39 protein-coding genes are annotated in these 47,293 nt (G+C 52.5%); 13 read left to right on the top strand and 26 right to left on the bottom strand.

The window, feature by feature from the left end:
• The 3 genes from JHD74_RS18325 to macA all read right to left on the bottom strand — a co-directional run.
• Nucleotides 1–7,951 (bottom strand): non-ribosomal peptide synthetase (locus tag JHD74_RS18325; protein ID WP_199063236.1); only part of this gene is annotated, 7,951 nt, incomplete at its 3' end.
• A 169-nt stretch (nt 7,952–8,120) separates the two neighbouring features.
• Nucleotides 8,121–10,067, bottom strand: a complete 1,947-nt coding sequence (gene macB, locus JHD74_RS18320) for a macrolide ABC transporter ATP-binding protein/permease MacB (protein WP_024529101.1) — start codon at nt 10,065–10,067, stop codon at nt 8,121–8,123.
• The gene (gene macA, locus JHD74_RS18315; protein WP_024529102.1) at nt 10,067–11,176 is read right to left on the bottom strand and encodes a macrolide transporter subunit MacA; all 1,110 of its coding nucleotides are present in this window, start codon (nt 11,174–11,176) and stop codon (nt 10,067–10,069) included. The genes macB and macA overlap by 1 nt, the downstream gene beginning before the upstream one ends.
• A 931-nt stretch (nt 11,177–12,107) precedes the next feature.
• Here macA and JHD74_RS18310 point away from each other — a divergent pair.
• Nucleotides 12,108–12,476, top strand: coding sequence for a dTDP-glucose pyrophosphorylase (locus JHD74_RS18310; protein WP_233169583.1), 369 nt, complete (start codon nt 12,108–12,110; stop codon nt 12,474–12,476).
• A gap of 70 nt (nt 12,477–12,546) precedes the next feature.
• On the opposite strand, the gene JHD74_RS18305 is transcribed toward JHD74_RS18310, so the two are convergent.
• The 8 genes from JHD74_RS18305 to JHD74_RS18270 all read right to left on the bottom strand — a co-directional run bounded on the left by JHD74_RS18305 (nt 12,547) and on the right by JHD74_RS18270 (nt 19,705).
• Nucleotides 12,547–13,374, bottom strand: coding sequence for a hypothetical protein (locus tag JHD74_RS18305; protein ID WP_199063234.1), 828 nt, complete (start codon nt 13,372–13,374; stop codon nt 12,547–12,549).
• A 79-nt stretch (nt 13,375–13,453) separates the two neighbouring features.
• Nucleotides 13,454–13,984, bottom strand: coding sequence for a fimbrial protein (locus JHD74_RS18300; protein ID WP_199063233.1), 531 nt, complete (start codon nt 13,982–13,984; stop codon nt 13,454–13,456).
• Between the two features lie 15 nt (nt 13,985–13,999).
• A complete protein-coding gene (locus tag JHD74_RS18295) occupies nt 14,000–14,488 on the bottom strand; it encodes a fimbrial protein (RefSeq protein WP_024529106.1) in 489 nt (162 codons plus the stop codon).
• 13 nt (nt 14,489–14,501) lie between these two features.
• Nucleotides 14,502–14,993 (bottom strand): fimbrial protein, encoded by a 492-nt coding sequence (locus tag JHD74_RS18290; RefSeq protein WP_199063232.1) that lies wholly within the window; start codon nt 14,991–14,993, stop codon nt 14,502–14,504.
• A gap of 109 nt (nt 14,994–15,102) precedes the next feature.
• Nucleotides 15,103–15,852 (bottom strand): fimbria/pilus periplasmic chaperone, encoded by a 750-nt coding sequence (locus tag JHD74_RS18285; protein ID WP_024529108.1) that lies wholly within the window; start codon nt 15,850–15,852, stop codon nt 15,103–15,105.
• Nucleotides 15,853–15,860: 8 nt separating this feature from the next.
• Nucleotides 15,861–18,437, bottom strand: coding sequence for an outer membrane usher protein (locus JHD74_RS18280; protein WP_370592667.1), 2,577 nt, complete (start codon nt 18,435–18,437; stop codon nt 15,861–15,863).
• A gap of 122 nt (nt 18,438–18,559) precedes the next feature.
• Nucleotides 18,560–19,096, bottom strand: a complete 537-nt coding sequence (locus JHD74_RS18275) for a fimbrial protein (RefSeq protein WP_024529110.1) — start codon at nt 19,094–19,096, stop codon at nt 18,560–18,562.
• A gap of 69 nt (nt 19,097–19,165) precedes the next feature.
• Complete coding sequence (locus tag JHD74_RS18270; RefSeq protein ID WP_021179563.1) at nt 19,166–19,705, bottom strand: fimbrial protein; 540 nt, start codon at nt 19,703–19,705, stop codon at nt 19,166–19,168.
• Nucleotides 19,706–20,467: 762 nt separating this feature from the next.
• Here JHD74_RS18270 and JHD74_RS18265 point away from each other — a divergent pair.
• Together JHD74_RS18265 and JHD74_RS18260 are read left to right on the top strand one after the other, a co-directional pair.
• Nucleotides 20,468–20,788, top strand: a complete 321-nt coding sequence (locus JHD74_RS18265) for a FaeA/PapI family transcriptional regulator (RefSeq protein ID WP_024529112.1) — start codon at nt 20,468–20,470, stop codon at nt 20,786–20,788.
• A 115-nt stretch (nt 20,789–20,903) separates the two neighbouring features.
• Nucleotides 20,904–21,683, top strand: coding sequence for a helix-turn-helix transcriptional regulator (locus JHD74_RS18260; RefSeq protein ID WP_199063231.1), 780 nt, complete (start codon nt 20,904–20,906; stop codon nt 21,681–21,683).
• Between the two features lie 32 nt (nt 21,684–21,715).
• On the opposite strand, the gene JHD74_RS18255 is transcribed toward JHD74_RS18260, so the two are convergent.
• The 10 genes from JHD74_RS18255 to JHD74_RS18210 all read right to left on the bottom strand — a co-directional run bounded on the left by JHD74_RS18255 (nt 21,716) and on the right by JHD74_RS18210 (nt 30,901).
• Complete coding sequence (locus JHD74_RS18255; protein WP_074031252.1) at nt 21,716–22,288, bottom strand: type 1 glutamine amidotransferase family protein; 573 nt, start codon at nt 22,286–22,288, stop codon at nt 21,716–21,718.
• A gap of 130 nt (nt 22,289–22,418) precedes the next feature.
• The gene (locus JHD74_RS18250; protein ID WP_024529115.1) at nt 22,419–22,844 is read right to left on the bottom strand and encodes an RbsD/FucU domain-containing protein; all 426 of its coding nucleotides are present in this window, start codon (nt 22,842–22,844) and stop codon (nt 22,419–22,421) included.
• Nucleotides 22,845–22,933: 89 nt separating this feature from the next.
• Nucleotides 22,934–23,698 carry an SDR family NAD(P)-dependent oxidoreductase gene (locus JHD74_RS18245; RefSeq protein ID WP_024529116.1) on the bottom strand — a complete coding sequence of 255 codons (765 nt, stop codon included), beginning with the start codon at nt 23,696–23,698 and terminating at the stop codon, nt 22,934–22,936.
• A gap of 35 nt (nt 23,699–23,733) precedes the next feature.
• Nucleotides 23,734–25,041, bottom strand: coding sequence for an MFS transporter (locus tag JHD74_RS18240; protein WP_199063230.1), 1,308 nt, complete (start codon nt 25,039–25,041; stop codon nt 23,734–23,736).
• Between the two features lie 123 nt (nt 25,042–25,164).
• Complete coding sequence (locus JHD74_RS18235; RefSeq protein ID WP_199063229.1) at nt 25,165–26,211, bottom strand: LacI family DNA-binding transcriptional regulator; 1,047 nt, start codon at nt 26,209–26,211, stop codon at nt 25,165–25,167.
• A gap of 397 nt (nt 26,212–26,608) precedes the next feature.
• Nucleotides 26,609–26,914, bottom strand: a complete 306-nt coding sequence (locus JHD74_RS18230; protein WP_074031250.1) for a type II toxin-antitoxin system RelE/ParE family toxin — start codon at nt 26,912–26,914, stop codon at nt 26,609–26,611.
• On the bottom strand, nt 26,914–27,168 hold the full coding sequence (locus JHD74_RS18225) for a type II toxin-antitoxin system Phd/YefM family antitoxin (RefSeq protein ID WP_024529119.1): 255 nt from the start codon (nt 27,166–27,168) through the stop codon (nt 26,914–26,916). Before JHD74_RS18225 ends, JHD74_RS18230 begins: the two co-directional genes overlap by 1 nt.
• A 132-nt stretch (nt 27,169–27,300) precedes the next feature.
• The gene (locus JHD74_RS18220; RefSeq protein WP_074031249.1) at nt 27,301–28,050 is read right to left on the bottom strand and encodes a DUF3142 domain-containing protein; all 750 of its coding nucleotides are present in this window, start codon (nt 28,048–28,050) and stop codon (nt 27,301–27,303) included.
• Entirely contained in the window at nt 28,020–30,197 is a 2,178-nt protein-coding gene (locus tag JHD74_RS18215) for a hypothetical protein (RefSeq protein WP_199063228.1), read from the bottom strand. Before JHD74_RS18215 ends, JHD74_RS18220 begins: the two co-directional genes overlap by 31 nt.
• Before the next feature lie 122 nt (nt 30,198–30,319).
• Complete coding sequence (locus JHD74_RS18210) at nt 30,320–30,901, bottom strand: LuxR C-terminal-related transcriptional regulator (protein ID WP_199063227.1); 582 nt, start codon at nt 30,899–30,901, stop codon at nt 30,320–30,322.
• A gap of 111 nt (nt 30,902–31,012) precedes the next feature.
• Between JHD74_RS18210 and JHD74_RS18205 the strand changes: the two genes are divergently transcribed.
• From JHD74_RS18205 to JHD74_RS18195, 3 genes are all read left to right on the top strand, one after another.
• A complete protein-coding gene (locus JHD74_RS18205; protein ID WP_199063226.1) occupies nt 31,013–31,444 on the top strand; it encodes a hypothetical protein in 432 nt (143 codons plus the stop codon).
• A 216-nt stretch (nt 31,445–31,660) separates the two neighbouring features.
• Complete coding sequence (locus JHD74_RS18200) at nt 31,661–32,476, top strand: winged helix-turn-helix domain-containing protein (protein WP_199063225.1); 816 nt, start codon at nt 31,661–31,663, stop codon at nt 32,474–32,476.
• Between the two features lie 4 nt (nt 32,477–32,480).
• Nucleotides 32,481–32,957, top strand: a complete 477-nt coding sequence (locus JHD74_RS18195; protein WP_024529124.1) for a hypothetical protein — start codon at nt 32,481–32,483, stop codon at nt 32,955–32,957.
• Nucleotides 32,958–32,976: 19 nt separating this feature from the next.
• On the opposite strand, the gene JHD74_RS18190 is transcribed toward JHD74_RS18195, so the two are convergent.
• The gene (locus tag JHD74_RS18190; protein ID WP_024482999.1) at nt 32,977–33,873 is read right to left on the bottom strand and encodes a LysR family transcriptional regulator; all 897 of its coding nucleotides are present in this window, start codon (nt 33,871–33,873) and stop codon (nt 32,977–32,979) included.
• 260 nt (nt 33,874–34,133) lie between these two features.
• Here JHD74_RS18190 and JHD74_RS18185 point away from each other — a divergent pair, with 260 nt between their 5' ends.
• From JHD74_RS18185 to JHD74_RS18170, 4 genes are all read left to right on the top strand, one after another.
• Nucleotides 34,134–35,450 carry a M20 family metallo-hydrolase gene (locus tag JHD74_RS18185; protein ID WP_199063224.1) on the top strand — a complete coding sequence of 439 codons (1,317 nt, stop codon included), beginning with the start codon at nt 34,134–34,136 and terminating at the stop codon, nt 35,448–35,450.
• Nucleotides 35,447–36,898 carry a M20 family metallopeptidase gene (locus JHD74_RS18180; RefSeq protein ID WP_199063223.1) on the top strand — a complete coding sequence of 484 codons (1,452 nt, stop codon included), beginning with the start codon at nt 35,447–35,449 and terminating at the stop codon, nt 36,896–36,898. Before JHD74_RS18185 ends, JHD74_RS18180 begins: the two co-directional genes overlap by 4 nt.
• A 91-nt stretch (nt 36,899–36,989) precedes the next feature.
• Nucleotides 36,990–38,516, top strand: a complete 1,527-nt coding sequence (gene abgT / locus JHD74_RS18175) for a p-aminobenzoyl-glutamate transporter (protein ID WP_024529127.1) — start codon at nt 36,990–36,992, stop codon at nt 38,514–38,516.
• Between the two features lie 119 nt (nt 38,517–38,635).
• Complete coding sequence (locus tag JHD74_RS18170) at nt 38,636–39,454, top strand: shikimate 5-dehydrogenase (RefSeq protein WP_199063222.1); 819 nt, start codon at nt 38,636–38,638, stop codon at nt 39,452–39,454.
• A 209-nt stretch (nt 39,455–39,663) separates the two neighbouring features.
• On the opposite strand, the gene exbD is transcribed toward JHD74_RS18170, so the two are convergent.
• Together exbD and exbB are read right to left on the bottom strand one after the other, a co-directional pair.
• Complete coding sequence (exbD, locus tag JHD74_RS18165) at nt 39,664–40,086, bottom strand: TonB system transport protein ExbD (protein WP_021179543.1); 423 nt, start codon at nt 40,084–40,086, stop codon at nt 39,664–39,666.
• A 3-nt stretch (nt 40,087–40,089) separates the two neighbouring features.
• Nucleotides 40,090–41,082: a tol-pal system-associated acyl-CoA thioesterase gene (gene exbB, locus JHD74_RS18160; RefSeq protein ID WP_080673357.1), complete on the bottom strand. Its 993-nt coding sequence runs from the start codon at nt 41,080–41,082 to the stop codon at nt 40,090–40,092.
• 604 nt (nt 41,083–41,686) lie between these two features.
• Here exbB and JHD74_RS18155 point away from each other — a divergent pair.
• Nucleotides 41,687–42,343: a DedA family protein gene (locus tag JHD74_RS18155; RefSeq protein ID WP_021806837.1), complete on the top strand. Its 657-nt coding sequence runs from the start codon at nt 41,687–41,689 to the stop codon at nt 42,341–42,343.
• 14 nt (nt 42,344–42,357) lie between these two features.
• Here the strand turns inward: JHD74_RS18155 and JHD74_RS18150 are convergent, their stop codons facing one another.
• Nucleotides 42,358–43,263, bottom strand: a complete 906-nt coding sequence (locus tag JHD74_RS18150) for a LysR family transcriptional regulator (protein ID WP_199063221.1) — start codon at nt 43,261–43,263, stop codon at nt 42,358–42,360.
• Between the two features lie 150 nt (nt 43,264–43,413).
• Nucleotides 43,414–44,307, bottom strand: coding sequence for a LysR family transcriptional regulator (locus tag JHD74_RS18145; RefSeq protein ID WP_074031241.1), 894 nt, complete (start codon nt 44,305–44,307; stop codon nt 43,414–43,416).
• Here JHD74_RS18145 and JHD74_RS18140 point away from each other — a divergent pair, their 5' ends adjacent.
• Nucleotides 44,308–45,957, top strand: coding sequence for an MFS transporter (locus tag JHD74_RS18140; protein WP_199063220.1), 1,650 nt, complete (start codon nt 44,308–44,310; stop codon nt 45,955–45,957).
• Nucleotides 45,958–45,964: 7 nt separating this feature from the next.
• Entirely contained in the window at nt 45,965–46,492 is a 528-nt protein-coding gene (locus JHD74_RS18135) for an MFS transporter (RefSeq protein ID WP_199063219.1), read from the top strand.
• Nucleotides 46,493–47,293 lie beyond the last annotated feature (801 nt).

The following is a 47,293-nucleotide window of genomic DNA, read 5'->3' as shown; positions in this document are numbered from 1 at the left end:
TATGTTGATACCCCTGCCCGTCGTCGTCACACAGGATCAGGGTGCGCAGCACTTCGTGCCGGTCAACCACCTTCATCAGGGCCTGTGCCACTTTCTGCGGATCGGTACCGGCCTGCAGCTTGAGCGTCAGCGGGACGTTGTAGGCGTTGCTGCCTTCTTCATAACGGTCGATAAACCACAGGCGCTCCTGGGCAAACGACAGCCGCTGTTCCTCAGGCCGGGCGATCGACGGTGCCTGGATGATCTGGCTACCCTGCGCGGTATTATCAATAAATGCCGCCAGCGCACGGATGGATCTCAGGCGGAACAGGTCAGAGACATGCACGCTTTTTTCTAACGCGCGGGTCAAACGGCCCACCAGTTTGATCGCCAGGATACTGTTGCCCCCCAGGCGATAGAAGTCGTCCAGCACGCTGAGGCTGTCCTGCGGGAGGGCGAGCAGCTCGGCGAAGACCTCGGCCAGTTGCTGCTCGGTCGCCGTCTCTGGTGCTACCCGATCTGCCTGCGCCTCAAACGTCGGGACCGGCAAGGCGGCACGATCAACCTTGCCGTTGACGGTCATCGGTAGCGACAGCAGGTGAACCAGGGCCGACGGCACCATGTAGTCCGGCAGAACCTGTTGCAGATGGGCGTGCAACTCATCTTGCTCCAAGGGATCCTGTGCAATGTAGTATGCCGTCAGATGGGTATGCCCCGCTGGATTCTCGCTCGCCAGGACCAGTGCCTGCTGGATGGCAGGATGGTCGATCAGCCGGGCTTCGATCTCCCCCAGCTCAATACGGAAGCCACGGATCTTGACCTGGAAGTCATTGCGGCCCAGGTATTCGATGTTACCGTCCGGCAGGTAACGGCCTTGATCCCCGGTTTTATAAAGGCGGGCATTTTCACCACGGCTGCGTTCGGCGTCACTGCGGAACGGATTGGCAATAAACGCATCCGCTGTCGCCTGCGGATTGTTCAGATAGCCGCGCCCAACGCCAGCACCGCCGATATACAGCTCACCAATCGCACCCTGTGGGACGGGGCGCAACTGTTCGTCGAGTATATACAGCTGGGTATTACTGATTGGCTGACCGATGGGAACGGTGTAATCAAACGCCTGCGACGCCGTATTGGTCAAATAGGCCGTGGCGTAGGTTGTCGTTTCCGTCGGCCCGTAAACATGCACCAACTTGACCTGCGGATAAAGCGCTCTAAAACGATTAACATGGTTAACGGACACCTGCTCACCACCGAACAGCAGGTAGTTCAACTGCTGCAAACCAGGCAGTTCAGCATCCACCAGCGTATTAAAGAAGGCGGTCGTGGCAAAGAAATTGCTGATCTGACGATCGACAATAAGCTGAGAGAGACGGTCTAAGTCCAGGATATTTGGCTTATCGGCAATCACCAACGCGGCGCCATTTAACAACGCCCCAAAGATGTCATAAATGGAGGCATCAAACTGATAGCCTGAAATGCCAAGAATGCGATCCTGTTCACCGATCTCAACATAATTGGGATTAATCACCAGCCGGTTCACACAGCGTTGCTCTATCAACGTCCCTTTAGGATATCCCGTCGTGCCACTGGTATAAATGACATACGCCAGATCGTGGGGGCCGGTATTGCTGCATGGGTTATCTGTTGCACAGCGCGCCAAACGCGCGGTGGTTTCCGGTGCATCAAGAGGGATAAGCATGGCGCCGGGTGCCATCTGGTCTAGCCTTTGCAAAGCCTGTCGTTGGCAAAGCACCGCTTTTACCTTGGCATCCGCAATAATATAGCCATTGCGCTCATCGGGGGAATCCGGATCCATCGGCACATAGGCCGCGCCCGCTTTCAGTATGGCCAGAATGCCAATGACCAACTGCTCACTGCGCTCAAGATAGAGACCCACGAGATCGTTGGCGCGTAGCTGGCAACATTGCTGCAAATAATGCGCTAGCCGGTTCGCCTGTTGATTTAACTGTGCGTACGTTAACACCACGTCGTTAAATTCTACGGCGATGTTGTCTGGTGAGGCGGCCACGCGAGCTTCAAACAGTGCGGCGAGGGTTTTATCATGCTCGTAGGGCCTGCGGGTATCATTCCACTGGTGGATCATCGTTTGATACTGCGCCGCCTGCAGATAAGGCAACTCGGTTTGAGACTGAGAGGCACCCTGAACAATATTTTCTACCAGCGTCCTCATCGTGTTCAGCAGTTGTTCGATCAGCACGTCATCAAACAGTTCACCGGCATAATGCAGGCTCAACGCCAGATGTTGCTGTTCCAACACGGTCACCACCAACGGATAATCTTGCTTCTCGTTAGCACTGCCGAAACGTAGCCGTAAATCGCTATCGATGTCCCCACTGGGCATTGGATAGTTTTCAAAGACGAACAAAGAGTTAAACAGGCGTTTACCTGCCGGTTGTAGCTCAGCCAGATTGACATGGCTGCGGGTGTTCGCCTCGTTAATCGCGTCCTGCAGGTTTTGAATAGCCGTGAGGATCGACACAGAAGCCTGATGATCGACGATCAGCGGCAGTGTGTTGATCAATAATCCTACCGTTTGATCCACGCCATCCACGGGCAGGTTACGGCCTGAAACCACCGTGCCAACGATGCTGGCCGCATTGCCAGAATAAATACTGAGCACTTTGTGCCAGCAATATTGCAATAGCGCATTAAGGGTTATCGCGTTCTCGGCGGTGAACGATTTCAGCTGTTGGTAACAAGGTTCATCAAACATCAGCTGCTGTGTTTTCGGCGTTTTAATGTGCTTATATTCATTTAACTGAACGTGCTTCGCCTGCCCGCACAGCAAGATATTTAAATCTTCGGGTTCATCCTGTGGTGCCAGATAGTCCCGCCAATACGGTAAATGCTCGCTTTTGTGCGACTGTATATAGCGCTGAACCTGGTGGAAACCGTGGTCACCTTCCTGCTTCAACGTTTCACCACGCAACAACGCCAGATAGAATTTATGCACCGCTTCAATCAGTAGCGGGTTACTCCAGCCATCCATGATGGCGTGGTGGCAGCTGAAAATGCAGCGGTAACGTTCATCCGCATTTTTGACCACATAGACACGGAAGATCCCGCTGATCGACAAATCGTAAGGCCGTGCTCGATCCTGGGCAGATAAATCAGAGAAGAAGGCTTGCTGTTGGTGCTCACTTTTTCCACTGAGATCAAAGAAATGCCAGTTCAGTGCAGTATGGGCATCAACAATCTGCACCAACTCTTCATCCCAATTAAACCGCAGGCGGAGCGTTGGATAATGCTGCTGAGCATGTAACCATGCCTGCTTCAGACAGGCGATATCGAGCGCATTGTCATAGTCCCAGAACATCTGGGTATGGTAGGCATCGTCGACTTCACCCTGCGATAGCGCGTGGTAAATAAAGCCTTCCTGCAAACTATTGGCCAGATACACCGACTCCAGCTCGGTATCACGCTGCAGAGCGTCAAGTGTTGCTTGAGGTATTACCCCGTCAATATCTCGCGCGGTCAGATAAGTGCGGCTTTCCGCCATCAGGCGCTCAATAACGCCTGCAATCGCCCCCTGGTAACGGCTCGCCAGGTGTTGCAATACTTCGTCTGCCAGGTAACCGGAGAGGCGTATTCTCAGTTCCCCCCCAACTACACCACAGTTGACGCTGAGCAGATGCGCTTCACCATTCTGATGCGCAACGGTTTGTCCGCTGTTTGTAGGGCTGAAGCACCATCCCTCCTGCTGCACCTCATCAAAGCGCCCTAAATAGTTAAAGCTAACCGGTGGCAGCAGGTCGGCGTCATACCCCATCAACGGCGCAAATCCAACGCCCCGGCGCGGGATCCCGCCAACGGTCTCTTTGACGGTCACGATCCGTTGACGCCAGTCCCCCTCGCTACTCAAGCGGACCGGGTACATTGTTGTCAGCCAGCCTACCGTACGGTTGATATCAACGCTGGTATCGAGCGCTTCCCGGCCATGGCCTTCCAACGTCAGGTACTGGGTATGCAGCCCGGTAAACTCTTTGAGGATCTCAACAAAGCTCGCTAACAGAAGATCGTTGACCTGGGTATTGAACACATGATGCACCCCGCCCAACAGATGCTGCGTTAAGGTTTTGTTTAACGATAGCTCGCGTTGGCTCAAGGATGGCGAGGTGAAAAGCGGCGCTATCCGTTGGCGATAGTCACCAAGACCGCCAATCACAGTACGCCAATAAAGCGTTTCCTCATTGGCTCCCTGATGGTTGGCATAATCCTGTATCTGGGCAGCCCACTGACGATAACTGGTGGGCTTCTCACCTAAAATCTCAACGGGATCGCTAATACCCGCCGCGTTTCCTGCCAGCGCGCGATAAATCCTCTCCAGATCCTGTTTGATGATATGCCAACTTACCGCATCCATAATCAGGTGATGGAAAGCAAAATGTAGCTTCGCCCGCGGCGCATTTTCACTGTTTATATAGCCAATATGGCACAGCTTACCGCCGAAGATATCAAACTCACTTTGCCACCGATCAAAGAGCGCGATTTGTTGCTCGGCACCCACGGGTTCATCAATAACCGACAGCGGTATTTCGCCGACGTCTGATTGGTAGTGCTGGCTGTAACCACCATCACTGTCATGCGCAAAGACCAGTCTCAGGGCATCATGATAGGCAAATAACAACGCCAGGCTCTTGTTGAGTATGCCAATATCCAACGGGGGAACATCCAGCACAAAGGATTGGTTCCAGTGCTGGTAAGCGGCAAAAGTCCCCTGATCGACACGATCGAAGAACCACTGCTGGATCGGCAGCAACTGCGCAGGGCCGCTCAACATCCCCGACTCGGAGAGATGTTTGATGTGATGTTCATCGGCATCCAGCACGATATTCCGGGCAAGTAAACGCACGGTTTTACAGTCAAAAATATCTTTGACGCTGGCCGCCCCTTTTAGCCTTTGACGGATCATTCTCACCATCTGAATGGCGCTGATACTGTCGCCGCCCAGCTTAAAGAAATCGTCATTAACGCCGACATGACCCGGCGCCTGGCCTAATATCTCACCATAGATCTGGCATAGCGCCATTTCCATCTCATCGGCAGGAGCGACATAGTCATCCTGCCCGCTCAGATCTGGCAGCGGTAACGCCTTACGGTTTAATTTACCGTTAACCGTCATCGGGAACGCCGTTAAATGAACATAGGCCATCGGGATCATATAGTCAGGCAAAGCATCCGCCAGGTGCCCAATGATCTGCTCTTTGCCCAAGGCAACATCCGCAACATAGTAGGCAACTAACGACAGCGCTCCCGTCGGGAGCCTATGTGCAATGACCGCCGATTGGATAATCTGCGGAATTTGCACCAGTTGCATTTCAATTTCGCTTAATTCAATTCTGAAACCGCGGATCTTCAGCTGGGAGTCTCGCCTGCCAACATACTCAATATGACCGTCGGCCAAGCGGCGGACAAGATCGCCGGTTTTATACAGCCGTGCCGCTTCATTACGCTTCTTTTGCTCGTCGCTCTGGAAAGGATTGGCGATAAAGGCACGCTCGGTCTGCTGCGTATCATTCAGATAGCCCCGGGCCAGGCCAACGCCACTGATATAAAGCTCACCGATCACACCGACGGGGACAGGTGCCAGGTGTTCATCTAAAACATGCACATCAAGATTCAGTAGCGGCAGGCCGATATTGAGGTTGCCATCGCCATTTTCGTAATAGTGCAACGTCGCACAGACACTGCTTTCCGTCGGGCCATAGGCGTTGATAACCGTTGTTCCCTGCGCACGATAACGTTGCATAATCTCACGATTACAAGGTTCACCAGCAACAACCAGAGTAGAGAGCGCTAAAAGGGAGTTTTTATCCAATAATGCCGGGGGAATAGTGGCAATATCAATGCGAGCATCGGCAATATATTCCGCTAACGCGTCAAAATCCTTGCGCTTATTTTCCGGCAAAATATGTATCACATGGCCATTGGCAATCGCCGTAAAGAGCTCAGAGACATGGGCATCAAAAACATAGGCGGCATACCAAAGACATTGCTTTATCGACTCCTCGCCAGGTGCCAAGCCAAACGCTTCGCCCTGAACCAGCGCCAGATTGATTAATCCCGCGTGTTCAATCATCACGCCTTTTGGCTTACCTGTCGTGCCGCTGGTATAAATAATATAGGCTAACTGGTGCAAATTTATGGCGATATCAAGGTTCTCTGACTGCTGCTGAGCAACCAGGTCGCGCTGAAACTGCGGGTTATCAACGGCAATAATCGGCACCTGTGGCAACTCTGCAATCTGATTCAAATAGCTCACGCTGGCGCTATCGCCCAAGATGGCTTTCGCTTGCGTGTCCTGCAGAATAAAACTTAGCCTGTTCCCGGCCTCGCCAGGGTTAAGCGGAACATAGGCTGCACCCGTTTTGAGTATGGCAAGAATACATACGGGCATTGCTGCCGACTTTTCAAGGCACAGGGCGACGAAATCGCCGCTCTTGATCCGCAGTTCACACCTTAGGTAATCAGCCAGACGGTTGGCCTGTTGATTAAGCTGTTGATAGGACAGTGTTTGATTGTCATAGACAACGGCGTTGCGGGCTGGGTAAGTCGCGGCCATACGCTCAAATTGTTCGACAATCGAATGTTGAGGGACTTTAGCCCCAACGCATACATGCTGGGTGTGGCGTGGCGGCTGCGCAATCAGCGTGATGGTCTTTATTGGCGTGTCTACTTCACCTGCAAGCAACTTATCAAGCGTATTAATAAACAGATCTTTATACAGATCGATAAAATTCTCAACCAAAGAGGCATCAAGGACGTTGCGATCAAACCTGACGCGATAGTTGATACCACTCGCTAACACCTCCTGTTCAAACAACAGTTCATTCACCAGGTCAATATGGAAGTCGTGATTGGCCGACTCATCCACGATGCCACTAAAATGGGTATGATGATCGCGCAGGAAAGTTTGGGCAAAAGCGACATCCAGTACACCGGTGGCCTCACCACAAGCCAGGATCTCATGGACAGGTAAATATCTGGCTTTTGTCTGTTTTAATGCTTTGTAATAACGATGAACACTGGCAATAACGCTACGGATAGTCGCATCATCCGCAAAGCGATAATCGATAGCCAAGGTATTGATATGCGCGCCATACAACAGCTCCTTACCTTCAGAGATCGCCACCGGGTAAGCGAGCGCAACGGCTTTTTGCCCTGACATTTTGTGTAACAGCAGCGCCATGACCATTTGCCCGAACAGGTAAGTGGTCAACTTATACTTGCGCAGTAACAGCTTTACGCGACGGCTGATATCTTCATCAAAACCAAACAGTAACTCGCTGATCTGACGCCGGGTTGCAGCGGTTGTAAGCTGGCGGCCCGTTTGTAAAAAGCGTAAATCAACGCCTTCAAGATCGCCCAGACGCTCGCGCCAAAACCCACGCATTTGTTCGCCTTTTTCTTGCAAAAGCGTGGCGAAATTATGGCAAAGCTGCTGGTGCATAACCCCCTGTTCCTGCAGCGATGGCACCTGATAGTCGATGCCATTATAGCGTTTACGCCATTTGTCCCAGATCTCTTCGGTACTGATGCCATCGACAACAATATGATGAAAAATAAACAATGTACGGTATCGTTCTGCCCCAAGAGAAATCAAATGTATCCGTACCAGTGGGCCATTTCTTAAGTCAAAGGGGGCAGAAACTAGCGCATAAATTTCTTCATCGGTTAACGGGGTGTCGTGATAGGTGACTAAATTGAAAACGGGCTCTCTCGGTACCCAGAAGGCCCCATCAGGTCCGTCATCAATGTTATGACGGGTAATAAAATGCTCGTTAAGCAGCTGTTCAAAACTATCGTTATACTTTTTTTTGTCTATTTCGCCGACAATAGTATTGTCGATCACCATATTGTAATCACTGCGATCGGGATCTTGTAGCCACTCATAATAAAAAATTGTCTGATAGGGGGTGAGCGTTATTTTTTCCATATTATTCGCCATGATTATTTTACTCCTTGAGATATTTTATTTATAAATATTTTGGCTGGCTTGAGCCATAGCACGGCCAACACCGTGAGCATCGACTCACAGCAATAGGTATCACCTGAACGTTATTGTGCCGAGGGTTCAGCAGTACTCGCGGATCAGGGTGAAATTATGGTTTGGCTGATTATTCCCGTGCCAATGCGTCAATGGGATCCAACCGCGCAGCGCTGCGCGCAGGGAGATAACCGAACACGACGCCAATACCGGTGGAACACAGGAACGCACTCAGCAGAGCCACTGGCGGGAAGTTGATCTGCCAGCCCGGCATCGCCAGCTGCACCAGCAAGCCGATGGTGAACGACAGCGCGATCCCTAAAATCCCCCCTACCAGGCAGACCAGCACCGCCTCAATCAGGAACTGTTGCAGAACGTCGCCGGAACGAGCGCCTACGGCCATGCGGATGCCGATTTCTCGCGTTCTTTCTGTTACCGAGACCAGCATGATATTCATCACGCCAATCCCACCCACCACCAACGAAATCACCGCCACCAGGATCAGGAACAGTTGCAGCGTACGGGTGGTTTTTTCCGCCGTTTGCACCAGGCTATCCATGTTGTAGGTAAAGAAGTCTTTCTTGCCGTGGCGCAGCGTCAATAGCCGCGTCAGTTGCTGTTCCGCCTCCTGGCTGTTATAGCCATCGCGGATACGCACGGTGATCGAATCGAAGTAGTCGTTGCCCATCAGGCGATTGGCCATCGTGGTATAAGGCACCCAGACGCTGAGCATCTTGCTGCTGCCAAACATGGTTTGCTTTTCCTTCGCCACCCCCACCACGGTCGCAGGCATATTGCCAATCAGGATCACCTCACCCAGCACGTTTTTTTGTTGCGGGAACAGACGGCGCTGGGTGTTGGTATCGATCACCACCGTCTGCGTCTGGGACTCCACCTGCCTGACATCAATAGCCGTTCCCTGAGAAAACTCCATGCCGTACACCCGGAAAAACTGCTCGCTGACGCCTGCCACATTAGCCGCCACATCAATATTGCCAAAGCGCAGACGCATGCTGCTGCGAGTCATGGGAGAAAGCGCGCTGATATAAGGTTGTGCACTCAATGCACTCAGATCGTCATATTTCAACGCCTGGCGGAGGGTTGGGTCATCGTCACCAAAATCCTTACCAGGATAGACGTCCACAGTGTTGGTACCGATGGATTTGATCTCGGCCAATACCTGCTGTTGGACGGCATCGCCTATCACCAGGATCGAGATCACCGAGGCAATGCCGATAACGATCCCCAGCATGGTCAATAGGGTGCGCATCTTGTTGGCCGCCATCGCCCACCAGGCCATCGACAACGCCTCCCGGAAACGGTCGGCCATCTGCTGCCAGGAAGGGGCTGGCGTGGCCAGTTCCAACGACTTGGCCTGTGGCTTGCTCTGTGCCTGTGGCCGAGAATCGCCAATGATTTCGCCATCGTGGATTTCGATAATCCGCTCGGCTTGCTGCGCTACCGCCGGATCGTGGGTAACGATGATCACGGTGTGTCCCTGCTCGCACAGCTGCTTGAGGATCGCCATTACCTCTTTACCTGAGTGGCTATCGAGCGCACCGGTTGGCTCATCCGCCAGGATCACCTGGCCACCGTTCATCAATGCCCGCGCAATGCTGACACGCTGCTGCTGCCCACCGGACAGCTGGCTTGGCCGATAGGCGATACGTTCTCCCAATCCCAGGCGTTGCAGCAAGGCCGCCGCCCTGGCATGCCGTGCCGAGTGACTCATCCCAGCGTAAACGGCAGGCACCTCCACGTTATGCGCCGCACTCAGATGTGGCAGCAAATGATAACGCTGGAAGATAAAGCCAAAATGCTCGCGCCGCAGCTGGGCTAATGCATCGCTATTTAGCGTGGCCACGTCCTGCCCGGCCACGCGGTAAATGCCGCTGTTGGGTTTGTCCAGACAGCCGAGAATGTTCATTAGCGTCGATTTACCGGAGCCGGAAGCCCCGATGATCGCCACCATCTCACCAGCATCTATCCGCAGGCTGATGCTTTTCAATACCTCCAGGGTTTGCTCACCGGATTGATAACTACGCCGGATATCACTCAGTTCCAACAGTGCGGCCATCAGCTGCCCTCCACGCCGCCGCGGCTGACAATCACCTCTTCACCGGCTGTCAATCCACTGACAATCTGCACATCCAGGTTGTTACGCATGCCGATCGTCACCTCCCGCAGCTGTTTCTGGCCCTGTTGCAGCACCGCAACGTGGTAACGGTTATCGGCGATTTGTTCCCCTAACGCTACCAGCGGAATAACCAGCGCATCGCTGGCGCCAGCCAACTGAATATGCACCTGCGCGGTCATTTGCAGGCGCAGCAACCCCTGCGGATTTGGCACTTCGAAACGCGCGTAATAAAAGATGGCGTTATTGACCTTCTCTGGGGTGGGTTGGATGTCTTTCAGCACGCCCTCAAAGCGTTTGCTCGGATCGCCCAGCACGGTAAACCAGGCTTTCAGCCCCGGCTTGAGGTGGATCACGTCCGCCTCGGAAACTTGTGCCTTCACCAGCATGGTACTCATGTCTGCCAACGTCAGAATGTTGGGTGCCTGCTGTGCGGCGATCACCGTTTGGCCCTGAAAGGTGGTGATCTGCACCACATCACCGTCCATCGGCGCTTCAATGCGGGTATAGGCCAGATTGATCTTGGCGGTATCCAGGCTGGCTTGATTTTTGGCGATCTGCGCCCGGGTGTTTGCCACCTGCGCCTTTTTCACCGCCAGATCGGTGGTCAATTTATCCAGATCCTGGTGCGATACCGCCTGCACCTTGGCCAATTCGCGGTTACGCTGCAAAGTGACCTCTGCCAGTTGCTGCTCCGCCTGCGCCTGTTGCAGCTGGGCTTGCAGTTGCCGTAGCGTGGCCTCGCCTTCGCGAATGCTGTTTTGTGCCTGTTGGGGATCGATAATGCCGAGCAGTTGCCCTTTTTGCACCTTATCGCCAATCTCGACCTTCAGGCTCTCCAACTGTCCGCTGACCTGAGCCCCCACATCAACCTTACGTACCGCATCCAGTTGGCCGGTCGCCAAAACGTTCTGTTGAAAATCACGCTGGGTAACCTTAACCGTTTTAAACTCCGCAGGTAACGGTTGGCTGAAATGCCAATAGACCAGCATAGCAATCGCCGCTAAAGCGCCTCCCCCTAGCAGCCTACGTTTTGTTCGTCCTTTTAACATATGGATATTTTTCCCTAGCTATTTCGTCTATTCCTGCCAATTTCTAGCCACAAAGCCGCCATCGAATTAAACCATCACGTGAATCCATAATATTCCCCACCAAGGCCAATATGTGCAGCGAGACTATTATTGATATTCCTTATAACTTCCATCTATTTCATAATGCTTAAGCTATAAATAAAACCATTTACCCATCCTTCGGGAATGGCTTTTATCACGGCACACTGGCGCAAGCCGGATAGCAAAGCCGCTGATCCCCCCCATCGTGTGCCGGACCTGTAATGGGCCAATACGTTTAAATTGACATGAGTGATAATAGAACTGATTGGAATTTTGAATAACAACCATTATTGATTAATTTCTCTGATAGTTCAAATAGAATTTTCCCGTTAACAGCTAAGAATCCCTGCATTTATTGGTACTAATTCCGAACAACTAAGTTATTACTTAACAAAAAACAAGAAGTGTCTTAGCTATATTTAAGAGAGTATGACTCTCTGTCGTGCAGCTGGAAAACCGAGTTATTCATACAGATTATTTATTGGTGTACATCCTGAGCAATTAAGTTATTACCCAACAAGACAAGAAATATCTTATCTACATTTAAGACAATATGAGCAATTGTCACGTAGCTGGAAAATTGAGTTATTCAGACAGATTATTAATAGCGCCAGCTATTGGCACCGTTGACGCCAACATGATGCGGACCCCAACCAAGCACTTGAGGTTAGGAGAAACCCCCTTTAGTGGGTGAATAAGAGTGAGCTAAATCCCGTTTTTCAAATTATCTGGCACCCGCTCTTGCTTGAGAGACGAAAAAGGAGGTTTTGTAGAGAGGATGTTCAGTGGGAGCAAACTAACACACCTGCGGCAACTCCAGACAAAGGCTGACCCAATGACAGACTTATCCTCTTCGCCTAAGACTCTCGCAATGCCAGAAATCACTGGCGTCACCGTAGCTCATGATGGTCTGCATTATCTTAAGCCAGAGTTATTGCTGGATTTTATTAGTGTGACGCCGCTGCAACTAGTCTCCATAACGCCGCTTGCGGTGCTGTATGCCTCGATCGGCGTTTTGCAACGCATTGACCTGAGGAAGATCCCAGTCGCCATCAAGGGGCGAGTTATTTACCCTATTTGCCCCCAGTCCCTCCCCAACCTGCGGGCCAAACTGGTGATCAACGGACCGCTGAAGAAGGTTAAGTTTCAGGGAAGCCTCATCCCGGTCACAGAAGCTCAGTCGGTAAAAAACATGACGCTCATTGGTGTGGCACTGGAGTTTACGGTGCGAAAAACCTGACGAATAGATCAAACGTGCGCAGCATACGGTTTGAACAACCTCAACCGTATGCTGCGCACGTTATCAACAACTAAGGCATAGTCAGTATAGCGGTGGCCGAACCAAAGAAATCACCGGCTTCAACGGTACCCACTTTAGTCAGCGTAGACATAAACTCCAGCGGCATCTTGGTCGCTGCTAAAGCATGGATCCTGACCCCGGTAGAGCCACTCACCCCACCTATGGTCAAGCGGGTTTGCAGGCTACCGTCGCTTCTGAGATTGACCATACCGTTTCCGGCCGACCCTGCAAGGTAAACCATCACGTCCATTGTTAGCGTGCAACGGATATAACCTGTCTGCCGCGCCTGATGCCCTTCAATATCCCTAAGTTGAACCTGACCATGGGTCAGTTCAATGCTGGTTTCGGTAAATTCACATTTACCCACCGGCGGTGGTACGATCCCGCATAAGCTACTGGGCATCATTCTGCTGCCACCTGCATCTGTGGTCCCGGTGGTCGTTTTAAAGTACATCCCAACGCATTCCTGCGTCACTGCTGGGCCAACGTGATTCTGGGTTCCACTGCGCGGTAGCGAATACTTACGCTGAAAAGCCGCGCCCACATCGCCTACCGTCCGCAAAGTCTGGATGCCATCAAGATATTCCATACCATCAGAAACACCAGGGCCAGCCTCTCCAGCATCACTGTGCCGGTGGCCAATAAATACCGTACATTGCCCCCAGCCGTAACACGGATTTGGTGTCGCATCAACGGTATCCCAGTATTCAATAGTCCACCAATATTTGGCGTTCTCGGGCGTGCCCTCACTACGGGTAATATAAGAATAAATCGCGCTATTGGCGCTATAGGCCGTCAGCAACATGACGGCTAAAAGCATCACTCTAATGGCTTGCATAAATACCCCTGTGATCATCCCTTATCTACCGCGGACTCATTAGTCACACCGTCGATTTCAGGGTAAGCCGTATTACGGGCTACTCGTATTCCAATAAAAACGTCGCGCTGGCGGTAAAGTCGCCAGGGTTAATGGTTTTTTGGCTAATCGCATCGGGCTCACCCTGCACATAGGTTCGCAGGCTGATGGTATTGTTGCCCGAGATCAGCCCTTGGTTATAGCTACCGGTATTGATCGCGACCTTATTTCCCTGTTGCGTTTCAATACCGATGCCAATACCGCTGGTCTGGCTCGCCCCGGATATCGCCAGCAGACCGTTCAGCCTGCTATTTTCCGTGCCGGAAAAGGTCAGCTTGACCATATTCCCCAGGCTAAGATCGCAATCATCAAGATGTAATACCAATGGCACCCCTAGCGTACGGGTGTTGATATAAAGATATTTCTCAACGATCGAGCCAAAATCGATATTGATATTTTCATCCGTGACTCGCAATGTGCAAGGGTCAGCCACCAGAGCGCCTCTAAAGCGCACATTATCAACCGCCTGGGATACGCTGGATAAACCGCCAAGCCCTACAGACAGGGATATTAACAGTGCCGAAAATCGCATGATAGTTCCTCCCTGTTATTGATAATCAGCCTGCAGCGTTGCCGTTGCTTCAAACGCGCCTTCCGTTAGAACTATGCCGACCTGCTGTACCGGCACGGCTTTAAGCTGGGGTCTACTGGACGGCGTAATGGTTATTTCACTGCCAAGAACAAAGGGTTGACCGTCACGCAGGATTTTAATCCCCAGCCCATTAATATTGGTTTGCACCGCGGCGTTATCAAAAGAAATGGGGTTCCCCGTAAGCTTCAATTTCAACGCCCAACCATGGGTATTTGGCTCACAAACCAGATCATAATTAATGTTCTGCATATAGTTAACGCCATCCACTTTTTTGACACCCACCTTAAGGCCAAAATCAACGATGATATTATTGCCGCTGTTAATGCTACAAGGGGGCGGCTCGAGCAGCGTTCCTCGAAATTTCATATCGCCCCCTGCGGCAAATGCAGTAGATACAAGGCCACTTAAACCCGCAGCCAGTAGGGATAACAGTAGAATTCGCATGTCTTATGCTCCCTTACTGGTAATCAATTAATAACGTGGCGGAGGCGGTAAACTCGCCCCCCGTCAAGGTGGCCCCGCTACGCTTGACCGGCACCGCATACAGTACCGGCTGATTGGGATAGGTGTAGTTAAACCAGGTATTGATATTTAACCGTTGCGTCCCATAGTACAAAGCGATACCCAAATCGCTTTTATTGGTGCTCAAAAATCCGGTCCCAAAGCCCGCAGTGCCGCCCTGAATGCTCATTTTCAGATCGTTGGATTTCTGGATGTCACAATTCAGGCTATAGACAATGGTCTGCTTATAGTTGACGCCATCAATCCGGGTCGTCATCACCTCATCGCCAAAGTCCACCCGAATGGTTTGATTATTATTAATCGTACAGGGCGGTGGCAGTATAACGGTTCCCCTGATATTCACCGGCATCGCGCTGACCGGAACGCTGGTCAGCACGACACTGAATAGCGCCCCGGCAAGGCAATAGCCTGAGACCCTCGATCTCATGCTCCCCCGGCGATACTTACTAGGAACAGGATAATATTGTTGCATACGTTCTCTCCTTGCAGACCTGACCCCGCGCCCTCTCCCTGTAACCTGGCACGACCGGTTTCAATTAACTCTTCTTTGCCGGTTCCACCTGGCAGTCCGATGCGCCGCAACGGAACGTCAGCACTGGGCGGCCGCCATAATCGTTGACGTAGGTCAGCACTGGCGATCCTCCTAATACCGACGCGCTGATACCTAAAGGAGCACTGCTTTTCGGCTCCAGCATCAGCGGCTCAAAACCCGTTGCGCTGACACCCTTTCTGCTGCCCGCATCCACCAGTGTCACGTAGTACGGCGTCGGGTTGTTCACCACATACTTGTCGCCCTGCTTGGTCAACGTCAGCTGGTCCTGCCACGGCGTCGCCATCTCGGTGGTCGTTTTCACCAGCGCTTTTGGCCGATAGAACAGTTTGATGCGCGTCTGCAACGCCAGTTGCAAGGTGTTAGCCTTGTCACTCTTCGGCGGGATTTCACGTAGGTTGAAGTAGAACAACGTTTCCCGATCCTGTGGCAGTTGGCTCAACACCGGTAACGCCTGTACCTTTACCTGGCTCTTGGCACCTGGTTCGATGCGCTGTACCGGCGGCAGTACCGTTAACGGACTGGTTACCTTGTTGCCCTTGGTATCCTCTATCCAGCCCTGTGCCAGATAGGGCAATTGCGGGTTGTCATTGTTGACGCTCAGGCTGACCGACTTATCGCCGCCAGGAAAGATGATCCGGGTACGATCTAGCGCGATCGCCGCCTGGGCCTGCGTGGTCAACGCGCACAGTAAGGTTACGGCGACCAGCGCCATTCCCGTATTGGTTTTCGTCATTTCGTATCTCATTGTATTGTCTCAGCCTTTTTCTGTATTGCCGCCAGGTCTGTGGTGTCTTTTTTCGCGGTTATCGCCCGGCAAGGCAGCAAGAGTTCAGCCATGCCGTTCGCTGGTAATACCGCTGGTAATGTCAGTTCACACTGCGCCTGCTCGTCCCAGTGAACCGTCATCGTTTCACCGCGTTCAATACCGCTCAGGTACACGCTGCCGGCGTCGCTGACGATCCCCACATCGCGTTTTTTCAGGTTCTGCACCGTCGCCCCGAACGGCGGCATAGTGCCATCTGCCAGACGGATCACCGCCATGGCCTTCTCACCCGCTATCACGTCAAACCGGCGGTAGCCTATCGCTCCTTCCGTCAGCGTGGCCTGCACCACCGATTTCATCGCTTCGGCGTTATCCGGCAGCTTGTCCAGATCGATATTCACCCGGTTGCGGTAATAGCTGTTCATGTCGGCCACCACGGCTTTGCCGAAGCGGTTGGTGCGCACTGGAGCACCGTAGTTGCGAATAGGGATATCGGCTACGCCATCGGTGTCGACCAGCAAACGGGTACCGCCCGGAATAGCGACCCGGTGCATCGCAGCACCTTCCGCAGTCGCCGTTACCCCACCCTGCAATGCCAGTCCTACCGTGCTGTAGCTCCCTGATTGAGCACTGGCGGTAGCGTTAATCTGCGCCCAATCCGCCTCATGGCTATAGAAACCACTGGCCAATGCCCCTTTGCGAGTAAAGCCGGTGCTCACCTGATAGCTGCCACGATCCCCGACCCGATCGGAGTAGCTGACCCGGTGGGTGTTGTCATTGCGATCCAGTGTGCCGCTGTAGCTCATCGAACCGCTGTTACCCCACGGCAGCGACAGTGACAGGAACACCCCATCGTCATTCTGCCCGTTGTACTGATTGCGGTAGCCGGTCATCGACAGGCTAAGGTTCTTGAAGCGGCCAATATCCATGTAGCGCATGAGCGACAGGCTGTAGCGATCGTTGGCGTCCCGATCCCAGTAGGTCTGGTGGTCATAGTTCAGGTTGGCCGTTAGCCCTATATCGCGGAACTGCTGGCTGTAGGACACCGTGTACATCTCTTTGCTGCTCTGGCTACGGGTACCAAGGTTACGTACCTCCAGGAATTCCCCCATGGTCATAAAGCTGCGTTCCGAGAAGCGATAGCCGGCAAAGGTCACCTGGCCACCAATCTGGTCAAAGTTCTTCGAATAACGCAGGCGATAGGACCCCCCGCTCAGGGTATCCCCTTGAGGCAAATTGGCCCGCGATTGGGTCACGTCAAACGACAGTGCGCCAAACGCCATCAGGTCGCGGCCAATCCCCACCGCCAACGCGTTGTACTCGTCACCGGCCACCACGCCACCGCCAAACAGCGACCAGCCGTTGCTGACCCCCCACGAGAATTCACCGCTACCAAATAGCGGGCCTTGAGTACGGTGCCGCCAGTCTGTTGGCCGCCCGCTTGCCAGCTTGTAGCGCACCATTCCTGGTCTGGTCAGATAAGGAATGCTCGCCGTGCTGATAGTGAACGTCTGCACGCTGCCGTCCTGCTCTTCGATCCGCACGTCCATCAGCCCCGAAACCGCATTGCTCAAATCCTGAATACGGAACGGGCCGGCTGGCACCAGGGATTCATACAACACCCGCCCCTGCTGGCTGACCACCACACGGGCGTTAGTACGTGCCACGCCACTCACCTCTGGCGCATAGCCGCGCAGGTTCGGCGGCAGCATCGCGTCGTCGCTCACCAGGCTTAGCCCGGTGTAACGGAAGCTGTCGAAAATGTCGGAGTTGAGGAAGTCTTCACCCACCGTCAATTTGGCCCGCAGCCGCGCGATCGCCCGGTAAGCGGTATACTGTGTCCACTCAAAGTTGCGCTGGGTGGACTGCCCTGAGCCGGTTTGATGGTCAATCTGTGTCTGCCAACTGGCACGCAGCCGCCAGCTCCCTGCATTAGCGCCCACCACTCCGTTGCCGCTCAGGTTATAGCCTTTCTCGACACCATCGTTTTGATCCTGACGTTGGCTCTGAGCGTTGAGGTTGTAATCCAGCAGCAACCCAGGAATACCGTTATCCCAGCGTGCAGGTGGATCCCAATCGGGAGAACTGTATTCCAGGTAAGCCTGTGGAATGCTGAGATAGAGCGTGTTGCTGCCCAACTCGGGGCGCGCCGTCATTCCCTTGAGGCTACCGATCACCAGGCATTGCCCGTTGTGCCACCAGGCCAGATCGCGGGTAAATTCCTCTTTCAGCCCCATTTGTTCCACTAAGGTGGGGGACAAACAGGCTTCGGTAACGCTCGGATCTTTGTCTGTGGGATAAAATGGGATCGTCTGTTCCGGCAGTTCCTGCTGGTTGACGTTGATCAGCAGGCTGTATTCACCCGGCATCACGTAACCACTGCGGGAAAAACGCCCCAAATCGATATTGCCGCGCTCCTGAACATCGAGCACGTCGGTATTGAATTCGATGGGTTTAGCGGCAGAAACCTGGCCATTCACCAGTGCCAGCGCAATCAACAGCGGCAACAAGCGGGTGCGCGGAACCTGTACTCCTACAAGTGGGGTGCTCATCATCCATTGACCTTTATGCGTTAAAACTTTCCCGGGCGTTATGGTTGTTATTAAAGGAAATATCCTGCCGGGGAAGTCAATCTGTCTTGGCGTGCTGACCGTCCATTATCATGTCAGCCTGCTGTTCAGTGATAATCCAACTGGTATCGCACTTGTGCACTATAGGTGCCGGTATGTAACGGCTGATTGTTGGCTACCATGCGTGCGGTGTAGTGCAGCAATATATCTTTACCCTGTAATACCGGCGTCTGTGCCGGCATTTCCTTACCTGGAACCGCCTGATTCCCCAGCGCATCGTTCAGCACCAGTGCTACGCCGCGCGCCTCACCCTCAACACCGAAGTACCCATCTTCATTGCGGCCGTCAAACGTGACGCGAAAGTGCTGCTTGCCCAAAATGTTATCGTTGCTATGCTTAAGCGTGCAGTTCACCAGCCTGATACTGAATGGCCGTGACAATGCCTGACTGTCATTAACAATCCTATCGAAGGGCAGCGTGCCCATATCAACGGTCTGATCTCGGCTGGTGGTGTCAATATCGCAGGCGGAAGCCACTATCGCCCCGTTCATGCTGAGTTGGCTTCCCTCCCCCCAAACCGGCAGCGCCGTGACAGCTCCCACCAGTAAAAACAACGAGGTAGCCGTAAAACTATTCACCGACATCCCTGGCTCCCTTAATGAACAAGGACAGCAAAAACTGCATGCGGAAACCGCATGCAGTAACATCCACTATTAGTTGTATGCCATGGTAAAGTTGGTGGTAGAGGTGAAGTCACCTTCTACGATATCGGTCAACGTAGTACCGGCATGCCCCTGTAGGAAGGCGGTGAAGCTCAGAGTGTTGTTACCCGCAATCAGGTTCTGCACGGTAGTCGCAGTACCCAGGGTGATCGGTTGGTTAGAACCATCAAACATCGCGATGCTTGCACCTTTTGCCGCGCCAGTGATGGCCAGCAGGGTGTTGGTGGTGCCAGTTGCGCCGCCATTTGGACCAGCGAAGGTGACCTGCACTTTGTTCTTGCTAGAGATATCGCAACCTTGCAGTTTGATATCAAAGTTCACCACGTTAGTAGATTTACCACCATTCACCAGCTCCACATTAGCCACCTGGCCAAAGCTCTTGGTCTGGTCAATACTTTCTGGAGCGATAGAGCAAGGTGCATCAATGATTTTACCTTCGAAATTTACCTTGCCCGAACCCGCATCAGCATTTGCCAGAGAGACCATACCCAGAGACAGAACCGTAGCCAGCGCAATGTTAGTCAGTTTCATGTTTTCTTTATCCTTAAAACGTTAATTTAACGAGAAATCCAGACATACCTACCCCGACACAATTAAAACGGTGCCTATCAGAACAACGCTGTTTTATTTGGCGGTAATTGATATACCCGGCAGCATCCTTTCATTTGGTATAAAAGAAGGCATCCCTTTCCTTCCCCTTTATTTGCGAAGGGGGCAGTTCACCAGAAAAGACAAGCCTCTTCCGGTGCTTCATCCGATGAATAAAGCGAATTATTAAAATACAACTTTATGCGACACCCTTGAATAGATAGAATTCCGACCATAAAACAGCCACACATCAATTTAATCATTGATCAGGGTATTTATGATAGGAAAATTCTCACACCACTCCATCGGACAACCTCATCTCCTGTCGCCAAAAAATTATTGCAAATACCTCTAAATTTTGAAAGTGTTGTTTTCCAAACAGAGCAATTTCGCCATAAAAACCTTATTTATATGCAAGAATATTCTTATTGCGACGACTACGGTCGCAAAAACGAATTACTTAGTATTTTATGCTGCAAAACGCGGTATTTGCGAACTCATTGATCGTAAATTTGGTTTTCACGAAACAATAGTCCATGATAGCTTAGAATGGTAAACTGACGCCTCATAAGGAAGAAATGGGGGTTATGATTCTGACAGTATTCCCCTGTGATCACCTAGAAAAGTTAGCAACAAAAGCAAGCAGCATAGGATTATTCCATTTCGAATAGCACCCATCAAGACGCATTAAAAGGAGGTAGTGACATGTCTTATCGCACCAATAAAGAAAGGGAAAAGCAGTTAAATAATGTTTTTATTGCCCTACAAACCCTTTGCAAGCGCGACATTCATCACACAGGCGTTCCCCCGCAGGTTCAATGGCCCAAAACACGGGAAATCGCAGAATACTCCGAGACGACAATATACCTTGCTCGTTACTATCTGCTGCGATTAGTTGAAAACAAAAAAGCTTATGTTACCTCTGGCGCTGTCAATAACAGTTTACGCTGGTATATTGCTGAACCCTCGCCATCACCTAAACATCATGAAAAAAGGGAAGCGCAGCCCGTTGCGGCGGAAGGCTAAATACGCCTCCCCCTTCTGACTTGTGTTTGATTTTTTTCTACTGACATTTATCTATCCCGTGTCTGCCACGGTGTTTCACGCAAGGCAGACACGCCGGTTGAAAGGAACTCATGCCATGAAACAACCTCTGTCCATCATGATAATCGATGCTGACCGTTATTTTACCCATGGTCTGGGCTTGGGGCTGCAAACCTATTTTCAGGCCCGTCGGCTGGACATCCGTCTACTTGAGGAAACACAGGTTGGCAGCGATATCGACATCATTTTCCTGGGCGATCTGGTCACTAGCTACCCATGGCATTACCGCTTACATCAGCGGAAAAATCATCCGATGGTATTCTTTATCACCGAGCAGGGGCGCAACAAAAACCAGCTCAAGCCAAGGGTGCATTGCGAACAATGCCATACCAGGGCGCTGTACCGGCACCAGACAATATCCTCATTATATGAGCGGTTGGATAGCGTGCTGTTTCCGCCTTTTGGGTCACCAGCAGCGTCCAGCTACGATTGCACATGTATGTCTCCGTTGACGTCGCGGGAAGAGGAGGTTTTGCGGTGCATACACATGGGAATGAATGGGCAGGATACCGGCAACTATTTGCAAATCAGCAATAAAACTGCCAATGCCCATAAGCAGAACGCCATGCGCAAGCTCAATTTCAGATGCAATCAGGAACTGTATCAGTGGCTACTGCAGGGGGGAGGACGCTATCTGAACGAACGGTCGTCAATCACTCTACCGCGCTTGCCGCTGCCATTAACGTTGCCGGCAGAAACCAACCTCATCTCTTCGGCACAACTAGTGGGACGGCAGAGAAAAGACCGCCCTTATGCTGCCTTATCTGCGCACAAACAGCCAGACACCCTCGGCCAGAGAGAGCCTGTCTCCACGTGAAGTGGCTCTCGGCGGCTATTTATAACAGTGGACTAGCCTGGCTTGCGGTGCTCAGCAGCATGCATCGCAAGGTAGGCATTGAGGTTTTCATCCCCCAGACCCAGAGTACGCAAGATTGCGGCCATAAAGCTGACCGGTGCGGTACCCGGTGCCGTGATAACGCGCCGATCGGCGATGGCATAAGGCACATCCTGATAGTATTGCGCACCGCCATAGTTCAGGCTCAACAGGTTTTCTGCCGAATTGGAAGTATGGCGGACCGCATCAAGCACACCCGCCTGCGCTAAAACGCGAGTACCATCGCAAATCCCCGCGACGATGGCGTTACTTTGATAAGCCGCAGCAACCAAGGCGGTAATATCCGGCGCCTGTGCGGTTTGCCAGATAGTGCCCCCGCAGACAATCAGCAGATCGACTTCATCAGGCTGAATGGCTTCTATTGCCAGATGGGGGGAAACCAGCATGCCACCTGAAGAGGTGACCTGGGCTGCGCCAGGGGTGGCAAAACGGCAGTCAAAACCGTAGTACCCACGCCCCGTCGAGTTGATCAAAGCGGTTTCCCAATCGGAAAAGTTTTCAGTCAGGAGGGTAATAGCACGTATCATCAGAGTGTCCTTGTCAGAAATAGGGGCAATTTTCAGGATTTTCCTACCCGCAAAAACCAAGTGTAGCCTGCACTGTTGACAGTTTCTGTCAGTAGCCAACAGAGGCCCCTCCCGCAAAGATAACCCGCATTCAATCAGCCAACGACACCGGCGCCACGGTCAGCAGCAGGTTGGCAAAGCGCCGCATCTCACCGCTGGCGATAACCAATAATGTCTCCGGTGATTTTGCCGCATGATAGAAGGCCTCGCGGTTGAGATAATCGATGGGGCAACCGTCAGGCAGCAGTTGCTGATATTCGGCAGCGATGGTGTTGGTGAAACCTTGCGGCCAAGCCATCATCGAGGCATGTTCCACATTAATATGCTTGAGCACCTTTGCTAATATCACGCTGCTGGCGATCATTCCGGGGGCAAGATTCAGATAGACAATGGTGGCCTCTTTCGACGAGTTGGTGACGAACGAATAGTTACCATCGGCGATGAGGATCTGGGTCTTATGCCCGCACAGCGCCAGTGCACCCAACAGTTGCGGATGAATAATGTCGGCTTTGATCATAGTGTTTTCCAGTAGGGAAGACAGGTGGGCGCAGCATGCAGCGCCCCTACGTAGTGAATCGGTTGCGGTTTATCAGCGGCTGGGTTGACTCACATACGGTAAATACCGCCGTTAATATCGATGGTGGCGCCAGAGACGAAGCCGTCATATTCCGAGGCGAGGAATTTAATCACCCGAGCGACGTCCTCCGGGCTCCCCGCGCGGCCAAGGGGAATACCGTGGATGGTTTCATCGGCAGATTCCTTGCTGGTATGCAGGTTATGGAAGCGAGTGCCAAGAATAAGCCCCGGCGCTACGGCGTTGACCCTGATGCCATGTTCACCCAGTTCCGCCGCCAGGGAGCGGGTCCAGGTTAATACCGCCCCTTTGGCAGTGGAGTACACCAGTGAACCAGAATGCCCGCCGGAACGGCCAGCCAGTGAGGCCAAATTGACGATGCTGGCTCCGTCCTTGGCGCTTTTTAAGTAAGGTAGCGCGCTTTGCGTGACGTTCAACATGGTCGTCATATTGACATCTATCACCGTCTGCCAGAATTGACGGTCGATCTCACCGAGCCATTTACGGGCGATAATGCCACCCACGTTATTGATCAGTATGTCTATCCCCCCCAGAAACTCAGCGGCGGCAGCGACGCATCGCTGCGTATCTTCGGTATCGGTTAAATTTGCATAACCATAGGCGGCGCGTTGACCGCGTGAATGGGCTAATTCAGCCAGTTCCTTTGGCCCCTCTTCGCCACTGAAGTAGTGGATGTAGATGTCACACCCGGCGTTAATCAACTGCTCTGCGGTAGCTTTGCCAATCCCCTGCTCGGCCCCGGTAATAAACACTTTCTTACCCGTTAGATTTCCCATTTTATTGCCTCTTGATTATTTGTAGATAAAACCAGTTATGAGCGAATAACGCCTTCACGCTGTTTGGCGCAGTAAAAAATGCAGATCAATCCGGTAACCAATAAACACAGCGACAGGAAAACCAGCCCCGGAGTATTGCTGTTACTGACATCCTTTAATAACCCGACCACATAAGGGGCGACAAACCCCCCGATATTGCCGATACAGCTCACCACTGCCAGTCCGGCCGCTGCCGCCGCCCCGGTAGAAATATTGGCTGGCATGGAAAGGAATGAAGGAACCGAGGTATAGATACCTATGGCAGCCACGCTCAGGAACATCAGCGCGACAAACACGTTATAGTTAAAGAACACCACGGCACCTATCAGGCCAAAGGCAGCAACAATCATGCTGATGCCGGCAAACACACCAATTTTTTTGCTTTTACTGGCCCATAGGCTCCACGGATAAACCAGCAAGGCGGCCAACCCGTAGGGAATAAAGGCAATCAGGCTTACGCGGAAAATGTCATCGCCAGAGATAGCCGTAATGATGGAGGGCAGCCACATCCCAAAACCGTAGATCCCGCACACCATGCCAAAATTCAACATGGCGTATAACAGATACTTTTTATTTTTTATGCCCTGCACAAAATCAGACAGCTTGACCTTGGAACCCGATTTACTGCGGGTGGTGTTGTCCATTAGCCAGGCTTTCTCTTCCACATCGAGATAGCCCACATCCTTCGGTGAGTTCTTGATAAGAAAAGGGATAAACAGGCCAATAATCACCGGTGGAATACCTTCAAGGATAAACAGCCACTGCCAGGGTTCCAGGCCAAACCAGCCATGCTCAACGTTAAGGATCAGCCCGGAAATCGGTGAGCCGATAGCGTTCGACAACGGCTGTACGATGATAAACATGCCGAGGATTTTGGTGCGGTACTTCTCCGGGAAAAATACCGTGAAGTAATAGACGACCGAGGGGAAAAACCCCGCCTCACAGACACCCAACATAAACCGACAGATATACAACTCCATCGGCGTGCGGACAAAACCCATCAATACGGCAAATATCCCCCAGGTGATAAGGATCCTGGCAAACCAGATTCGTGGGCCAAACTTGATGGTTCCCGCATTACTGGGAATTTCAAACATAAAATAGCCGATAAAGAATATCCCAGAGGCAAAGCCAAAAGCCGTGGCGGTTAACCCCAGGCTATCCTCCAATGCAATTGCCGCATAGGCCATATTATTACGATCTAAAAAAGCCAGAAAGTATAATAAGATCATTAACGGGACAATATTCAGCGTCATTTTTCTAATGGCACTGCGTTCAATTTCCTGAGGCGTTCTTTTTTGCATAATAGAATACTTCCAATGTTGTTAATCGGAATAATAATCTGCTACAGGCGTACCTGAAGGGCGCAGGTATATTTACCTGACAATAAATAATGCTATTTAATCGTTCTCGTGACTCTTTGCGCGTTATGGCGTAATGGTTATTACCGACTGGCGGCTGACTAACGTCGGTGGGAATATAAACTCTTCAGGGGCTAATGTAGGATCCTCTACGCGTTGCAATAGGCGCCCCACCATCACCTGGGCCATCTCGGCAAGCGGTGGCATGATGGAGGTCAGCGCGGGCCACACCAGCCCCGAGAGCGGAATATTGTCGATACCCACCACCGATATCTCACCAGGCACCGCCACTCCCGCTTCCCGCAGCCCCGCCAACAGGCCGATACCCAGAGCATCGTTGATAGCCACCACGCCATCCGGGCGCGGAGAAAGAGCAAGTACCTGAGCGGCCAGGGTAAAGCCCAGTTCGGCCATCTCGGTATCGCCATACTCTCCGCTGGCTTTGCCTTCTATCACCCGTTGCTGAGCGGGCAGGCGATGATTACGCACTACGGTGAGAAACCCTTCAATCTTATGGCTGCGGCTCATGGTCAGACTGGCCTCAGTGGCAAAGACGATATTGCGGCAACCGCGTTCGATCAGGTGTTGAGCCGCCAACCGCCCGGCCTCTACGTTGTCCATTGAGACGCTGTCGAATAACCGGGCATCAGCGGTGAAACTCCCCACCATCCGGTTATCGTAGTTGACGATCATCATTCCCATTTCGGCAGCCTGTGCAAAATGGGTCTTACGGATATCACTCGCCGCAACGATAATGCCCCGCACCCCATGGGCGAACATATCTTCGATAAAGGTGCGCTCTTCATCTTCTTGCCGATAGGTGTTGCCCAACAACACCCGGTAGCGGTGTTCTTTAGCCGCTAGGTCAACCTCGCGAGCCAGGGCAGAAAAGCTGGGGTTGACGATCGAGGGAACCAGCAGACCGATCATCCGGGCATGCCCGGTTTTCAACTGCTGCGCCACTCTGTTGGGCTGATAGTTCAATTCGCGCATCACCTGTTCGATACGCAGCCGGGTTTCCGGGCGCATTTGATTACTACGCCCATTTAACACGTTGGAAACGCTGCTCACGGAAACACCGGCGAGATGTGCGACATCACGAATATTGGCCATGTTTTCGCTCCCCCTCCGGTGCTGACGTTAATCGGTTAACTTATGCACGACACGCCATTAATTAACATAATAATCAATATATTAAATATACGGCCTGGCATTATCTGTATCGTTTTAGTGAAACGATGCAGATCAATTTATAGCGGAGATATGACTCAATCAAGCGACTTTACCAGCCGCGCCGCGGTTGCGTGATGCTTTTGTGAAAGCTATCAAGCCCAGCGTTCTGGGATTACTAAACACGGGCAAAAATCCCCGGCTGTTTAGTGAGTGTTTAGTGGTGGGGTTAAAGGCTGGAACGGAATTTGGATGAGTACTGCATGCTACGCCCCTACATACATAGTCTGCAAAACGGGGGCGCAAAAAAACAGCCAAAGAGAGCACCTTCATCCTATGTTCATATGCGACGATTTAATAACAACGTTGGTAGGCGACTCTGGTGAACAACGCCGATGATAGAAATTCCATCAGCGGCACGTTGATAATAGATCGTATGGCTCATATACGGAAAACTCCATATATCCAATCCTAAACTCTCAACTTCATTAGTGCCCATCCCCGGCATATTAGCCAAATGCTGCATAGTGGCACGCATATCAGCCAAGTATTCCCTTGTTATTAACGTTCCAAACTGCCTCAGAGAAAATGCCTTTAATTCGCGCAAATCCTCTCGCGCATCGTCAGTCAGTTTGTAGTTAACCATTAAAGATCCTTCATCAACTCGTCAAATACCTGTTCACCCTCATGCAACTGGCCAGCCTCTGCCTGAGCAATGGACTGCGCAAGCTTGGCGCGCAAGCTTTGCAGTTTCAACGCCTCAAACTCGTTGTAATCCTCAACAGACATAACCACTACGGAAGGTTTACCGTTTTTGGTGATGCTGATCGGCTCACGCTGAGCTTTAGTTATCATCTCGCCAAACTGGGTTTTGGCCTGGTTGGCCGTAAAGCTAATCATGGCAATTTCCTCAGTCGTTCAAATAGGCATGAATCGTTCGATTCACACCTATTTTAGACCAGTTAAGTTCTGCCTACTAGCATAAGCAAATAATATGATTATCCAATTGATATACTTATATAAAATCAACAACTATAGGCTCGTATTCAACAAAAAAACCACCTCGCCGCGATAATAAGGCGATGTAGTCAGCCGCCGTTGCCACTCGGCGTTCCAGTCGCCCTGCTGCACCAGACCGATTTTGAAGGGGATTTGTAGCTTAAGTAGCGCGGGGAGATAGCGTTCATACTCCGTGACCGTGCGCCGCCCCTGATAGGTTTGGATCACCAACTCATCGATCGGTAATGCATTCAACTGGCTGACGTTACCGGTCTTTGCCCAATCGAGCAGGCCAGTCACCCCCAAAGCATATTCTTTGGGTAAACGACCGCGCAGTTTGTCGAGAAATTCCGCGTACTTATCCAGTTGATAGGTTGCCGCGTCAAAGTCGATCTGTAGCCCTACCACCCGATTGCCTGCCGCAGCCCAACGAGCAGGCAGACGCACCGCCGAGGCCAATACCTCGTCGGATATGTCCAGGGTTGCGACACGTACGGTGATCCAGACGGCAGGCGCCTGGAGCTTGCTCAACGGCAATCCCAGCTTCAGAAAACGAGCGCCCTGGCGGCCGTTAACGATTTCACCCTGATGGAGATAGAGCAAATCGGCCTGCTGCAACGCAGGCTGCGGCCAAACGCCGGACCAAAGCCAGAATGCGCGGTAATCATGCGCATTTACATACCGGCCAGCTGCGTTATCCGCCGCTGCGGCGGTTGCAGAGATTGGCAACCACAGCAGCAGCAATACGCGCATCACCAATAGTATTTGAGCTTTTGTTCCCACTGGTTACCTTTATACTGGCTCTTCAACAGGTTAAACCAACGTTGGCGAGTTTTTTGTGAGATCTCCTGCCGATCGCAGCTGTTGTAGCCGGAAGGTGAGAAACACATCACTGCCCGGTACAACGCATAGGTTTTATCTTCCGGTTCGGCCTTGGGATCGGCGATCACTTGCTGATAATATTTTAATCTGCCGTGCGCTTTATCTTTACTCAGTTCGACCCCAGCCAGATCATCCAACTGTTCATTGCCCCCCATTTCCGCTTCCGTGCTGATATCGGCAAAGGTGGTACGCAAGAACTCTGCCACGCAGTTCATGGCGTGTGCATCAGTCTTGTTCTTTGCCAATACGGCAACGTTAGCGTCTAAAGAAGCACAGAAATAACCAGGCTCCGTCCGGCTGCCATCCCAATCGAAAACGCTGAGTGCAACATCGCCAAACACCTGCGGGTCAGGCGTCTGTTTGATATTTTTTTTCAGTTGGCTGTCGTCAATAAACCCCTGATAGTCACCCACCATCAAATCCTTAAACAGCAGCGTATGCAGAGCGATGGTCTTTTCTTCGTCATTGGGTGCGCCTACGGCCTGCTGTTGCAGCAACGCTTTATTGGCCAGGCTTTTGAGCACCACGGAGCGATAACGCAGGTTATTGATTGGGCTGTCTGGGGCAAAAATAGCCGCCGTTTTATTTTCCTGCACCAAGGCGGTGGCCAACATCAGCTGCAGATACTGTTGCTGGTAAGGGGCAAGCTTCATGCCAAGCAGATGACGCCAATGGGCTTCGGCAGCCTGCCAATTTTCCTGCATCACCAGGGCATCGCCGTAGAGGACCTGTTGGCTGAACGCGATAAGATCGTTCGCTGCCAGCTGTGCCGCAGGCTGGATCGCCTTGATGACCGCGGCATAATCCTTTTGCTGATAGAACAGCCAGGCATTATGCATATATTCCCAGAGCGGCAACTGATTGGCGGCAACAAACATCGGTTTGTACCCCTGCAGCATCTCATCGGTCACTTTCGGCATTGACTGGTTATCGAGATTGTACTTGCGCAACCACTTCATGGTTTGGGTAAAGGTCAACAACGGGGCATCGGCACTGCTGACAAAGGGCGGCTCCGCACTGTCATAAGGAATGTTGCGGCTCAGTAGAATTTGGTCCCCTTCATCAATCATCGCGCCAAGCGTATTGATATCGGTGGCCGCGGTTATCTCGCTTTCATACAACTGTGCCAAACGCGGCCAGTCGGACAGATACCAATTCACCCGGCGCTGTAATCCCTGCACGGAATCCACATATTCGCCTTTGGGATAGGTGGCCAGATAGGCCTGCGCACGTTGCAATGCCAGGGCACCCGCCTCTTTATTAGCCCGCTGCGGATCGAACATGCCGTACTGATCCGTGGCATTTTCAGTGATCTGGTTCAAGGCCACACGGAACAGCATATAAGCGGCAGTTTCGGCTACCCAAGGCTGATCCGATTCTTTAAGCCTTTGGAACCCGGTATCCGCATCAGCAAACTGCCCCTGATAAAACTGTTCCGCACTGGTGAGGTAATCTCTGAACGCCGCTGCATGGGAACCTGCGGCATAGTTTGCCATCAGCGGTAAAAATTGCTCCGGCTGCGCTTCCCCCCGGTAAATTTTGGCCCGGCGCAACGCCAGTAAGTCGCGTTCGGCCTGATCTAGCTGCTGGTCTGCCAGCAGGGCCTGGAAAAATTGGCTTAATGAGTCTGGATTATTAGAAACCCAACGCCCCTCGTTTTCTGTTGAAACCCCGGTTAATCCCGACGGTTTAATGCCTAAGCTTAACGCCTGTATATTGAGAGGATTATCCTGCAGTACGGCAGTTTGAGCAGGTGCGGTGGCCTGATCGGTTTCAGTGGCGGCTTCACCAGGGAACACGCCAAACGTGTATCCTCTGCTGCGGCTAATATCCTGCGGCAACGACGACAGTGCCACGGGTAATTTACGCAGTCCCGCAGCCAGCATCAGCAGATTGACGCGGGTATCATTATCGGCGGCCAGGTAGGGCACACCGCCCATTGCGCAATAATCACTCCAACTGCACCCGGTTTCATCGGAGGAGGCCTGTGCGAACTGGCTGGTACCAGCGATGGTTGAGACCACCGCGGCTACTATGAGTTTTTTCATCGATATCCTTACTTATCTCCAGTGCTCACTCTCATCCCGAGTGAATTTTGCCTGAGATAGTGTCGTAAGCATGGAGAAAAAACAATACGGCGAAAACCAACCGGCATACGCGGACTATTCCCCTACCACAGGCCACCTTGCCGCAGCCAGTAATATAATTCGCCATTACGCTTGAAGCCGAGCTTGCGCATCGCCGTGAGTTTATGGGTGCTGACGGTCTTGACGTTCAGCGAAAGTTTACTCGCGATCTCGTCAGGTGTTAATTCCTCTGAGATCCCTTGCAAAACGTCGCGCTCGCGCGGGGTCAGATGCAAATGCCGACACGGACTTACCGTATTGTCTGTCAGAGACGACCGACTTGCCTGCTCAAACATCTCCTCAACCAAATGCACCACGGCATCAGGCCGTTCCTTGCGACCTAATAGGGCGAGCTCATGCTGACGTATTATATTCTCAGCGGCCGTATCACGTATGATAATCGTCCCAAGCCGCCGATTTACCGGATTTTCCCGGCGGGAATTGAACCGCGATGACCAGCCAAAGGGGTTGACACAAACCATCAGGTCGATCGCTATCCCAGGCGCAACTGGCACAAAACTCCATGTACAGCCTTTAGCGAGAAAATAGTCCTGCAAAATATGTTGAATGCCCAGAGCAAAATAACGGTTGCTATCCTGAATAGTGATAACAATATGTGGTGTCATTTTAGTTCCTTATGAATCGGCAAGAAAACACGGCGATAATATGGGTTTCGTTTATATGGAAAATCATCCTTGACGCTGTCGCCCTCAAACAAGGGATGCGGATACCTCCGCATGCCAAAAATAGGTTATGCCTATAATGACGTAGCCGATTACTGGTCAGCTAAAGTGGAAGCTGGCAACCGCCTTGAATTTGCCTTTGGTAACAGTGGCAGACGCACCATCACCCTGCAGATAGGCAATGAAGCTCAAGGTATTATGCCTTTTTGCAGCTTTTGGATAGTGGTTGACTCAGTCAGTTTAATAGGACAGTTAGCATCCTCAATGACAAGACCAGCCCCCAATTTACCAGGGTCTGCGACAGCACCAACGTTGCCTGTGAAGAAAGGAGTCACTTTACCGACTTCACCATTACGTACACTCTTTAAACGCTTTTGCCGGTGGTTTGGCGTTGCGATAAATCTTAATGATCAGATAATGAACAAGCAAAATAACCTGATTAATACGCAAAAATTAGAATTAACCACTAAAAATTATCAACTTTAATATATTTAATGTCATTTTGAGCGAAAAAAAACCGATATGCGAGTAGGTAATACTGTCTTGAATTCAACTAGTTATTATTGCTGAAAAAATAGTTCAAATCAGGGTTGACTACGGTAGCGGGTTACCACTAAATTCCTACGCACAGTCAAACCATTAAGACTATTCTTATCACTGGACGCAGTTCAACACTAACACCAAGGATGCTCGGTTATCGCCATGAAATATATAATAAACCTTAATATTATCTTTGATCCTGACAATAGAATATTGACGGTTAAAAATGACATTCAGCAATCTGTTGAATTATCAAAGCCAGCAACCCGGTTACTCAGTGAGTTGATTAACAACAATAGGGTCAACCTTGCTCGCGATGACCTGCTAAAAAACGTCTGGGCGGACTATGGTTTTTCGCCGTCTAATGCCAGCCTGAATAACCATATTAGTGAGTTACGCAAAGCCTTCACTAATCTCGGCGTGAGTAAAGATATCATTTCCACCGTGCCCCGCGTCGGTTTTAGAATGGATGCGGAAATCCATCCGATACAAAAATCGGTTCAGGGAATAACAGAAGCAGCGCCGAACAACGGGGTTCCTGTCACTGACAAATACAGCACCTTTTCAGAAAACCCAGTGCCTACAACGACCGAGCAAGGAGAGCATCAATCTATCTATTTATCGTTAAAAAAACACAAGATGATAATTTACATACTTGCAGTTTTACTGTTACTGACCACGGTAACTGGCACGACTATGCTGAGACATAGCCAAAAAGAGAGCGTGAACTTCGTGGTGACTCATGAAAAATGTAGCATCTATAACTTAAATGATGACAAGCCAAATAAAGCTTTTACCGCTAAGATCATCAAAGAGATAGCAGCAGAAGGCATAGACTGTTCGCGGGAGGAGCTAGATGTTTTTTATGCAGAGGCACACCCTAATAACGACCGTTTCAGAGTCCGGCTGCTCGCTGCCTGCAGTAAAATTGATGCCGCCAGCTATAAAAATTGTTTAAATTACAAAACAGTAGAGTAAAAACATGAAAAAGATCGTCGTAGCCCTGCTGTTGGTTATTAGCTTATGTTCAACTCTTTTTTATATATATCAGGTACAGTCCCGCAAGCCGTTCCATTGCGATGCTCAATTGTTCGCGCACCTCAGAATCAATGAAGCTGACGAAGTTGAGGTCAACACTCATATCGACGTCATTTTCAGGTCGGCTTATGATGGGATTTTGAAATTTTCCGGCTCAATCAAGAATAAGGGTAATGACTATATCCTGCGAAGGACCGTCTACTTTACCGTCGCCCCATCGGAGCTGGAAAACGTGAACGAAATCGTCTTTACCCGAACAGAGAGCCACCCCACGGATAATACGCCAGCAGACCTTTGGCAGAACCGAGTATTACCGCAAACCCCGGGCATCGGGTTTTACTCAAAGATCAGGGGGTTAGATAAAAATGCCATTATTATCAAAGGGTTTACCAATCCTCTGATCGTCTGTATTCGCCACTAGCGGCACCACGGATAGGTGGCTACCGGCAGTGCTGCCTGAACAGGCGAGCCAGGTAGGCCCCCATCGGCGTGAGCGTCGTATCCTTTCGTTGGATCAGGTAGAAGGTAGCTTGTGGTAAGGCTTCGTCCAATTCCAATGCTACCAGATGGCGGCCCAGGATCGGATCGGAGATCACATCAACCGACAAAATGCTGACAAAGTCACTCTGCGCCACCAGGCTGGTACAGGCCATAAAGGTTTCGCAGGTGACGCTGATCGCCGGTGCCATCCCCATATCACCAAACAGTTCATGTAGCAGGCGGTAGTAGCTGCCATTGGGGGTTGGCATAGTCCAATCGCAATGTTGCAGCTCCTTGAGCGTGCGGGCGTTTTCACACGGGTGCCCCTTGCGTACCACCACCTTGTATTCTCTTTCCATCAGCCGCTCAAAGCTCAACTCATTGTCCATGCTGCTGGGGTAGTAGGTATTAATGGTAAAATCCAATTCCCCCTGGCGTAGCTCCGGGATCATCGAGACCAGTTGCCCCTCCACGATGCGCACCTTCACATTGGGATATTCGCGGTGAAACTGGGTGATCACTTTCGGCATTACCGTGCGGGCAACGCTGCCACCGACGCCGATATTGACAGAGCCACCCGCTAACCCCAACCGCTGCTGAATATCTTCCTGCGCCACCCGCAGTTCTTCGAGGATCAGGCTGGCATGCTGAAAAAAGTTATCACCGCAGTCGGTTAATACCACCCCTTTACTACGGCGGACAAACAGCTTGGCGCCGAGCACCTCCTCCAACTCCTGAATCGACTTGGTCAACGCAGGCTGGGAAAGGTTACAGGTACGGCTGGCGGCGCGAATACTGCCCTGGCGGCTGACTTCCACAAAGGCGCGTAACTGGTGCAATTTTATCGAGGCTGGCATAGGCGATTTGCGATAACCGTTGTTTATCAGTAGCAAGATATTGGCATCTTATTTAACCCGATACCATTGTGTACATTCGAAAAAACAGAATAAATAACCCAATCATCATTTCGCTTATTTAAACGTAGTATCGCGCTCAATAAGCACCATTCACGGCTTTTTAGTAACTAATTACGCAAATATTCAATTTTAATTTAATTGCCTGACCTCCACTGCTGCCTGAATTTCATTCAAGGCGTGATAACTAATGGAAAACTGCTATGAACACTCCGCTTTCAACGTTGGTGACCGAACTGTATCCGCAACTGCAAGCCTGGCGCCGTGACTTCCACCATCATGCCGAATCCGGCTGGCTTGAATTTCGTACCGCTTCGCTGGTGGCGGAAGAGTTGGATCGATTAGGTTACCAGTTGCAACTTGGCCACGAGGTGATCAACGCCGAAGCCCGCATGGGACTCCCCTCTGCACAAATCCTGGCGGCGCAGGAACAGCGAGCCATCGAACAAGGTGCCCTGGCGAAGTGGCTACCCTTCTTTTCCGGCGGGTTTACCGGCATTGTCGCCACGCTGGATACCGGCCGCCCTGGCCCCACCATCGCCTTTCGCGTCGATATGGACGCGCTCGATCTCAACGAACTGCTGCATCCCGACCATCTGCCATTTCGTGAAGGTTTCGCCTCCTGCAATAGCGGCATGATGCACGCCTGCGGGCACGATGGGCATACCACCATCGGCCTGGGGTTGGCGCGGGTATTCAAGAGCCTGGAGCCACAGCTGCATGGCCGCATCAAGCTGATCTTCCAACCGGCCGAGGAAGGTACTCGCGGGGCCAAATCGATGGTGGAAGCCGGCGTGGTCGATGACGTCGATTTCTTTACCGCCGTGCATATCGGCACCGGCGTACCGGCCGGGGAACTGGTGTGCGGCAGCGACAGCTTTATGGCTACCACCAAGCTGGACGTCACTTTCCGTGGCGTGGCCTCCCATGCTGGTGCCAAACCCGAGGATGGCCGCAATGCGCTGCTGGCAGCGGCTCAGGCTTGCGTTGGGCTGTATGCCATCCCTCGTCACAGCGAAGGCAGCTCACGTATAAACGTTGGCGTGTTGCAAGCAGGCACCGGCCGTAACGTCATCGCAGACAGCGCCCTTATGAAGGTAGAGACACGCGGCGCCACCAATGAGATCAACGAGTTTGTTTACCAACAAGCGCTCAACGTCATCCGAGGGGCCGCCATCATGCACGGGGTGGAATACGACATCGCCCTGATGGGCGCAGCACAAAGCAGCCAGCCGACGCAACCTTGGGTGGATTACATCCATCGCCAGGCACTCAGCATCAGCGAACTTAGTTCAGTCGTTGATCGCCGCGAGCAGGCAGCGGGCTCTGAGGATGCCACCTACATGATGGAACGGGTGAAATCTCACGGTGGGCAAGCAACCTATGTGATTTTCGGTTGCGAACTCAGCGCCGGTCATCACAACGAGAAATTTGATTTTGACGAGCAGGTCCTCACCGTGGCGGTAAAAACGCTGGCCAGCCTGGCACTGAACCTACCGACTTTTGGGAGCGCAGAATGAAACAGCCGGAACTGGTCTCTTTTATTCACCATTACATCAATAGCCATCAGGCCCGTTTCAGTGCCTTAAGCGATGAGATCTGGGATCATCCGGAAACCCGCTTTGCCGAAACCCACTCCGCCGAGCTACTGGCAAACGCCATGGAACAAGAGGGTTTTGAGGTTGAACGCGGCGTCGGTGGTATCGAAACGGCATTTATTGCCAGCTTCGGTAGCGGCCATCCGGTGATCGCCTTATTGGGTGAATACGATGCGCTGGCCGGCCTGAGCCAGCATGCAGGCTGTGCTACCCCGTCTCCGCTGGTGGAAAACGGCAATGGTCATGGCTGTGGGCATAACCTGCTCGGCACCGCTGCACTGGCCGGGGCCTTTGCGGTTAAAGCCTGGATGGAACAGCAACAGTTAACCGGCACGATACGCTTTTACGGCTGCCCAGGAGAAGAAGGCGGCTCTGGTAAAACCTTTATGGTCCGTGAAGGGCTGTTCGCCGATGTGGATGCCGCTCTCACCTGGCACCCGGAAGGCTTCAGCGGCATGTTCAACACCAGCAGCCTGGCCAATATTCAGGCCGCGTTCCGCTTCAAGGGCGTCGCCGCTCACGCGGCCAACTCGCCACATCTCGGCCGCAGCGCGCTGGATGCCGTGACGCTGATGAACACCGGAGCCAACTTTCTGCGTGAACATATCGTGCAGGAAGCCCGGCTGCATTATGCGGTCACCAATACCGGCGGCAGTTCCCCCAACGTGGTGCAGGCCGATGCCGAAGTGTTGTACCTGGTACGCGCTCCTCAGCTCGATCAGGTGCAGGATATTTACCAGCGCCTGGTCAACGTTGCCAAAGGTGCAGCGCTGATGACCGACACCCAGATGACGGTGCACTTTGAAAAAGCCTGTTCCAACTACGTCCCCAATCGCCGCCTGGAAAAGGCGATGTATCAGTACGTGTGTGATTTCGGCTTGCCGGATTACAACGATGAAGAGCGGCGTTTTGCCACGGAGATCCGCCAAACGCTCAGTAAAGACGACCTGCGTAATGCCAAACTGAACATTTCACGTACTGGCGGGGTGGCCGGGCAGGAATGGGTACGGCAGTTGGGCGATAAGGTGTTGATGGACGAGGTCTCCCCCTACGTGGAGTCACAAGAAATCCTGTACGGCTCTACCGACGTCGGCGACGTCAGTTGGGTCACGCCAACGGCCCAGTGCTTCAGCCCCTGCTTTGCTCTTGGGACGCCGTTGCATACCTGGCAGTTGGTCGCCCAGGGCCGCACCTCAATAGCCCATAAGGGCATGTGCCTGGCAGGTAAAGTGATGGCCGCTACCGCCGTCGCTTTACTGAGCGATAACACCTTGCTGAACGCTTGCCGCGAGGAGTTCCGTCAGCAACGTGCCGAACAGCCATACCAATGCCCCATCCCTGCGGGGGTGAAACCTACGCCTTTGAAGTAAATCCCGGCCGTTCTGGCTCCCGTTCCGAGCCAGATCACCATCGCGATCCCTAAAACTATAAAAATCTGATTACGGACAAGAGGGTAATATCATGAGTGAGATAGCATCATCCGCCAATAAAAGCCCCGGGCGTATTTTTTACTGGGTAGAACGTATCGGTAATAAAATTCCCAATCCCTTCCTGTTATTCGTTTATTTAATCGTGGTGTTAATGCTCGCCACCGCGCTCATTTCCTGGTTGGGCCTGGTGGTGAAAAACCCGGCTACCGGGGAAATGATCCAGGTAAAAAATCTGCTGAGCGTGGAGGGAATACAATGGATCCTCCCCAATATCATCCACAACTTCAGCGGATTTGCGCCATTGGGCGCGATCCTGGCGCTGGTGATTGGTGCCGGTCTGGCGGAAAAGGTCGGCCTGTTGCAGGCGCTGATGTACAAAATGGCCTCACACGTCAGCGCCGGCTACGCCAGCTATATGGTGCTGTTTATCGCCTTCTTCAGCCATATTTCCTCCGATGCCGCGCTGGTGGTAATGCCGCCGTTGGGGGCGTTGATCTTCCTGGCCGTCGGGCGTAACCCCATTGCCGGGCTACTGGCGGCGATCGCCGGTGTCGGCTCGGGGTTTACCGCCAACCTGCTGATTGTCACCACCGATGTGCTGCTTTCCGGCATCAGTACCGAAGCGGCCAAAGCGGTTGACGGCGCAATCCACGTCAGCGTGATCGATAACTGGTACTTTATGGCCACCTCGGTGATCGTACTGACCATTACCGGCGCGTTGCTAACGGATAAATTTATCGAGCCACGGCTACCAAAATGGCAAGGCACCTCCGATGACAAACTTGAAGCGCTCACTCCATTACAAAACCGTGGTCTGATGATGAGCGGTATCGCCGCGCTGGTGTTTATCGCCGTGATGGCCGCGCTGGTAGTGCCAGAGGGTGCCCCACTGCGCGATCCGCAAACCGGCTCGGTGATCCCTTCCCCCTTTATAAAAGGCATTGTGCCGATCATCATCCTGTTCTTCTTCACCGTCGCCATCACTTACGGCGTCGTCACCAAGAGCATCCGACGCCCGGACGATATCCCCAACCAACTGGTCGAGCCGATGAAGAACATGGCGGGCTTTATCGTCATGGTGTTCCCGCTGTCGCAGTTTGTAGCGTTCTTCAACTGGAGCAACATGGGCAAGTTTATGGCCATCGGCCTGACGGATCTGCTGGAGGCGGCCGGAATGAGCGGCGCACCGGCGTTCCTCGGCCTGATGTTCCTGTCTGCCTTCCTGTGCATGTTTATTGCCAGCGGCTCCGCCATCTGGTCGATCCTGGCCCCGATCTTCGTGCCGATGTTTATGCTGTTGGGTTTTCATCCGGCCTTCGCTCAGATGATTTTCCGCATCGCCGACTCATCCGTGCTACCGCTGGCACCGATGTCGCCCTTCTTGCCGCTATTCCTTGGCTTTCTGCAGCGCTACCTGAAAGACGCCAAACTCGGCACCTATTACGTGCTGATCATGCCCTATCCGTTGGTATTCTTCACCGTCTGGACCCTGCTGCTGGTGGTGTGGTACCTACTGGGGCTGCCTATCGGGCCTGGGGTCTACCCGAAAATGGGGTAAACCAATGCCGAAAAAATTGTGCTCAATAACCCGTCTTTTGGCGTAAGCTGAACCGATTATCCCCGCCGGATGCTTGCTAGCCGGTGGGGACACTTATTTCAATGCGCTAAGGACCTGCTATGAGTCGTGAAATCAACAAAGATACGCAGCTGTGTATGTCACTGGCCGGTCGGCCTGGCAATTTCGGCACCCGTTTCCACAACTATCTGTATCAGGAACTGGATCTGAACTTCATCTATAAGGCGTTCACCACCAAAGATATTCAGGCAGCGGTCGGCGGCGTGCGCGCTTTGGGTATTCGCGGCTGTGCGGTTTCCATGCCGTTCAAGGAGAGCTGTATTCCGTTCCTTGATGAGCTGGATGCGTCGGCCACGGCGATTGAGTCGGTCAATACCATCGTCAACGACGACGGCTTCCTGCGAGCCTATAACACCGACTATATCGCCATCGCCAAACTGCTGGCGAAATACCAGATCCCCCCGACCACCTCGTTTGCTCTGCGTGGCAGCGGCGGTATGGCCAAGGCGGTGACCGCCGCCCTGCGCGATGCCGGGTTCAAGAACGGCCATATCATTGCGCGCAACCCACAGGCGGGCCAGGCGCTGGCAGCGCAATATGGTTATCAGTGGCAGCCAGAAGTGGGCGATTTGCAGGCTGAGATGGTGATTAACGTCACGCCGATCGGCATGGCGGGCGGTAGCGAAGCCGAGCAGTTGGCCTTTGAACCGGCCACTATCAAGACTGCCAAGATCGCCTTCGACGTTGTTGCACTGCCAGCAGAAACCCCGCTGATCCGCTATGCAAGGGAGCAGGGTTTGCAGGTGGTGACAGGTGCCGAAGTGATCGCTCTACAGGCTTTGGAGCAGTTTGTGTTGTACACCGGCGTGCGCCCCACCGATGAGCAAATCACCCGTGCTGCGGCACATGCTCGTGGCTAAATAGCCCGAGAAAATATCAACCGGCTCACCACGTAGGGGCGCTGCAGGCTGACCCGTTGAAATAATCAATGGGTTAAGTCGATTGAGGTTGTCAGCAATATCATGGGAATTAGGGGAGAAGGGGGCAGATTTCGCGGGGATAAACAGGTAATAGCGCCCTCTTCCTCGAGTTAGGCAACCCGAAGAAGAGGAAATGGCTGAGTTTCAGATTACTTGGCCACGCCTTCCATTCCCACCAGCCCCACTTTCAGGTAGCCGGCTTTGCGTAGCGTATCCATCACGCTCATCAGCGTTTCATAATCTACGGTCTTGTCCGCCTGGAAGAAGATGGTGGTTTCTTTATTCGCCTGCGTGCGTTGATCCAGCACCGCCGTCAGTTGTTCCGCCGTCACCGGCTCATCACCCACGTACAGCTGCTTGTCTGCCTTCACCGACAGGAACACCGGTTTTTCCGGACGCGGCTGCGGTTTAGCGGAAGAGGCGGGCAGATCGACACGAATATCTACCGTTGCCAGCGGCGCAGCCACCATAAAGATGATCAACAGCACCAGCATGACGTCGATAAACGGCGTCACGTTGATTTCATGCAGTTCGCCGCTGTCGTCCAGATCTTCATTTAAGCGCATCGCCATAACTCACCCCACCCGCAGTTGGTGCGCATGCTGCGAACGTTTGGCATCGGCCGAGGCCGCCAGATCCAGATCGCGGCCCAACAGCAGCAGCACCTGCGCCGCCACATCGCCCACCTGAGCACGGTGGCCGCCAATAACGCGAGCAAAGATGTTGTAGATCACTACCGCAGGGATAGCTGCAACCAGACCGAGCGCGGTGGCCAGCAAGGCTTCCGCAATCCCCGGGGCAACCACTGCCAGGTTGGTGGTTTGCGAATGGGCAATGCCGATAAAGCTGTTCATGATGCCCCATACGGTGCCGAACAGGCCGACAAACGGTGAAATGGCGCCGATGGTGGCCAGGAAGCCATTGCCACGCCCCAGCTGACGCCCGTAGGCCGCTACGCGGCGTTCCAGACGGAAACCGGTACGCTCTTTAATGCCGTTGTTGTCGTTAGAAGCCGCCGACAGCTCCAGTTCGTTCTGCGCATCTTGCAGCAACACCGCACTGATGCTCTCTTGCGAGAAGCTTTGCGCCAGTTCGGAGGCATCGTCCAGCGAACGCACGTCGGCCAGCGCCAACTGCTCACGGCGCAGACGGCGCTTGGAACGAAACAGCTCACTGCCTTTGGCAAACAGAATGGTCCAGGTGACGATAGACGCCAGCACCAGGCCAATCATCACGATTTTCACCACGATATCGGCGTGCTGATACATGCCCCAGACGGAAAGGTCCATACCACGCGTTTCAGGCGGTTGGATGGTCGGTTCAGGATTAACCGGGGTGATATTTTCCGGGGTACCCGCCACAGGGGTTACCGCTGTTGGTGTGGCCGGTGTCGTTGCCGCGGCAACGCTTTCAGCGACTGCTGGTGCAGTGGCCGGAGCCGCCTGAGCGTTGCCCGCCAACCCCACCACCAATACCAGTGAGGCGATCACACTGCGCCCCAATGCGCCCCATTGCCCACGGCCTGCGCCCTGAGCACTTAGATTTGTCATTTTGCCAGCCGTTTTCACGCTGTGCCTCCACCTATTTCAACATTTAAGGAAGAATTCAGCGTGCGATCATATCAAACCAATCAGGGATTGATAGTAGTTATCATTATTATTTGAAGAATTACGCATCGACGAGCAAAAAATGATACACCCCCAGTCACTATCAGGGTTTGCGCGTCGTTTGGCATAACATTGCCTACCCATAATGCTAACAAAATCATCACTCGAACTGCGGCTTTTTACCCCAACAGGCCATAAATGGTGTCAATAATTCACGCCATCACTGCGGGAAAATGCCTATTGGATGACCAGACGAACGCAGTAGGCAAAGTATCTACGTAGAGTCGCCGGTTGATGAGGAGTGGCTAGAATAAAATCACACAGTAAGGCACGAGGTTTTACGGCGTTTAACTTGGCCATCCCAACGGTCGTCTGTACTTTTTCCGAGTTTTACGGCCTTTGCCACATTTTCTATGCTCTGTTTAATGTCCGCTTAAGCTAATAGCGGTACACTATATTGTGCTCTTGGGCCTCACCGCCGTGTGTGGCCTAAATTTACCGGTGAGCATGGCTATGACAGCACGGTAGCCTATAGAAAGTCAGCCCAGGCACCTCAGGATAAAAAATGGATGTATTAAGAGAGATTGTTCACGCACTGTGGACGCAAGACTTTACTGCACTTGCCGATCCCAGCGTGATTTGGGTGGTTTATGCCGTCCTTTTTACCACCTTGTTTTTGGAAAACGGTTTGTTGCCCGCTTCCTTCCTGCCCGGAGATAGCTTACTGCTGTTGGCCGGAGCCTTGATTGCCAAAGGCGTGATGAACTTTATCCCCACGCTGATTATTCTGACGGTCGCCGCCAGCCTTGGCTGTTGGCTCAGCTATCTGCAAGGACGATGGCTTGGCCATACCTCGGTGGTGAAAGGCTGGTTGCTACAGCTACCGGCGCAATACCACCAGCGCGCACACATGCTGTTTAACCGCCACGGCCTGGTCGCTCTGCTGATTGGCCGTTTCCTTGCATTTGTACGCACCCTATTGCCTACCATGGCCGGTATTTCGGGCCTCAATAGCGCCCGTTTTCAAATCTTTAACTGGCTCAGCGGCTTGCTGTGGGTAGGTTCGGTAGTCACATTGGGCTATGCCTTTAGCCAAATCCCGCTGGTTAAACGCCACGAAGATCAGGTGATGGCCGGGCTGATGATCCTGCCGATGGTGCTGTTGGTCGTTGGACTGCTGGGCGTGATGCTGGTCGTTTGGCGTAAAAAACGCGCCTCCTGAGTCAGGTGGCGCGACTATAGCGCCATCCTCGCGGGCAGGTGGCTGACCAGCGCATCCACCGCCAGCCGCACTTTCAAGGGTAAATGCGGCGTGAGCGGCCAGACGGCATGCACTTCAAAGTCTTTCCCCGGTACCTCCCCCAATACCTGCTGTAATCGGCCTTCCAGCAAGGCATCACGGATTAGCCAGCATGGCAGCCAGGCAATGCCAAACCCGGCCACCGACGCGTCGGCAATCACCTGAAGATCGTCCATCAGCAAGCGAGGTTTTGGCATCACTTCTCGCGTTGTTCCATCTGCCTGCGGGATCAACCAGCTACGTATCATTGAGGCGTAGCGATAAGCGATGGCATCGTGCTGGGGCAGCTCCTCAATGCTGTCTGGGACACCACAACGAGCCAGATACTCCGGCGAGGCGCATAGGGTCATGCGGTTATCTCCTAACCTTCTAGCCACCAGCCCGGCACTGTCCGGCAAAGGGCCATTACGCACCGCCAGATCGAATCCTTCCTCAGCCAAATCCACCACCCTATCGCTAAATGACAGATCGAGTTCCAATCCTGGATGCTCACGCGACAATGCGGTAAGCACCGGCGCGATACACAGGCGGCCAATCAGCACCGGCATCGAGACCCGCAACCGGCCACTGACCTGCCGCTTACCACTTTCCAACAGGTTCTCTGCGACGCGGATCTCCTCCAACGCCCGTAAACAACGCTCATAGAACAGCGCGCCATCGTCAGTCAGGTTCAGGCTGCGGGTGGTGCGGTGAAACAGGCGCACACCCAACCGTTGCTCCAGCCGGGCAATAGTTTTGCCCACCGCCGAACGGGAGAGATGCAACCTGTTGGCCGCTAGCGCAAAACTGCCCGCCTCCACCACGCTGACCAATACCGAAATGCCGCTTAATCGGTCGTTCATTCTTTGTAGCCTTTAAGAAAAAAATGACAAAGTGGCAATACTGTCGAAATGGTAGAGGTCGAACATGTTCGGTCTGAGCTAATCCATTGATTATTTAGACAGACGTAGCATACAGTGCCCCTATACCACGAATCTGTGGGTTGCGGCTATTTATCCATGCTTGAATAGTTGACTGCAAATAAAATCCACAAAAACCCGAATCTTTGGTGATAGATGCCGACTAGAGGGCCAGACGGCCCAGAAAATCCCCTGCTCCTTAGTATAACCATCAAGCAACGTTTCCAGTTCACCTCTAGCCAACACGTCTTTAACCAGAAAATCAGGCATGTAAGCAATGCCATGCCCGTCAATGGTCGCCATAAGCATTGCCTCCATATTATTCAACGTCAGGGAAGAATTTAGGCGCAACCGGGTTATTTCCGGGTCTGCCGTTAATGTCCAGTCCATGATTTTACCTGTCGTAACAAAACGGTAACGAAGGCAATCGTGCAACTCCAGATCGGGTAACTTCTCAGGTCGCCCTTTACGTTGCAGATAACCAGGGGCGGCACAAAGAACAAAACGGAAAGGCCCAAGCCTGCGCGACATCAGCCGCGAGTCCACAAGGTCGCCGCTTCGTATCACCACATCAAACCCATCATCGATGAGATCAACGAGTTGATCGTTGAAATCCAACTCTAACTCAACTTCTGGGTAGGCTTTGCGGAAGTCAGGCATCATTGGTAACAGAAAGCGGTACCCGATAGTGGGCAGACTGACCCGCAAGCGACCTCGGGGAGCTTGAACAGAGTGCGACAGCATGGCCTCAGCGTCCTGTAAGTCATCAAGGATTTTCCGGCATCGTTCGTAGAACATTTCCCCTTCAACAGTGAGGTTAACCTTGCGGGTACTACGCTGAAACAAGCGAACGTTCATAGACGCTTCAAGCCTCGCAACATTCTTTCCTACCGCCGTCGCGGAAATGCCTATGGCACGTGCGGCAGAGACAAAGCTCAGCGATTCTGCGGTTTTCACGAACGAGAGGATGCTGGTGAGACTCTCCATATGATTATGACCTTTTTGTTCATTATAAGCGGAGTTTTAACCCATTTATTAAACATTGCGACCTCTATAGATTTAGTTTCCCAGATTGCTACAAAAATGAGGGATTACGCAATGGGTAATAATTCCGATCACTCCCTACAAAAAGGTCGTTACTACGTTCTCGGTGCTATTTGCCTAGCTGCCCTGGTATTACCGCTGAGTTTCACCGGGGGTGCCGTCGCCACCCCAACCATCAGCAAGGTTTTCAACGCCAGCCCATCTGCCCAAGCCTGGGTAACCAACGCGTTCATGCTGAGTTTCGGTAGCCTACTCATGGCCGCCGGCACGCTTTCGGACATTTATGGCCGCAAACGCATATTCACCCAGGGCCTTCTGCTATTCATCATCGTCAGCTTACTTCTGGCCAATGCCACCAGCATTGTCTGGCTGGATATATTGCGGGCAGTTCAGGGGATAGCAGCCGCTGCGGCACTCGCTAGCGGTTCGGCCGCTCTGGCACAAGAGTTCGAAGGGCATGACAGAACCCGAGCCTTTAGTCTGCTGGGAACGACCTTCGGCCTCGGCCTGGCATTTGGTCCAATGATTACTGGTGCGCTGATTGAACAATTCGGCTGGCGTTCGATCTTCTTTACCACCGCAATACTCGCTGCAACGGCACTAATCGCCGCCGTTTCACAGATGCACGAAAGCAAGAATCCTCAGGCTCAAAAGCTGGATCTTCCAGGTTTGGCGAGTTTTTCAGCGATGCTCGTACTTTTCACCACCGGGATCATCCTCGCCCCGCAAGCTGGATGGGGTTCATCGTTGATCGTGAGCTTACTTATCAGCGCGCTGACTTGCTTGATTGCTTTCGTGGTTATCGAGCTACGCTCAAAAGAGCCGATGCTCGAACTCAGCCTGCTCAGGCGCACACGTTTCATCGGTGTCCAGTTACTTCCGTTAGGAACCTGCTATTGCTACATCGTTCTGATAGTGCTGCTGCCATTCAGGCTGATCGGCGTTGAAGGTATTTCCCCCATACAAAGTGGCTTGGTCATGCTGGCACTTTCGACACCGATGCTGGTGGTGCCGTTACTGGCTGCCTGGTTGACCCGTTGGATCTCTGCGGGCTCCCTCTCTGGCTTCGGTTTTCTGCTGGCGGCCACAGGGCTGTATATCCTCAGTCGAGTCCCTATCGGCGATCACCTGCAGTTGATTTTTGCCATGCTGATCATCGGTATCGGAGCTGGTTTTCCTTGGGGACTAATGGATGGGCTAGCGGTAAACGTTGTCCCCAAAGAACAAGCAGGCATGGCCGCTGGAATTTTTAACACCACGCGTGTCGCTGGTGAAGGTATAGCACTTGCAATCTCCATTGCCATGCTCACTACCCTGGTCAACAGCAGCCTCCTTAGGCTGCAACCGCAGAATGATAATAGCGAGCTGGTCCAACGCCTAATCATGGGGGATATGAGCCTCTCGCAAAATCTAGACCATGCTCTTGTCCTTGCCGCTTATCAAGAAGGATTCAGTAATCTACTGATAATGCTAATCATTTTTACCATCATATCAGCTGGTGCAGCATTCTTCTTTCTGGGCCACTCTAATACAATTACAGTTTCACCAGTACAAAAGAAAACTCCGCCCATATCTGACACAGATAGGGGCTGAAACGAGTATGGCTTCTAAATCAAGCATCGAACTTTCTCCTTTAGCTCTGACAGGACTGGCCTTGATTTGTGGCCTGTCCGTCGCAAACGTTTATTTCAACCAAGCACTGCTTCCTGTATTTGCCGATACCATGAGGGTAATTGTTACTGAAGTCAGTTGGGTAGCCACAGCTTCCCAACTAGGCTACGCACTCGGCATATTAATGATCGTTCCACTGGGAGACTGCCTCAACCCATATCGGCTTTACCGGATCTTACTCTTCTGGACTACACTAATGCTTGGCCTATCCAGCGTCGCAGAAAGCTTGGCCAGCCTAGCAGTTGTAAGCATGTTGATCTGGATGGGCACGTGCATTTCACAAGTGCTACTCCCCTATATCGCCTCACTTTCTTCCCCGGAAAAACGTAGCCGTAACATCTCCCTACTGCAAACGGGTCTAGTCGCTGGCATCTTGCTCTATCGCCCATTCGCCAGTTTCCTGAGTGACCACTTGGGTGGCAAGCTGTTTACCGCTGCGCCTGCGCTGGCATGCTAGTTTGTGCAGTAATGCTACCCTATTCACTCCAGGTGCGCCGAAAGGCAGACAGTTCGCTGAGCTATGTACACCTGATGAGTTCAACGGTCTACCTATTCCGCGGTGAACCTTTGTTGCGCTTGTCCTGTATTCTTGGCTCCAGTGTTTTTGCAACCTTCAGTGCCTTCTGGTCGATCATCACCCCAACAGCAGGTAGACTTTGTGATCGATTTGGCACCACCACCATTAGCATTCCGTCACTTCTTTTGAGTTTCCTAGCTTTCCTTTTACTCATGGGTTATCCCGAAAAGATCGGCCTGCTGATCGGCGCAAACCTACTCTGCTTCTCACTATATAATTGGGGCAGATCAGTAACCAGAGCCGAATTTTCAACTTGTTAACTCTAGATAGTCATAGCCGTCTGAATACTGTATATATGGGGGACTTTGGGAAGTGTATTGGTGGATCTCTCTGGCAACAATATCATTAGAAAGGCCCTATCTTGTTTAGGCTGTCGGCTTCGATACTGGCAACCATAGTCTTATTTGGCATGTTGCGCATGCACTCCCCAAAAACGCCCTAATAACTGAAAGGTAGTTGTACTACTCATTCCCCCACTTTTTCTCACCTTACATTTTTGACATTCCTCCCGACGGGAAAATCTGTCCATACTCATGAGCCATCAAACCCTGTCTCTTATACACATCTAAAAAGGGGGGGGGGGGGGGGGGGGGGGGGGGGGGGGGGGGGGGGGGGGGGGGGGGGGGGGGGGGGGGGGGGGGGGGGGGGGGGGGGGGGGGGGGGGGGGGGGGGGGGGGGGGG

The organism is Serratia sp. ASV30, from assembly GCF_016428815.1.
Lineage (GTDB): Bacteria > Pseudomonadota > Gammaproteobacteria > Enterobacterales > Enterobacteriaceae > Chania > Chania fonticola_C.
The sequence above is the reverse complement of the archived record's forward strand: the minus strand, read 5'-3'. Positions and strand labels throughout refer to the sequence as shown.

What these genes read in the sequence shown, in the direction of transcription:
- macB (WP_024529101.1), bottom strand. Translation starts at nt 10,067, where the DNA reads ATGGCCGCACTGTTGGAACTGAGTGATATCCGGCGTAGTTATCAATCC.
- macA (WP_024529102.1), bottom strand. Translation starts at nt 11,176, where the DNA reads ATGTTAAAAGGACGAACAAAACGTAGGCTGCTAGGGGGAGGCGCTTTA.
- JHD74_RS18310 (WP_233169583.1), top strand. Translation starts at nt 12,108, where the DNA reads ATGCCAGAAATCACTGGCGTCACCGTAGCTCATGATGGTCTGCATTAT.
- JHD74_RS18305 (WP_199063234.1), bottom strand. Translation starts at nt 13,374, where the DNA reads ATGCAAGCCATTAGAGTGATGCTTTTAGCCGTCATGTTGCTGACGGCC.
- JHD74_RS18300 (WP_199063233.1), bottom strand. Translation starts at nt 13,984, where the DNA reads ATGCGATTTTCGGCACTGTTAATATCCCTGTCTGTAGGGCTTGGCGGT.
- JHD74_RS18295 (WP_024529106.1), bottom strand. Translation starts at nt 14,488, where the DNA reads ATGCGAATTCTACTGTTATCCCTACTGGCTGCGGGTTTAAGTGGCCTT.
- JHD74_RS18290 (WP_199063232.1), bottom strand. Translation starts at nt 14,993, where the DNA reads ATGAGATCGAGGGTCTCAGGCTATTGCCTTGCCGGGGCGCTATTCAGT.
- JHD74_RS18285 (WP_024529108.1), bottom strand. Translation starts at nt 15,852, where the DNA reads ATGACGAAAACCAATACGGGAATGGCGCTGGTCGCCGTAACCTTACTG.
- JHD74_RS18280 (WP_370592667.1), bottom strand. Translation starts at nt 18,437, where the DNA reads ATGATGAGCACCCCACTTGTAGGAGTACAGGTTCCGCGCACCCGCTTG.
- JHD74_RS18275 (WP_024529110.1), bottom strand. Translation starts at nt 19,096, where the DNA reads ATGTCGGTGAATAGTTTTACGGCTACCTCGTTGTTTTTACTGGTGGGA.
- JHD74_RS18270 (WP_021179563.1), bottom strand. Translation starts at nt 19,705, where the DNA reads ATGAAACTGACTAACATTGCGCTGGCTACGGTTCTGTCTCTGGGTATG.
- JHD74_RS18265 (WP_024529112.1), top strand. Translation starts at nt 20,468, where the DNA reads ATGTCTTATCGCACCAATAAAGAAAGGGAAAAGCAGTTAAATAATGTT.
- JHD74_RS18260 (WP_199063231.1), top strand. Translation starts at nt 20,904, where the DNA reads ATGAAACAACCTCTGTCCATCATGATAATCGATGCTGACCGTTATTTT.
- JHD74_RS18255 (WP_074031252.1), bottom strand. Translation starts at nt 22,288, where the DNA reads ATGATACGTGCTATTACCCTCCTGACTGAAAACTTTTCCGATTGGGAA.
- JHD74_RS18250 (WP_024529115.1), bottom strand. Translation starts at nt 22,844, where the DNA reads ATGATCAAAGCCGACATTATTCATCCGCAACTGTTGGGTGCACTGGCG.
- JHD74_RS18245 (WP_024529116.1), bottom strand. Translation starts at nt 23,698, where the DNA reads ATGGGAAATCTAACGGGTAAGAAAGTGTTTATTACCGGGGCCGAGCAG.
- JHD74_RS18240 (WP_199063230.1), bottom strand. Translation starts at nt 25,041, where the DNA reads ATGCAAAAAAGAACGCCTCAGGAAATTGAACGCAGTGCCATTAGAAAA.
- JHD74_RS18235 (WP_199063229.1), bottom strand. Translation starts at nt 26,211, where the DNA reads ATGGCCAATATTCGTGATGTCGCACATCTCGCCGGTGTTTCCGTGAGC.
- JHD74_RS18230 (WP_074031250.1), bottom strand. Translation starts at nt 26,914, where the DNA reads ATGGTTAACTACAAACTGACTGACGATGCGCGAGAGGATTTGCGCGAA.
- JHD74_RS18225 (WP_024529119.1), bottom strand. Translation starts at nt 27,168, where the DNA reads ATGATTAGCTTTACGGCCAACCAGGCCAAAACCCAGTTTGGCGAGATG.
- JHD74_RS18215 (WP_199063228.1), bottom strand. Translation starts at nt 30,197, where the DNA reads ATGAAAAAACTCATAGTAGCCGCGGTGGTCTCAACCATCGCTGGTACC.
- JHD74_RS18210 (WP_199063227.1), bottom strand. Translation starts at nt 30,901, where the DNA reads ATGACACCACATATTGTTATCACTATTCAGGATAGCAACCGTTATTTT.
- JHD74_RS18205 (WP_199063226.1), top strand. Translation starts at nt 31,013, where the DNA reads ATGCCAAAAATAGGTTATGCCTATAATGACGTAGCCGATTACTGGTCA.
- JHD74_RS18200 (WP_199063225.1), top strand. Translation starts at nt 31,661, where the DNA reads ATGAAATATATAATAAACCTTAATATTATCTTTGATCCTGACAATAGA.
- JHD74_RS18195 (WP_024529124.1), top strand. Translation starts at nt 32,481, where the DNA reads ATGAAAAAGATCGTCGTAGCCCTGCTGTTGGTTATTAGCTTATGTTCA.
- JHD74_RS18190 (WP_024482999.1), bottom strand. Translation starts at nt 33,873, where the DNA reads ATGCCAGCCTCGATAAAATTGCACCAGTTACGCGCCTTTGTGGAAGTC.
- JHD74_RS18185 (WP_199063224.1), top strand. Translation starts at nt 34,134, where the DNA reads ATGAACACTCCGCTTTCAACGTTGGTGACCGAACTGTATCCGCAACTG.
- JHD74_RS18180 (WP_199063223.1), top strand. Translation starts at nt 35,447, where the DNA reads ATGAAACAGCCGGAACTGGTCTCTTTTATTCACCATTACATCAATAGC.
- abgT (WP_024529127.1), top strand. Translation starts at nt 36,990, where the DNA reads ATGAGTGAGATAGCATCATCCGCCAATAAAAGCCCCGGGCGTATTTTT.
- JHD74_RS18170 (WP_199063222.1), top strand. Translation starts at nt 38,636, where the DNA reads ATGAGTCGTGAAATCAACAAAGATACGCAGCTGTGTATGTCACTGGCC.
- exbD (WP_021179543.1), bottom strand. Translation starts at nt 40,086, where the DNA reads ATGGCGATGCGCTTAAATGAAGATCTGGACGACAGCGGCGAACTGCAT.
- JHD74_RS18155 (WP_021806837.1), top strand. Translation starts at nt 41,687, where the DNA reads ATGGATGTATTAAGAGAGATTGTTCACGCACTGTGGACGCAAGACTTT.
- JHD74_RS18150 (WP_199063221.1), bottom strand. Translation starts at nt 43,263, where the DNA reads ATGAACGACCGATTAAGCGGCATTTCGGTATTGGTCAGCGTGGTGGAG.
- JHD74_RS18145 (WP_074031241.1), bottom strand. Translation starts at nt 44,307, where the DNA reads ATGGAGAGTCTCACCAGCATCCTCTCGTTCGTGAAAACCGCAGAATCG.
- JHD74_RS18140 (WP_199063220.1), top strand. Translation starts at nt 44,308, where the DNA reads ATGATTATGACCTTTTTGTTCATTATAAGCGGAGTTTTAACCCATTTA.
- JHD74_RS18135 (WP_199063219.1), top strand. Translation starts at nt 45,965, where the DNA reads ATGGCTTCTAAATCAAGCATCGAACTTTCTCCTTTAGCTCTGACAGGA.